The sequence below is a fragment of the Halomonas campaniensis genome, assembly GCF_014193375.1.
Classification (GTDB): Bacteria; Pseudomonadota; Gammaproteobacteria; order Pseudomonadales; family Halomonadaceae; genus Halomonas; species Halomonas campaniensis.
Genome location: NZ_JACHZF010000028.1, coordinates 1 through 44,772, shown reverse-complemented (window position 1 = coordinate 44,772; position 44,772 = coordinate 1). Strand labels below are relative to the sequence as shown.

At 69.1% G+C, this 44,772-nt stretch carries 44 protein-coding genes; 29 read left to right on the top strand and 15 right to left on the bottom strand.

Going from position 1 to position 44,772, the window contains the following annotated elements; all coding sequences use genetic code 11:
• The first annotated feature begins 100 nt into the window (after positions 1–100).
• Positions 101–1,234, top strand: a complete 1,134-nt coding sequence (locus BDK63_RS15975; protein WP_183333737.1) for a GGDEF domain-containing protein — start codon at positions 101–103, stop codon at positions 1,232–1,234.
• A gap of 189 nt (positions 1,235–1,423) precedes the next feature.
• Entirely contained in the window at positions 1,424–3,145 is a 1,722-nt protein-coding gene (locus BDK63_RS15970; protein ID WP_183333735.1) for an AIPR family protein, read from the top strand.
• Positions 3,146–3,276: 131 nt separating this feature from the next.
• On the opposite strand, the gene BDK63_RS15965 is transcribed toward BDK63_RS15970, so the two are convergent.
• Together BDK63_RS15965 and BDK63_RS15960 are read right to left on the bottom strand one after the other, a co-directional pair.
• Entirely contained in the window at positions 3,277–3,609 is a 333-nt protein-coding gene (locus tag BDK63_RS15965) for a DUF427 domain-containing protein (protein WP_246386222.1), read from the bottom strand.
• Positions 3,610–3,736: 127 nt separating this feature from the next.
• Positions 3,737–5,026, bottom strand: coding sequence for an MFS transporter (locus tag BDK63_RS15960; RefSeq protein ID WP_183333731.1), 1,290 nt, complete (start codon positions 5,024–5,026; stop codon positions 3,737–3,739).
• A gap of 273 nt (positions 5,027–5,299) precedes the next feature.
• Between BDK63_RS15960 and hmuQ the strand changes: the two genes are divergently transcribed.
• From hmuQ to BDK63_RS15935, 5 genes are all read left to right on the top strand, one after another.
• Positions 5,300–5,635, top strand: coding sequence for a heme-degrading protein HmuQ (hmuQ, locus tag BDK63_RS15955; protein WP_183333729.1), 336 nt, complete (start codon positions 5,300–5,302; stop codon positions 5,633–5,635).
• Entirely contained in the window at positions 5,632–5,919 is a 288-nt protein-coding gene (locus BDK63_RS15950; RefSeq protein ID WP_183333727.1) for a sll1863 family stress response protein, read from the top strand. Before hmuQ ends, BDK63_RS15950 begins: the two co-directional genes overlap by 4 nt.
• An 8-nt stretch (positions 5,920–5,927) precedes the next feature.
• Positions 5,928–6,575, top strand: a complete 648-nt coding sequence (locus BDK63_RS15945) for a 5'-methylthioadenosine/S-adenosylhomocysteine nucleosidase (RefSeq protein ID WP_183333719.1) — start codon at positions 5,928–5,930, stop codon at positions 6,573–6,575.
• Positions 6,576–6,687: 112 nt separating this feature from the next.
• Positions 6,688–7,575: a sirohydrochlorin chelatase gene (locus BDK63_RS15940; RefSeq protein WP_183333717.1), complete on the top strand. Its 888-nt coding sequence runs from the start codon at positions 6,688–6,690 to the stop codon at positions 7,573–7,575.
• Between the two features lie 41 nt (positions 7,576–7,616).
• Entirely contained in the window at positions 7,617–8,618 is a 1,002-nt protein-coding gene (locus tag BDK63_RS15935) for an ion transporter (RefSeq protein ID WP_183333715.1), read from the top strand.
• A 52-nt stretch (positions 8,619–8,670) separates the two neighbouring features.
• On the opposite strand, the gene BDK63_RS15930 is transcribed toward BDK63_RS15935, so the two are convergent.
• Entirely contained in the window at positions 8,671–9,018 is a 348-nt protein-coding gene (locus BDK63_RS15930; RefSeq protein WP_183333713.1) for a hypothetical protein, read from the bottom strand.
• Positions 9,019–9,155: 137 nt separating this feature from the next.
• On the opposite strand from BDK63_RS15930, the gene BDK63_RS15925 reads away from it, so the two are divergent.
• Positions 9,156–10,049: a dihydrodipicolinate synthase family protein gene (locus BDK63_RS15925; RefSeq protein ID WP_183333711.1), complete on the top strand. Its 894-nt coding sequence runs from the start codon at positions 9,156–9,158 to the stop codon at positions 10,047–10,049.
• A gap of 46 nt (positions 10,050–10,095) precedes the next feature.
• Here BDK63_RS15925 and BDK63_RS15920 read toward each other — a convergent pair whose 3' ends face one another.
• From BDK63_RS15920 to BDK63_RS15895, 6 genes are all read right to left on the bottom strand, one after another.
• Positions 10,096–10,389 carry a HigA family addiction module antitoxin gene (locus tag BDK63_RS15920; protein ID WP_183333709.1) on the bottom strand — a complete coding sequence of 98 codons (294 nt, stop codon included), beginning with the start codon at positions 10,387–10,389 and terminating at the stop codon, positions 10,096–10,098.
• Positions 10,389–10,667, bottom strand: a complete 279-nt coding sequence (locus BDK63_RS15915; protein WP_183333707.1) for a type II toxin-antitoxin system RelE/ParE family toxin — start codon at positions 10,665–10,667, stop codon at positions 10,389–10,391. The genes BDK63_RS15920 and BDK63_RS15915 overlap by 1 nt, the downstream gene beginning before the upstream one ends.
• 44 nt (positions 10,668–10,711) lie before the next feature.
• Positions 10,712–11,206: a metallophosphoesterase family protein gene (locus BDK63_RS15910; RefSeq protein WP_183333746.1), complete on the bottom strand. Its 495-nt coding sequence runs from the start codon at positions 11,204–11,206 to the stop codon at positions 10,712–10,714.
• A 7-nt stretch (positions 11,207–11,213) separates the two neighbouring features.
• Positions 11,214–11,789 (bottom strand): nucleoside deaminase, encoded by a 576-nt coding sequence (locus BDK63_RS15905; protein WP_183333705.1) that lies wholly within the window; start codon positions 11,787–11,789, stop codon positions 11,214–11,216.
• A 10-nt stretch (positions 11,790–11,799) separates the two neighbouring features.
• Positions 11,800–12,531 (bottom strand): oxygen-insensitive NADPH nitroreductase, encoded by a 732-nt coding sequence (nfsA, locus tag BDK63_RS15900; RefSeq protein ID WP_183333703.1) that lies wholly within the window; start codon positions 12,529–12,531, stop codon positions 11,800–11,802.
• Between the two features lie 110 nt (positions 12,532–12,641).
• On the bottom strand, positions 12,642–13,406 hold the full coding sequence (locus tag BDK63_RS15895) for a class I SAM-dependent methyltransferase (RefSeq protein WP_183333701.1): 765 nt from the start codon (positions 13,404–13,406) through the stop codon (positions 12,642–12,644).
• A gap of 122 nt (positions 13,407–13,528) precedes the next feature.
• Here BDK63_RS15895 and BDK63_RS15890 point away from each other — a divergent pair, with 122 nt between their 5' ends.
• The 6 genes from BDK63_RS15890 to BDK63_RS15870 all read left to right on the top strand — a co-directional run bounded on the left by BDK63_RS15890 (position 13,529) and on the right by BDK63_RS15870 (position 16,445).
• Complete coding sequence (locus BDK63_RS15890; protein WP_183333699.1) at positions 13,529–14,293, top strand: DUF1499 domain-containing protein; 765 nt, start codon at positions 13,529–13,531, stop codon at positions 14,291–14,293.
• A 187-nt stretch (positions 14,294–14,480) separates the two neighbouring features.
• Positions 14,481–15,215 (top strand): EAL domain-containing protein, encoded by a 735-nt coding sequence (locus BDK63_RS15885; RefSeq protein ID WP_183333697.1) that lies wholly within the window; start codon positions 14,481–14,483, stop codon positions 15,213–15,215.
• Positions 15,206–15,328, top strand: coding sequence for a hypothetical protein (locus BDK63_RS18710; protein WP_281379312.1), 123 nt, complete (start codon positions 15,206–15,208; stop codon positions 15,326–15,328). The genes BDK63_RS15885 and BDK63_RS18710 overlap by 10 nt, the downstream gene beginning before the upstream one ends.
• A 283-nt stretch (positions 15,329–15,611) precedes the next feature.
• Positions 15,612–15,818, top strand: a complete 207-nt coding sequence (locus BDK63_RS15880; RefSeq protein ID WP_183333694.1) for a cold-shock protein — start codon at positions 15,612–15,614, stop codon at positions 15,816–15,818.
• A 181-nt stretch (positions 15,819–15,999) separates the two neighbouring features.
• Positions 16,000–16,233 (top strand): putative quorum-sensing-regulated virulence factor, encoded by a 234-nt coding sequence (locus BDK63_RS15875; protein WP_183333692.1) that lies wholly within the window; start codon positions 16,000–16,002, stop codon positions 16,231–16,233.
• Positions 16,230–16,445, top strand: coding sequence for a DUF1289 domain-containing protein (locus tag BDK63_RS15870; protein WP_246386219.1), 216 nt, complete (start codon positions 16,230–16,232; stop codon positions 16,443–16,445). Before BDK63_RS15875 ends, BDK63_RS15870 begins: the two co-directional genes overlap by 4 nt.
• Here the strand turns inward: BDK63_RS15870 and BDK63_RS15865 are convergent.
• The gene (locus BDK63_RS15865) at positions 16,442–17,761 is read right to left on the bottom strand and encodes an acyltransferase family protein (protein ID WP_183333690.1); all 1,320 of its coding nucleotides are present in this window, start codon (positions 17,759–17,761) and stop codon (positions 16,442–16,444) included. The two genes, BDK63_RS15870 and BDK63_RS15865, sit on opposite strands and share 4 nt — an antisense overlap.
• A 197-nt stretch (positions 17,762–17,958) precedes the next feature.
• Between BDK63_RS15865 and BDK63_RS18430 the strand changes: the two genes are divergently transcribed.
• The 7 genes from BDK63_RS18430 (at position 17,959) to BDK63_RS15835 (ending at position 25,456) form a co-directional block, all read left to right on the top strand.
• Positions 17,959–18,510, top strand: coding sequence for a cobalamin-dependent protein (locus BDK63_RS18430; RefSeq protein WP_221202658.1), 552 nt, complete (start codon positions 17,959–17,961; stop codon positions 18,508–18,510).
• Positions 18,486–19,409 (top strand): radical SAM protein, encoded by a 924-nt coding sequence (locus BDK63_RS18425; protein ID WP_221202657.1) that lies wholly within the window; start codon positions 18,486–18,488, stop codon positions 19,407–19,409. The genes BDK63_RS18430 and BDK63_RS18425 overlap by 25 nt, the downstream gene beginning before the upstream one ends.
• Positions 19,406–20,779 (top strand): B12-binding domain-containing radical SAM protein, encoded by a 1,374-nt coding sequence (locus tag BDK63_RS15855; protein WP_221202656.1) that lies wholly within the window; start codon positions 19,406–19,408, stop codon positions 20,777–20,779. The genes BDK63_RS18425 and BDK63_RS15855 overlap by 4 nt, the downstream gene beginning before the upstream one ends.
• Positions 20,776–21,879, top strand: coding sequence for a hypothetical protein (locus tag BDK63_RS15850; protein ID WP_183333688.1), 1,104 nt, complete (start codon positions 20,776–20,778; stop codon positions 21,877–21,879). Before BDK63_RS15855 ends, BDK63_RS15850 begins: the two co-directional genes overlap by 4 nt.
• Positions 21,876–22,616, top strand: a complete 741-nt coding sequence (locus BDK63_RS15845; protein WP_183333686.1) for a hypothetical protein — start codon at positions 21,876–21,878, stop codon at positions 22,614–22,616. The genes BDK63_RS15850 and BDK63_RS15845 overlap by 4 nt, the downstream gene beginning before the upstream one ends.
• Positions 22,613–24,232 (top strand): GH3 family acyl-acid amido synthetase, encoded by a 1,620-nt coding sequence (locus BDK63_RS15840; RefSeq protein WP_183333684.1) that lies wholly within the window; start codon positions 22,613–22,615, stop codon positions 24,230–24,232. The genes BDK63_RS15845 and BDK63_RS15840 overlap by 4 nt, the downstream gene beginning before the upstream one ends.
• A 69-nt stretch (positions 24,233–24,301) precedes the next feature.
• Positions 24,302–25,456, top strand: coding sequence for an MFS transporter (locus BDK63_RS15835; protein WP_183333682.1), 1,155 nt, complete (start codon positions 24,302–24,304; stop codon positions 25,454–25,456).
• Positions 25,457–25,459: 3 nt separating this feature from the next.
• Here the strand turns inward: BDK63_RS15835 and BDK63_RS15830 are convergent, their stop codons facing one another.
• Positions 25,460–26,692, bottom strand: a complete 1,233-nt coding sequence (locus BDK63_RS15830) for a DUF3422 domain-containing protein (protein WP_183333680.1) — start codon at positions 26,690–26,692, stop codon at positions 25,460–25,462.
• Positions 26,693–26,792: 100 nt separating this feature from the next.
• Positions 26,793–27,761 (bottom strand): magnesium transporter CorA family protein, encoded by a 969-nt coding sequence (locus tag BDK63_RS15825; RefSeq protein WP_183333678.1) that lies wholly within the window; start codon positions 27,759–27,761, stop codon positions 26,793–26,795.
• Positions 27,762–27,888: 127 nt separating this feature from the next.
• On the opposite strand from BDK63_RS15825, the gene chrA reads away from it, so the two are divergent.
• The gene (gene chrA, locus BDK63_RS15820; RefSeq protein WP_183333676.1) at positions 27,889–29,082 is read left to right on the top strand and encodes a chromate efflux transporter; all 1,194 of its coding nucleotides are present in this window, start codon (positions 27,889–27,891) and stop codon (positions 29,080–29,082) included.
• Positions 29,083–29,092: 10 nt separating this feature from the next.
• On the opposite strand, the gene BDK63_RS15815 is transcribed toward chrA, so the two are convergent.
• Positions 29,093–30,043 (bottom strand): alpha/beta hydrolase, encoded by a 951-nt coding sequence (locus tag BDK63_RS15815; protein WP_183333674.1) that lies wholly within the window; start codon positions 30,041–30,043, stop codon positions 29,093–29,095.
• Between the two features lie 115 nt (positions 30,044–30,158).
• Here BDK63_RS15815 and BDK63_RS15810 point away from each other — a divergent pair, with 115 nt between their 5' ends.
• A complete protein-coding gene (locus BDK63_RS15810; RefSeq protein ID WP_183333672.1) occupies positions 30,159–31,175 on the top strand; it encodes an acyltransferase family protein in 1,017 nt (338 codons plus the stop codon).
• 96 nt (positions 31,176–31,271) lie between these two features.
• Positions 31,272–32,165 carry a universal stress protein gene (locus BDK63_RS15805; RefSeq protein ID WP_183333670.1) on the top strand — a complete coding sequence of 298 codons (894 nt, stop codon included), beginning with the start codon at positions 31,272–31,274 and terminating at the stop codon, positions 32,163–32,165.
• 23 nt (positions 32,166–32,188) lie between these two features.
• Here the strand turns inward: BDK63_RS15805 and BDK63_RS15800 are convergent, their stop codons facing one another.
• Both BDK63_RS15800 and BDK63_RS15795 read right to left on the bottom strand, forming a co-directional pair.
• Positions 32,189–33,904, bottom strand: coding sequence for a formate--tetrahydrofolate ligase (locus tag BDK63_RS15800; RefSeq protein ID WP_183333668.1), 1,716 nt, complete (start codon positions 33,902–33,904; stop codon positions 32,189–32,191).
• A 38-nt stretch (positions 33,905–33,942) separates the two neighbouring features.
• Entirely contained in the window at positions 33,943–34,656 is a 714-nt protein-coding gene (locus tag BDK63_RS15795) for a DUF3581 domain-containing protein (RefSeq protein ID WP_183333666.1), read from the bottom strand.
• A 141-nt stretch (positions 34,657–34,797) separates the two neighbouring features.
• Here BDK63_RS15795 and BDK63_RS15790 point away from each other — a divergent pair, with 141 nt between their 5' ends.
• The 5 genes from BDK63_RS15790 to BDK63_RS15770 all read left to right on the top strand — a co-directional run bounded on the left by BDK63_RS15790 (position 34,798) and on the right by BDK63_RS15770 (position 44,700).
• Positions 34,798–38,238, top strand: coding sequence for a hypothetical protein (locus tag BDK63_RS15790; RefSeq protein ID WP_183333664.1), 3,441 nt, complete (start codon positions 34,798–34,800; stop codon positions 38,236–38,238).
• 152 nt (positions 38,239–38,390) lie between these two features.
• On the top strand, positions 38,391–39,875 hold the full coding sequence (nhaD, locus tag BDK63_RS15785; RefSeq protein ID WP_183333662.1) for a sodium:proton antiporter NhaD: 1,485 nt from the start codon (positions 38,391–38,393) through the stop codon (positions 39,873–39,875).
• Positions 39,876–40,230: 355 nt separating this feature from the next.
• The gene (locus tag BDK63_RS15780) at positions 40,231–40,665 is read left to right on the top strand and encodes a hypothetical protein (protein WP_425485964.1); all 435 of its coding nucleotides are present in this window, start codon (positions 40,231–40,233) and stop codon (positions 40,663–40,665) included.
• Between the two features lie 73 nt (positions 40,666–40,738).
• Positions 40,739–41,854 carry a hypothetical protein gene (locus BDK63_RS15775; RefSeq protein WP_183333661.1) on the top strand — a complete coding sequence of 372 codons (1,116 nt, stop codon included), beginning with the start codon at positions 40,739–40,741 and terminating at the stop codon, positions 41,852–41,854.
• Between the two features lie 44 nt (positions 41,855–41,898).
• Positions 41,899–44,700 carry a bifunctional diguanylate cyclase/phosphodiesterase gene (locus BDK63_RS15770; RefSeq protein ID WP_183333659.1) on the top strand — a complete coding sequence of 934 codons (2,802 nt, stop codon included), beginning with the start codon at positions 41,899–41,901 and terminating at the stop codon, positions 44,698–44,700.
• The last annotated feature ends 72 nt before the right edge of the window (positions 44,701–44,772 follow it).

Here is a 44,772-nt window from a genome sequence, read left to right as displayed (position 1 = left end):
CTCGTCGGAGTACTTCATCGGAACCTCGTCACGCCCCACATCGTTCAGAGTCTAACAGCCGCTGAGGCTCCAACTAGCTTGACAGTGGGGGAGGGAAGCGATGTATCGCCGGGAGGTCGCCCCCCGGGTTCGACGCGAGTCCTGCGTGACGCTGATCGTGGCGGCCCTGGTCTTCGGCATGTTCGCCATCTCCGACTACCACTTCGTCGGCCTGGGCCCGGCACTCTATCTGCTGCTCGCCATGCGCCTGGTGGTGGTGGTTTCCTGCCTGGTGCTGGCCTTCGTGATCGGCCGCGTCGGTGACTACAGCCGCCGGATGTGGCTGCATGCCCTGCCCCTGTGGATACTGGCCACGGCCATCATCCTGATCGTTCCCCTGCGCCCCGAGAGCCTTCCCACTCAGGTCACTGCGGTGGTGGTGGCCACCATGGCGTTCTACCTGCTGATCCCCAACCTGCTGCCCGTGGTGGCCACTGCCAGCCTCTACCTGAACCTGGGCTTCCTGGCCGCGGCGGTAATGGCGGCCGACACTCCCGCCGTGGTCGTGCTGCGCATCTCGCTGCTGCTGATCATGACCAACGCCGTGGGGTTCTTCGCCCTGTTGCGCCTGGAAACGCTGCAGCGCAGGCAGTTCGCGCTGCTGGAGGAGGAGCGGGTGCAGAACCGCCAGCTGGTCGAGGAGATCGCCCACCGCAAGTCGCTGGAAGCCCAGCTGCGCAGTGTCGCCGAGCAGGATGGTTTGACTGGCCTGGACGCTCGCGGTCACTTCATGGAGCGCGCCCGGGAGCTGCTGCAGCGCGCGCAGTTCGACCGGTCACCGTTCAGCCTGTTCATGATCGACGTGGACCACTTCAAGGCCATCAACGATAACTGGGGGCACGGCCAGGGCGACTCGGTGCTCAAGGCGATCGCGGAGACCTGCAAGGCGTCCCTCCGGCCCCAGGATGTGATCGGCCGCTTCGGCGGCGAGGAGTTCATCGTCGCCCTGCCGGACACTCATCCGAAGGACGCGCAGATGGTGGCGGAGCGGCTGCAGCAGAAGGTCAGCGAGCTTGCGGTGATGGAGGCTATTCCCGACCACCGCCTGACCGTCACCATCGGCATCGCCGGTGTCCTCGACGAGGCAACCGACCTGGACGCCCTGATCCACCAGGCCGACCAGGCCCTTTACGCCGGCAAGCACGGCGGAAGGAATCGGGTGGTGGTGAGTCAGGAGGTGGAGGGCGAGGCGTGATGGGGAGCTGTTGCTCACCGAAGCTCCCAGCATGACCTTGCCCTAGGAACTGGTCCACACAGGCATCATCCCCGCCCACTGCAGACTCTCTCTTGCTTCTACCGGGTGGACCAAAGTGCTGCGGTTATTCTATGAATCCAGGTGTTACAATAATAAACAAAAAAACGCCAACCAACGCAGGAGCAAAAAATGAATCCCGTAATCAAAGCACAGCTTAAGTCCTTTGAAGAAAAAACCAAGAGAAGCGAGCTTTCTGAAAGCGAGCTATTTGAAATTTTTACTATATTTTCAATATCAAATGGAATTCTTACGGATACAATAGACCCTTTCTCGGCTCACCTTCAGGGCGATGAATTTGGGATCGACGGCATCTCAATCATGATCCAAGGGGAAATATGCACAAACTCTGATGAAATCTCCAGCGCTCTTACAGGAGGTAAAAACCATTCCATAGAGTTCAATTTTTTCCAATCAAAAACCAGCGAGAAACTTGACTACGGTGAAATGTCAAAATTCTTTGACGCTGTAGCTGAATTTTTCAACGGGACATTTATATCTCCCACCGAGCAATTATCCGACCTTATAGCAGCCAAAGACAAGGTTTACGAACAAGTTCTTAAGCAAAATCCCACACTACGCCTTTTCTTTGTTTCAACCGGGACAGGTGAAAAAAGCAAGCAAATATCTAAACTAATACGAGAAAGAAAGCAGAACCTATTGGACCTCAACATATTCAGCAATGTTGAAATTGAGGCGTATGGAGCAAAAGACCTTCAGACCGGATACCGTTCAGCAACAAACTCAATATCAGAAAGTATTGACATAAAAAAACCAATAACTCTTCCTGAACACCCATCAGTCCAACAAGCTTTTCTTGGATATGTGTCTGCAGAAGAGCTTGTAAAACTCGCAACCATTTCTTCAGGAGAAGGCTCGGAAAGAAGAATAAACAAAGCAGTCTTTTTTGACAACATTCGTGATTTCAATGAAAACTCCGCCATAAACAAAGGAATACTTGATGAAATCAAGAACGGAGATCAAGATTCATTCATATTTAAGAACAATGGCGTCACAGTTGTGTCAAAGGAAATAAATAGGAAAGGCGACACTTTCCACTTAGAGGACTACCAAATAGTAAACGGCTGCCAAACAAGCAACATCTTATTCATGGCAGGCGAAAATCGCAAAGATATAAACGTTCCTTTCAGGCTCATAGGCAGCAATGATGCCGACTTTGTGTCCAGAATAATAATTGGAACCAATAAACAAAACGAGGTTAAGGATGACCAATTCTGGGCGCTAACCACGTTCATGAAGAACCTTGAAGAATACTGCAGAGAGCAAAACACTGACCTCCAACTCTTCATAGAAAGAAGAGAAAACCAGTACCGCAATGAGATACTTGAAAGAACTAGAATCTTTCGGCCTAGCGACCTTGTCAAGTCAATTGCTGCAATGTTTCTTTTTCAGCCTCACAGATCCGCTCGCGACTACCGCGGGATAAGAAATGACTTTTCAGACAGATTATTCAAGGAGTCTCATTCTGTCGTACCATACCATACAGCAGCATTCGCGGCCTACAAAACAGATTTTTCCATAAGAAACAAGCGCATAAACAGCTCATGGAGCATTTACAAATACTACTTCCTCTCAGCAATTGGAAAAGAGGTCACAAGCGGTCGCGACATCTTCAATATGAAAAAAACAGAGCAAAACAGAGCGTGCCAAAAAATACTTGACACCTTTTCTGATGAAGAGCTGCTATCAAAACATTTCACAAAGGTTGCAGAAACACTTGACAGCATTATGAAAGAGAACTGCGTGACCTCAAGGGAAAAATGCAGAGACGCACTAAGAGCAGAGGCAGTATCTCAACAGTTTGATAAATCATATCACACCTTGCAAACCTAAAAATCAACGTAAATAAACACCAAGGTTAAGGAAGCGGCTCCTACTTCCTTAACCTATAAATCACAATAACAACCCTAGAAAAGAGAAGGTCAATTAACATTAATGAGAAATCGGAGGCGGACCCTCATTTCTCAAACACCTCTACCCCACCAAAAAAACACCACCCTCCCCTTGATCGCTTTCATCCCCTCCACAGGCCGCTCATAACTCCACGCCACATCCTTGTGCTCGCCAAAGGAGAAGTAAGTGGCATCGCCCTTGAAGGGGCAATGGGTCACGGTCTCGGAGGGGGTCAGCAGGTCCATACGCACATCGTCGCGGGGGAAGTACTGCCGTGGCGGGTAGCCGCGTTCGCGCAGTTCGATGGCGCGGGTGGTGTCGGCCAGGACGGTGCCGTCGATGACGACCCGCACCCGGCGGGAGTGCGGGTGCAGCGTGATGCGCGGCTCTGTGGCATCGTCCATGATCATTCCCTGTGTGTCTTTTCTAATATTCTTTTTACGTAGCGTAACAGGCGAGGCAGCCCCCGCCGACGGCAGATCTCCTACGACTAAAGCCTTGCCGGCCACGGCGTGGCCGACAAGGCGCCGCTCACGAGTTGGCGGCGGCCTGCTCTTCTTCCTCCTCGAGGGGGTCTTCCAGCGGCTCGCCCTCCTCGTCCAGGAGCTGGCTGTCGTAGGCCGCCTGCAGGCCGCTCTCCTCCTCGCTGGCCTCTTCTTCCTCCGCCTCGGCGATGGCGCCCGGGTAGAAGGGCGAGAGGATGGCCACCAGGATGCCCAGCGCGGCGAACATGGCGAAGGCATCGGCATAGCCGAAGCCCTCCACCAGGCGGCCGACCGCCGGCGAGCCGGTGGCCTGGCCGAGCGATACCGCCATGAAGGGCAGCACCGGCCCCACGGAGAGGCGGCCGGGCAGCAGGCGGATGCCGGTCATCAGGTAGAGCCCGGTCAGGCTCATGTAGGCCAGGCCGAAGACCAGCGCGGAGAAGGCCGTCAGCAGCGGCTGGTCGGGGCTGGCGGCGAGCAGGGCCAGGCTCGCCGAGAGCATCATCAGCATCAGGGCCTGGGTGATGGGCGGGTTGTTGCGATCGGCCAGGTCGGCCACCACGGCCCCGCCGAGGCCGGCGACACCCACCGCGAGCCATAGCCAGGCGGTGGCGCTGGCAGGCAGGCCGCCGAGGGTCACGATCAGGTCGGGTGCGAAGATCCAGTAGGCGGCGGAGACGAAGCCCATCAGGAAGGCGAACAGCGTGAGCCGGATCAGGCGCGACCAGGGGAGCTCGTTGAAGGGCGGCGGGTCCGCCGCGTTTGCCGGCACGATCCGCGAGACCGAGGGCAGGAAGAGCCAGGCGGCGATCACCCCGAGGCCGGCGAGGATGGCGAAGGAGAGATAGGCGAGGCGCCAGGCGCCGACCAGGAACAGCACCGTGGGCACGGCGACGATCACGCCGATGCTGGTCCCCGCGTTCATCACCGAGCTGACGCGCCCGTGCAGCGAGCGCCTGACGATCGCCTGCATGGCCGCCGTCAGCGCGGGCATCATCAGCCCGGTGCAGATCCCGCAGGCGAACACCCCCGCGCCCAGCATCACCGGGTCGGTGGCGCGGCTGATCAGCGCAAGCCCGGCGACGCCGAAGCCGCCGGAGAGCACCGCCGCATAGCGGGCGCCGAGGTAGCGGGTGACGAGCGGTGCGATCGCGGTGGCCAGCAGGAAACTGATCAGCGGCAGCGAGCCGATGATGCCGATCACGTAGGATGAGAGGCCCAGCTCGTCGCGAATCGGCGGGACGAAGAGACCGAAGGCGAAGCGGGCGAGCCCGTAGCTGATCGCGATCAGCGCGGCCCCCAGGACCGCGAACCCCGTGCTGGAAAGCCTCATCATGCGTCCTCCGCCTGACTGCCACGAAGTGGTGGACCGCTTCCGGCGCCCGGTCGCCGCCCCTGGGTGCGCGATGGCGTGTCGGCACTCCCCCAGCGTGGAGCAGCATGGCGATATCGACAACCGTCGCACTGTCACACACGGTAATCTCACGCCGGCAACACCGGGGCGCCGCCATGGCCACCTGCCCCTATGCCTGAGGCCTGGCCGCGGCTTGTCGCGCCGGGGGCGAGCTGGCATCGTCGGAAGCCCCCCCACTCATCAGGAGAGATGCCCGTGTACATCGCCATGAACCGTTTCCGGGTCAACCCCGAGCGCGTGGAGGAGTTCGAGCAGCTGTGGCTGGAGCGGGAGACCCACCTGCAGGGGCTGCCCGGTTTCGAGGCCTTCCATATGCTGCGCGGACCGGAACGGGAGGACCATGTGCTCTATGCTTCCCATACCGTGTGGCGCTCGCGGGAGGACTTCGAGGCCTGGACCCGCTCCGAGGCATTCCGCAAGGCCCACGCCAGCGCCGGCCAGAGCAAGCGCGAGGGGCTATACCTGGGCCCGCCGGCCTTCGAAGGATTCGAGGTCATCCAGACCGTCGACAACGAGGAGAAGGACCCATGAGCAACCGAGACGCCTACGAGCAGAAGCTGCAGGCCAAGCTGGACGAGTGGCAGGCCGAGATCGACAAGCTCAGGGCCAGGGCCAGGAACGCCGAGGCCGATGCCCGCATCGAGCGGGAGAAGGAGGCCGAGCGCCTGGAGGCGAAGCGCGACGAGGTGCGCGATAAGCTCAAGGAGATGCGCGAGGCCGGCGACGAGGCCTGGGACGACCTGCGGGATGGCGCCGAGCGCGCCTGGAAGTCCTTCAGCGACGCCTTCGAGAAGGCCCGCTCGCGCTTCAAGTAGCCGAGCACATGCTGACCAGCACGGCCAGGCCGACGCCCCTGGCTGGCCGCGACGTCCTCTTCGTGATGGCGGCCGAGGCCGAGTACGGCCTGCACCTCGGGGCGCGCTTCTCGCCCTTCATGACCGGCGTCGGCCCCGTGGAGGCGGCCGTCGAGCTCACGGCGGCGCTTTCCGCCCTCGCCCGGGACCGGCGCCTGCCGCACCTGGTGGTGTCGCTGGGCTCGGCCGGCAGCCGCGTCCTCGAGCAGACCGAGGTCTACCAGGCGACCTCCGTCACCTACCGCGACATGGACGCCTCCCCGCTGGGCTTCGCCCGGGGCGCCACGCCCTTCCTCGACCTGCCGGCGACCGTGCCGCTGCCGCTGCGCATTCCCGGCATCCGCGAGGCCTCGCTCTCGACCGGGGCCAATGTCGTCTCGGGCGCGGCCTATGACGCCATCGCCGCCGACATGGTGGACATGGAGAGCTTCGCCTGCCTGCGCGCCTGCATGCGCTTCGCGGTGCCGCTGGTGGTGCTGCGCGGCATCTCGGATGGCAAGGCGGAGCTGCGCCACGTCGGTGACTGGACGGAGACGCTGCCCATCATCGACGAGAAGCTGGCCGCCGCCGTCGACCGCCTCGGCGAGGCACTCGACGCGGGCCACCTGGGGCTCTGATGGCGCCCCCTTCCGCTTGACCGCGCCTCCGCCCGGTAGTGTCATGGCCCCTGGCGCCGTGGACGCACCACCCACGGCGTATCAGCCCATCCCTGCCCGCCAAGAGGCCTCCATGCGCAAGATCCTGCTCGTCGACAACGGCTCCCTGCGGGCCCAGGCCACGCTCAACCTGCGCCGCCTGGCGCTGGCCCTCGGCCAGGCCACCGGCCAGGAGGTCGAGGCCGCCTCCCTGCTGCACTCCTACAAGATCCCGGCCGAGGAACTCGACGGGGAGAAGGCGGTGTCGCTGGGGCCCCGGGCCGAGCAGCTGGCGGAAGAGGGCGCGACGGAGCTGGTGATCCTGCCCTTCTTCTTCGGGCCCAGCCAGGCACTGACCCGCTACCTGCCGGAGCGCCTGGCCGAGGTGCAGGCCCGCCACCCGCGGCTCGCCGTGAAGGTGGCGCTGCCGCTGGTGGAGAGCCAGGCCCCGGTGGACCTGCGCCTGGCTCGGCTGCTGGCCGACAACGTGCGCGAGCAGATCACAGGCCCGTCGCGGCCGAAGGTGGTGCTGGTCGACCACGGCAGCCCGATCCCCGAGGTCACGGCGGTGCGCAACTACCTCGCCGGCCAGCTCAGCGTGCTGCTCAGCGACGAGGCCGAGTGCGTCACCTTCGCCTCCATGGAGCGGCGCGACGGCGACGCCTACCGCTTCAACGAGCCGCTGCTGGAGGACCTGCTGGCCGCCGAGGCCATGGCCGGCAGCGAGGTGATACTCGCCATGCTGTTCCTCTCCCCGGGGCGCCACGCCGGCGAGGGCGGCGATATCGCGGAGATCTGCGCCCAGGCCATGGCGGAATCCCCCGGGCTGCGCGTCACCCCCACCCGGCTGGCGGGGGAGCATGACGGCATCGTGGCGATCCTCGCCACCCGCCTGGAGCAGGGCCTGGCCGGCACGCCGCTGCTGCTGTCGCTGCCGGCGGCCCAGGGGCTCGAGGCTGTGACCGGCGGGCCGAGCGTCTAGGCTGGGAAGGAACATCGCGGCACAGCGCTCGAGGAGGTGCCATGCCTGCCACCCGCGAACGATCTCTCAGCCCCGCCCTGGAACGGATCCACCTGGCGTGGGACCTGCTGATCATCGTGCTGGTGATCGCCAACCTGACCCTGCTGCTGTTCGACAGCCTCTTCCTGCTCGCGCCGCTGAACGCCGCCTTCGAGGCCGCCGCGCCGGGGCTGCACGCCGCCTACGACCAGCATGTCCACGCCCGCTTCATCGCCATCGACCTGGCCTTCGTGGCGGTGTTCGTGCTCGACGTGCTGCTGGGCTGGGCGGTGGCCATCGCCGAGCGGCGCTATCACCGCTGGTTCTTCTACCCCTTCGTGCACTGGTACGACGTGCTCGGCTGCATCCCGGTGGGCGGCTTCCGGCTGCTGCGCATCCTGCGCGTCGTCTCGCTGCTGCATCGGCTGCACCGGCTGGGGCTGATCGACGTGCGGCGCTGGTACCTCTACGGGGTAATCGCCAAGTACTACGACATCCTGCTGGAGGAGCTCACCGACCGCATCGCCATCCGCATGCTCGACAACGTCCAGGCCCAGCTGCGCTCCGGCGAGTCGGTCTCCACCCGGCTGGTGGAGCGGGTGGTGCGCCCCCGCCAGCAGGCACTGATCCATGAGATCAGCCAGCGACTCGAGGCCATGGCCGGCAACGCCTATGCCCACAATCGCGACGACACCCTGCGCTACGTGCGCGGCCTGGTCGGCCGCACCCTGGCGGAGAGTCCGGAGCTTCAGCGGCTGGCGCGACTGCCGCTGGGCAGCCAGGTGAGCCGGGGGCTCGAGGCCTCGCTCTCCGACCTGGCCTGCCGCCTGGTCAACGAGGCCCTGGAGGGGCTGCAGTCGGCGGAGTTCACCGCCCTGGTGGAGCACCTGGCCGAGAGCGGCTTCGAGGCCTGGCTGCGCACCGACCCCCACACCGAACAGGTCACCGAGCAGGTGCTGGTGGACATGCTGGAGCTGCTCAAGGAGCAGATCGCGGTCAAGGGCTGGCAGCAGCGCTACCAGTGAGACCTCCGCCAGTGGCGGCGGAGCCAGGCCCTGCACCGGGCTCACCCACCGTTCAGGGGCGCAGCGGCATCACCCGCGCCAGCTCCTGCCGATAGGCCGCCTCGTGGCGTGCCGGGTCGGCGGGAAAGCGGCCGAGCTCGACCGCCAGCGCGAAGAAGCCCTCTCGGGGCAGGTCGCCGCGGCGGCTGACCACCAGGGCGGCGATCAGCGGGCGGCCGGCGGCGACGTCCTCGCGCATCAGCGCCTCCAGCGCCAGGGCAACGCGCTGGATGGTGCGCGGCGGCGTCAGGCCCAGCGCCTCGGCGGCCTGCTGGTAGGTGATCGGCACGGCGTCCTCGGGCAGCTGCTCGAGCAGCGTGCGCAGGCGCGGGGCCAGCTCGGTCGCGGCCGGGTCCGCCATTCTCTTTCTCCCTTTAAGTGACTTCCAGGCTGGCGGCCATCCTCCCGCACTCGGCCCGGCGATGCTATGCCGAGCCTTCGCCGTGGCCTATTCTCGAGCCAGTGCCACCCCCGGCTACCCAGACAGGAGACCCCGCCATGCTGACCGGTCTCAGCGCCTTTCCGCTGACCCCCATGAACGAGAGCGCCATCGACGAGGCGGCCTTTGTCCGGCTGGTCGAGCGGCTGGTCGCCGCGGGCGTCGACTCCATCGGCGCCCTCGGCTCGACGGGCAACTACGCCTACCTGAGCCGGGAGGAGCGCGCTCGCATCGCCCGGCTGGCCGTGGCCCACGCCGGCGACGTGCCGGTGATCGTCGGCATCAGCGCGCTGCGCACCCGCGATGTGCTGGCCCTGGCCGAGGATGCCCAGGCCGCAGGGGCCAGCGCGGTACTGCTGGCCCCGATGTCCTACCAGCCGCTGGCCGACGAGGAGGTCTTCGGCCTCTATGAGGCGGTCAGCGCCCGGCTCTCGGTGCCGCTGTGCGTCTACGACAACCCCGGCACCACCCGCTTCCAGTTCAGCGACGAGCTGCATGGGCGCATCGCGGCGCTGCCCGGGGTGGCCTCCATCAAGATCCCCGGGGTGCCCGCCGAGCCGGCGGCCGCCCGGGAGCGTGTCGCGCGGCTGCGCGCCCTGGTCCCGCCGGAGGTGACGATCGGGGTCAGCGGCGATGCCTTCGCCGCCACGGGGCTCAATGCCGGCTGCGACGCCTGGTACTCGGTGATCGGCGGCCTCTTTCCCGAAACCGCCCTGGCCATCACCCGCGCGGCCCGGGCCGGCCGGCAGGAGGAAGCCACGGCCCTGAGCCAGCGGCTCGAGCCCCTGTGGGCGCTGTTCCGGCAGCACGGGGGCAGCCTGCGCGTGGTGGCCACCGCAGCAGAGCTGCTGGGGCTCGCCGAGCCGCCCAGCCTGCCGCTGCCGCTGAGGACGCTGGCGGGTCAGGAGCGCCAGCAGCTTGCCGCGGTGCTGGAGACGCTCGGGCTGGCATGACACCCCGCGGCAGGCCCGGCACCGTCAGGCACATCACATCAGGCGGTCAAGCCGCATCGAAGGCGATGGGTTCGACCGCTGCCAGATCGACTTCCTGTCGCGCCACCCAGAGGTCGTACTGATCCTGCATGGCCAGCCAGCTTTCCGGGGAGCGCCCCAGTGCCTTGGATAGCCGCAGCGCCATCTCGGGGCTGACACCGCTGGTTCCCTTGATGACACGGGACAGCGTGGAAGACGAGACCCCCAGCTTCTCCGCGAGCTGACGGGCGCTGAGCCCGAAGGGCTCGAGGTAGACCTCACGAATGAACGCGCCGGGGTGGGGAGGATTGTGCATGGCCATCAGTGATAATCCTCATAGTCGAGTATGTGGGCGTTACCGTCTCGAAACTCGAACGTCAGCCGCCAGTTGCCACTGACCCAGATGGACCAGCGCGCCTTGTCACGTCCCTTCAGGCGGTGGAGACGAAATCCCGGGATGTCCATATCGTCGACTGACTGCGCGGTCTCCAACGCCGCCAGCTGCATGCGCAGCCGCTTGGCATGGTTTGGCTGGATACCGGCAGTCGTTCCGGTCTCGTGGAACCGGCGCAGCCCCTTGTGCCGAAATGAAACGATCATGCAACTATCATAGCCTGATGCGCATCACGCATCAAAGCGTGTTCTTACAGCGGCAGGTGCGGGATGGCGCCGCGCAGGCCGCGGTCGTCGGCCCACAGCCTGCCCAGGGTGATGGGCAGCCGGAAGCGGCGCTTGCCCGCCGCGCCGGGGTTGAACAGCAGCCGCCCCTCCCGCCATTCGTTGCGTGGCTTGTGGGAGTGGCCGTGGAGCACGGCGTCGCAGGGGGTGGCCGGGTCGACGTCGGCCAGGATGTGCACCAGCTGCAGGCGCCAGCCGTTGACGGCGAGATCCAGGGTCTTCGGCAGCGCCTCGGCCCAGGGGGCGGTGTCGATGTTGCCGCGCACCGCCCTGACCGGGGCCAGCTCGCCCAGCCGCTCGAGGATGGCGGCATCCTCGTCGCGGTGGCCCACGTCGCCCAGGTGCAGGATCAGCCCGCAGCCTTCCAGCAGCGTCAGCGCCTCGGGCCGCAGCAGCCCGTGGGTGTCGCTGATCACGCCGATGGGCCGCTCGGCGGTGACCTCCGCAGCGGCGCCGCTCACCGCGAGGTCACGGCCGGTGGGTGGCACTCAGTCCCTTCCAGTCTTCCAGGTCCAGCTCGGGGTTCCCGGCGCGGAAGCGGGCGTAGAGCTCGATGCCCTGAGGGTCCTCGAGGATCTCCACCTCCACGCCCTTCGCGCGCAGCAGGGGCTCGGTGCCCGAGGCGTTGGTGACATCCCCCACCACCACCCGCGAGACGCCGCGCATGTGCAGCAGGGTGGCGCAGACCTCGCAGGGGCTGAGCGAGGTGAAGAGCGTCGTGCGGCCGAAGTCGAGGCGGCCGGCATCGCGCATGGCCGAGGTCTCCCCGTGGTTGTAGGGGTGGTTCTCCTGCACCAGGGTGTTGTGACCCTTGCCGACGATGCGCCGCGTGGCGTTGTCGATGATCACCGCGCCGATGGGGCAGCCGCCCTCGTCATGGCTCTTCCGGGCCAGCAGCACCGCGATGCGCATCAGGTCCGCATCGGAGAGGCGTCGGGCGAACTCGTCGTCCATCAGCGCCGGCAGGCTGGCCGAGGGCATGTGGGCGATGGCGGCCAGGGCCGCCTCGGTCACCGGCGCGCCGGCGTTCAGCAGCGTCTCCATGACGGTCCCCTCACTTCATCTCGAAACCGCGCCTGACCAGGAAGTCGCGCATGTGGGGGCGCAGCTTGGTGTCGAACAGCGGCGTCAGGTTCTGCGACCAGGTGGAATCCTTGGGACCGCCCTTCCGCGACCGGTAGTAGGCGTGCATGGTGTCGTCGAAGGCCGCCACCAGCTCACGGTCGTCCGTGTAGGTGTCCTCCTTGAGGACCGCCTCCACCGGCAGGCGCGGCTTGACGTCCGGCTGGTGGGCCGGATAGCCCAGGCACATGCCGAACACCGGGTAGACGTGGTCGGGCAGGCCCAGCAGGTCGCTGATCTCCTGGGGGTTGTTGCGGATGCCGCCGATGTAGCAGATGCCCAGCCCCTCGGACTCCGCGGCCACGGCCACGTTCTGGGCCATCAGGGCGGTGTCCACCGTGGCCACCAGCAGCTGCTCGGTCATGCCCCGCACCACCCGGGCGCCGGTGCGTTCGGCCGCCTCGGTGGGGCGCTTCATGTCGGCGCAGAACAGCAGGAAGGCGCCGCAGCTGGCCACGTAGGACTGGCCGCCGGCCAGCTCGGCAATCGCCTCGCGGTTCGCCGGATGCTTGACGTGGATGACCGTGTAGGCCTGCACGTGGCTGGAGGTGGCCGCGCCCTGGCCGGCGCGGATCAGCTCCTCCAGCAGCTCGCGGGAGACCGGCTGATCGGTGAACTTGCGGATGGAACGGTGGGACTTCAGCAGTTCGATGGTGGGGTTCATGGGACCTCGTTCGCGGGTGGGCCAAGGGTGTCGCCCAGCATAACGCAGCCGGACAGGCGCGGCACAACGGGGCGCGGGGCACGCCTTCCCGGCCTCCCGGTGCGGCCGGCTCAGCCCGCCGGTGCCTGGCCGCCCGGCGCCACGCCGATGAACATCCGCATGGGGTACTCCCCCTCGGCGATCATGAAGGGCTCGTAGATGCCCTCCAGGTCCTGCTGGTGCAGGTCGAGCCGCTGGTCGCGGAAGGCCTGCTCCCAGGTCGCCTGGCTGAAGAGCCCCAGCCGGTGGTGGTCCACCTGGACGTCGAGCTCGCCCCCCTGGCGGATCAGGTAGACCAGGGTGGCCTCGTACTGCTCGTCTCCCGGGGGCAGCACGTAGTTGTTCTCCAGCACCGTGATGTGGATGCCGTCGCGCTCGCTGACATAGGCGAAGTTGTTGTCGTGGAAGAGCTCGCGGGGCTTGGCGACCACCAGCAGCGCACCGCCGGGGTGGAGGTGGTGACGGGCGGTCTCGAAGGCCAGCGTGAGCTCCTCGCGGCTGGCCATGTAGTCGATGCTGTCGGGGATCACCACGGCGTCGAACCGCCGCCCCAGCCGCACGCTGCGCATGTCGCCCTGGTGGTACTCCACCTCGGGGTTGGTGCGCCGCGCCAGGGTGAGCATGGCGGCATTGAGGTCCACCCCGGTCATGCGGAAGTGGCGCTTCAGGGCGCGGTCGTGGGCGCCTGCCCCGCAGCCCAGGTGCAGCACCTCCCGCACCGGGCGGCCGGCGTGCTCCTTCAGCAGGCGGTGGTAGCTGGCCACCTCCTCCTCGACCCCGGCCGGGTCCTCGAGCCACGCCTCGGTCCAGGCCAGTTCGTCATAGGCTTTCCACATGGCATCTCGCTCCCGGGTGTGGGTTCATGCACGGATATTTCCAAGCTAGCGTGGAAAGCGCCCCGCCGCAGCCCCGGGCCCGAGCCGTTATGCTGTGGCGGAGACCCGAACAAGGAGCCGAGATGTCGACGTTTCGCCTGAGGAGCCGCCCGCGCGGGGGCCGCTGGCCGGTGGTGCCGGCCTGGCTCGGCGGGTTGCTGCTGGTGGCGGCAGCCGCGCTGATGGGGGGCGCGGGGCCGAGCCACCGGATGGGACTGGTGCCTCTGGGCACTGCCTTCGACCTGCTTCGCCTGGGCGCCTACCTGGCCGTGGCTGCCGCGGCCCTGGGCCTGCTGGCGCTGGTCATCGCCACGCTCTGCCGGCGGCTGCGCCCGGCACTGGCCGGCCTGCTGGTGATCCTGGCGGTGGCGGGCATGATGGCCGTGCCCTGGCAGATGATGCAGCGCGCCCAGCACGTGCCGCCGATCCATGACATCACCACCGATACCCGCAACCCGCCCGAGTTCGTGACCCTGGCCCCGGCCCGCGAGGCGGCGCCCAATGCGGTGGGCTACACGCCCTCCTTCGCCAGCCAGCAGCGCCGGGCCTACCCCTCGCTCCAGCCGCTGGAGGTGGATCGCCCGGCCGAGGAGGTCATGACAGCCGCCGAGGCCGCCGCGCGGGAGATGGGCTGGGAGATCGCCGCGGTCACCGACACCACCCTGGAGGCCACCGCCACCACCCGCTGGTTCGGCTTCAAGGACGACGTGGTGGTCCGCCTGACCGAGACGGGGACTGGCGTGACGCTGGACGTGCGCTCCGCCTCGCGCATCGGCCGCAGCGACCTGGGGACCAACGCGGCGCGCATCCAGGCCTACCTTTCAATCCTCCAGGAGCGACTCCGCTGAGGGATACCCTGTATCCTGTGCCGGGCTGGACCCACGACAAGAAGACCACTGACGGCGAGCCCGCCGGCCGACCGCCAGCAGTATCCATTGCCCAAGCAGAAAGAGACCCACAGGAGGCCCCATGGGTTGCGCAAGAGTTGACGGAGACTGCCGTCGCTGCGAGGGGGACCTTCCCTTCGATATCCTCATGGCATTCCAGCCGATCGTCGACCTCGACCGCCGCGAGATCCACGCCTATGAGGCCCTGGTGCGCGGCCCCAATGGAGAGTCCGCCGGACAGGTGCTGGAGCGGGTCACCGATGACCTGCTCTACCGCTTCGACCAGGCCTGCCGGGTCAAGGCCATCGAGCAGGCCAGCCGGCTGGGCATTCAGGAGTCGCTCTCCATCAACTTCCTGCCCAACGCCGTCTATGAACCCGAGGCGTGCATCCAGGCCACCCTGGAGGCATCGCGGCGGGTGGGCTTTCCCCTGGACAGGCTGATCTTCGAGGTGGTGGAGTCGGAGCAGATCACCGACCGCGAGCACCTGCACGACATCATCACCGCCTACCGCCGCATGGGGTTTCGCGTCGCGCTGGACGACTTCGGCACCGGCTATGCCAACCTGGACCTGCTCACCGAGCTCACCCCCGACAAGCTCAAGCTGGACCGCCAGCTGATCAAGGGCTGCCACCGCGACACGCGCCGCCAGGCGCTGATCGACGCCATGGTGGTGGCCACCCGTCGTCTCGGCATCACGCTGATCGCCGAAGGCGTGGAGGAGGCCGGCGAGGCACGCTGGCTCCACCAGGCCGGGATCAGGCTGCAGCAGGGCTTCTTCTTCGCGCGGCCGGCCGTCGACGCCCTGGCTGGCGACCTCGAGCCCGCCTTCGCGGCGGTGCTCGACCCACCCCTTCGCACCGGAGTGTCCAGATGCCGCTGACAACCGCCCCGCTCGACGACAACACGGCTCGCGTGATCCAGGCCGCCCCCATCGGCACCTGTGTCACCGATGCCGATGCCGATGGCCGCAATCGGGTGGAGCAGGCGCAATAGCATCGTGGCTTCATGGCAACCGCATGAATCCATGGACTTTGGCCTTTCGGCCGATTATCGAGCACTGCCCGACGAGCGCGACGAGGGAAAAAGAATTCCCGAAAGGCTTTGACCCGACGCCGGATAGGTGACACCGTGGGTGCCAGTTGGTTAGCAAGTGGCACGGTTTCAGAAGCATTCGAATTCTTTCGACAGCCTGACATTACCCTCCTTGTTCTACCCGCTACTCCTCTGGGTAACACCAGGAAAATGGCAAGGCGCTAAGCGCGAAAGGATTATTATCATGACGACCGGCACCGTAAAGTGGTTCAACGATTCCAAGGGTTTTGGCTTCATTTCTCCTGCCGATGGCAGCGATGACGTGTTCGCCCACTTCTCCGAAATTCAGGCCGAAGGCTTCAAGTCCCTGCAGGAAGGTCAGAGCGTCTCCTTCGACGTGACCCAGGGCAAGAAGGGCCTTCAGGCGTCGAACATCAAGGCAATTGCCTGACCCTTACGGTCATGTGATTTCTCGAACCTCCCAGGTTCGACATCGGGGCCCGCTCATGCGGGCCTCGTTGCGTTTCTGGCCGGCCCGGTTCACGCCGCCCCTGGCAGTCAACGACCGCCCCCTCTACAGTAGGCGCCCGACGCCCGTGGGCGAGACCCACCACCGCATGGGAGGATGGCGAGTGAACCCCGAGGACCTGCAGACGCTGGTCACGCTGCGCATGCCCTACGGCAAGTACGCGGGCCGGCTGATCGCCGACCTGCCCGGCCCCTACCTGGCCTGGTTCGCGCGGGAGGGCTTTCCCGACGGCCAGCTCGGCCGGCTGCTGCAGCTGATGCACGAGATCGACCACAACGGCCTGAACGAGCTGCTCGACCCGCTTCGCCAGGCGCGCCGACACGGAGGAACGCGATGACAATGGACACCCGCCCACCCCGCGCCGGCGAGACCGAGGCGCGCCCCGCCTCGCCCTGCATCCGGGTCTGCCATCTGGAGGAGGATACCTGCCTGGGCTGCCGCCGCACCCTGGACGAGATCGCCCGCTGGAGCCGGATGAGCGAGGCCGAGAAGGGGCGGGTCTGGCAGAGGCTGGAGCGAGAGGGCGAGGCCGCGCCGGCTCAGGGCTAACCGGACGCGAGCCGCGGCTGCGGGTGGGCACGCAGCAGCCAGGAGGCCGCCGCCAGGCCGCCGAGGCCGATGATCGCCCCGGGCACCGCCCCCAGCGCCATGCTGACCAGGATGCCGGCGAACAGCGCGGCCCCGCCGGCGAGGATCGCCCGGGTGCCGGTGGCCGAGACCACGTCCTGCCGGCGGCGCATCTCGAAGGCCACCACCGCAGCCATCACCGGGGTGACCATCAGCGCGCAGAGCAGCAGCCACACCAGCCGTCCCCACCAGAAGCCCGCCTCGCCGGGCAGCCCCGCATCGATGGGCGCCCCCAGCTTCTCGCCCAGCCAGGCCGCCGGCAGCTCGGCGAACTTGTGCCACAGGTAGAGCGGCATGCCCAGCGCGCCGAGGATCGTCACCAGGCGGCTGACCGGGCGCCTGGCCAGCAGCCGCCGCGCCGGTGACTCGAAGGCCAGCACCGTGCCGACCTGCAGCCACATCACCCCCATCAGCGCCAGGGTCGGCGGCAGCAGGTTGCTGCGTCCACCCACCTCGCCGTCCACCATGGCCAGCGGATAGCCCGAGCTGACCGTGGCTCCCAGCCACACCAGGCCCAGCGCGATCAGCACGAGCCCGGTGCCGGTGCCGGAGAAACGCCCCTGGCGCCAGGCAATCCCCAGCTGCTGGGGGAGCAGCCAGATCACCAGCAGGTTGAGCCAGCCGAGCACGGTGGCATGATCGGTGACCAGCTCGCCGAGCCGCAGCAGGTCCGCCGGCGAGCCGGGCCGCGCCCGCAGCATATCCACCAGGGCGGCGATGGCCACCAGCGCCGCCACGGCCCCCAGCCCCCAGCGGCGGTCGGCACGCACGCTGAGCGGCAGCAGCGCCTGCACGCCCAGCAGCATCAGCAGGAACCACAGGTGGATGGTCAGCGAGTGGTTGAGCGGCTCGAGGAAGCGGCCGCCGGTCACGCGCGAGAGCAGCACCACCGCGCCCAGCACCGCCAGGTAGGTGACCGTGGGCCGCGCCAGGGCCAGCGCCCGGCTGGCCCACCAGTGCAGCTGGCGATGGCCGTCGGACAGGCGGCGGCGCACGCCGTCGGCGCTCACCGCCGCCGAGACGAACACGAACAGCGGCACCACCTGGACGACCCAGGTCAGCACCCCGGCTCCCTCCCACACCACCAGCAGGTGGTCGGTCGCCACCATCAGCCCCTCGTCGAGGCGCGGCAGGGTCGCGAGCCAGTGGCCGAACACCACCACCAGCAGCGCCATGGCGCGCAGCGCATCGGGGTAGCGATCCCGGGGCGCCGGGTGCCTGTCGTTCGCTTGCTGCATGCCTCCTCCTGCTGATTGCGCTGGTCCAGCGCCGCCGGGGCGCCTCACGGGCCACTTGCAATGCCCGACGTCTCGGCTAGGCTAGTTCAAAAACAGTGTTTCCGAACAGCGTTCTTTTTCGTGCCCAGCCAGCCTGACTATGCTGACAGGGAGCCCCGGCCCGCACCAGGCCCCATTCCCTCTCGGGAGGTAGACGGATGTCCCCTGAACGCCCCGACGTCGCCCCGCCCCGGGGCGACGTCACCGCCGAGCCGACCCGGCGACTGCGCGTCGCCCTGATCTCGCCCAAGGGGCCGCTCTACCGCCACCGCGGCGGCATCTTCGGGCAGTCGCTGCGTTACATGCCGCTGACCCTGCCGACCCTGGCCGCGCTGGTGCCCGACGAGCTCGACATCGCGCTGACCTGCCTCGACGAGGGGGTCCAGGACGTGGATACCGACATGGACGTGGACCTGGTCGGCATGACGGTGATCACCGGCACCGCGCCTCGGGCCTACGCCCTGGCGGCGGCGTTTCGCGCCCGCGGCGTGGCGGTGGTGCTGGGCGGCCCCCACGTCACCCTGGCCCCGGAGGACGCCGCGCCCCACGCCGATGCCATCGTGGTGGGCTATGCCGAGGAGAGCTGGCCCCGGCTGCTGCGCGACGTCGCGCCGGCCGACTGGCGCCGCGCTACGACCAGGCCCCGCACCTGGACCTGGCCGAGTCGCCGCTGCCGGACCGCTCGGTGCTGCCGCGCTGGCGCTACCTGACGCCCCATGTCTTCGAGGCCACCCGCGGCTGCATTCACACCTGCGACTTCTGCGTGGTGCCCAGCGCCTGGGGGCGCCGGCCGCTGCAGAAGCCGCCGAAGGTGATCGTCGAGGACCTGAAGCGCATGCGGACCCGCAAGGCGATCTTCGTCGATCTCAACCTGATCGCCGACCGCCACTACGCCCGCCGACTGTTCACGGCGCTCAAGCCGCTGGGCATCCAGTGGTACGGCCTGGCGACCACCCTGCTCGCCGACGACCTGCCGCTGCTCGACCTGGCCGCCGAGAGCGGCTGCCGCGGCCTGCTGATGGGGCTGGAGTCGATCTCGCCGGTGAGCCTCAGGGCCTCGCGCAAGGGCTTCAACCGCCCCGAGGATTACGCGACCGTAGTGGAGCGGCTGCACGAGCGGCGCATCGCCCTGCAGGGCTGCTTCGTCTTCGGCCTCGACCAGGACGAGCCGGACGTCTTCGAGAAGACCGCCCGCTTCGCCGTGGAGGCCGGCATCGACCTGCCGCGCTTCGCCATCGTCACCCCCTTCCCGGGCACCCCGCTGTTCAGGCGGCTGGCGCGAGAGGGGCGGCTGCTGCATCGGAACTGGGAGCAGTACGACGGCCAGCACGTGGTGTTCCGGCCCGCACGCATGAGCGTGGAGGAGCTCCAGCAGGGCACCGAGGCGGCCTGGAAGCAGGCCTACTCCTGGTCCGGCATCGCCCGGCGGCTTCGCCGCACCGCCGCCCCATGGCACGTGGCGGCGCTGACCAACCTCGGCTACCGGCGCTATGCCCACAACCTGCACCGCTTCTACACCTGCGACTGGCTGTTCGACGCCCCGTCGCCCTGGCGACTGCTGCATCGCGAACCGGCCGGGAACCCACCGGCCAGCGAGGAGAAGGCGTGAGCCGGCGCCCCTTCCGGCTGACCATCGTCCACCCCTGCGTGGGCCGCCGGGCGGGGATGAAGCGCTACATCCGCACCTGGCAGATGGAACCGATCCCGGCGGCCATGGTGGCCGCCCTGGCGCCCGACGACGTGGAGAAGCGCTTCTACGACGACCGCCTGGAGCCGATCCCCTTCGACGCCCCCACCGACCTGGTGGCGATCAGCGTGGAGACCTATACCGCCCGGCGCGCCTACCAGATCGCCAGCGAGTACCGCCGCCGCGGGGTGCCGGTGGTGATGGGCGGCTTCCACGCCACCCTCTGCCCCGAGGAGGTATCGCGCTACTGCGAGTCCATCGTCATCGGCGAGGCCGAGCGCACCCTGCCCGAGGTGATCGACGACTACCGCCACGGCCGGCCGCGCAGGACCTATCGCGCCGAGGGGCGCCCGGCCCTGACGGTGACCCCGGACCGCTCGATCTTCGCCGGCAAGCGCTACCTGGGCATCCGCCTGGTGGAGTTCGCCCGGGGCTGCCGCTTCAAGTGCGACTTCTGCGCCATCACCGCCTTCTTCGGCGCCTCCCAGTCGCACCGTCCCATCGACCGGGTGCTGGAGGAACTCGCCCGGGTGCGCCGCCGCGGCCAGATGGTGTTCTTCATCGACGACAACCTGGTCTCCAACCTGCCGGCCGCCAAGGAACTGATGCGCGCGCTGATCCCGCTGAAGCTGCGCTGGGTGAGCCAGGCCAGCATCAACGTGGCCTTCGACGAGGAGGCACTTGAGCTGATGCGACGCAGCGGCTGCCAGGGCGTGCTGGTGGGCTTCGAGTCGCTGAACCCGGCGGGGCTCGCCGAGATGAACAAGCGCTTCAACCTGATGCACGGCGGCCCGGTGCAGGCGCTGGCCAACTTCCGCCGCCACGGCATCCGCATCTACGGCACCTTCATCTTCGGCTACGACGCCGACACGGCCCAGACCATCGACACCACCATCCGCTTCGCCCAGGAGGAGGGGCTCTACATCGCCGCCTTCAACCACATCACCCCCTTCCCCGGCACGCCCCTGGAACAGCGCCTGCGCGAGGCCGGGCGGCTGCGCTTCGACACCTGGTGGCTGGACGCGGGCTACCGCTACAACATGGTGCCCTTCCACCCGGCGAGCATGAGCGCCGAGGCGCTCGAGGCCCACTGCGTGCGGGCGCGGCGGCGCTTCTACGGCTGGCCCAGCATCCTGCGCCGGGCCACCCACCGGGTGAACCGCGCCACGCCCTACATGCTGGCCAACTTCATGGCCATCAACGCCATGCACCAGTGGGACATCGAGGGGCGCAACGGCCTGCCGCTGGGCGACGAGGGCTTCCGGGGCGAGCTGCTGGAGGCGGCGTCATGAGGCCCGGGGAGACCACGCTGCGGGTGCGCCCGGCACGGCCCGACGACGACGCGGCCATCCGCCGCCTGCTGCGCGAGCGGGCGCTGGACGGCGCGATCCGCCTGAGCCTCACCCGGGAGCCCTCCTTCTTCGCCTCCCTGGACCGGGAGAGCCTGCGCCATGACACCCTGCTGGTGGAGGAGGCCGACACGGGCGCACTGGTCGGCATGGGCACCCGCCAGGTCCAGCCGGCACGCCTCGAGGGTGCGGCGGTCCGGCTGGGCTACCTCAGCCAGGTCCGCCTGGCGCCCGGACGCCGCCTGCCACGCCGGGCCATGGTCGAGGCGTGGCGGCTATTCGCCGAGTCCCGCCAGGCCCGCGAGGCGCCCTTCGACCTCACCAGCATCACCCGCGACAACCTGGCCGCCCGGCGGCTGCTGGAGCGGGGGCTGCCCGGCCAGCCGCCCTACCGCCCGCTGGCCGACTACACGGTGCGCACCCTGCCGACCAGCCGCCGCCCGCCCTCCAGCACCGGCATCGAGATCCGGGAGGCCAGCGAGGCGCAGTGGGCGGAGCTCCAGGGCCTGCGTCGCCGGCGCCTGGACGCTGCCGCCCTGGCCCTGCCCGGCCCCACGGCGCCGCTGGCGCTGCGCCTGGTGGCCCTGCGCCGAGGCCGGCTGCTGGCCGGGCTCGGCCTGCTGGATGCCTCGCCCTGGCGCCAGTTCGTGGTCCAGGGCTATCGTGGGCCGCTGCGCTGGAGTCGGCCGCTGGCCAACCTCGCCGCCCCCTGGATCGGCACGCCACGCCTGCCCCGGGCCGGCCAGGCCCTGACCAGCGCCAGCGTGGTGTCGCTCGCCCACCAGCCCGACGAGGAGCCGGCCGCGGTGGCCCTGCTGCGCCATGCGGCCTTCCACGCGGCCCGCCTGGGGCTCGACCTGCTGCTGGTGGGCGGCCTGGCCCGGGACGGCCTGGCCCCCTGGCTCGACCGGGCCCTGCCGGCGCGACGCTACCGTACCCGCCTCTATGTGGTGGCCTGGACCCCGGCGGCCGACGCCTGGGCCGAGGCGCTGCGCGAGGCGGCCCGGCACGACGGCCTCCAGGTGGAGCTGAGCGCCCTATGAGCCCACCCCGCAGCGGGCCGCTGATCGCCCGCGAGGCCCTCACCGCGGCGCAGCGGCAGGCCATGCTGGCCCTGATGGACCGCCATTTCACCAACGTCTCGCCGTCGCAGTTCGACGCCGACCTCGCCGAGAAGCAGTGGGTGATCCTGCTCCACGACGCCGCCGGCGAGCTGACCGGCTTCACCAGCCTGCGCCTGGAGACCCTCGAGGGCCCGGGCGGTCCCTGCCACCTGCTCTCCAGCGGCGACACCATCATCGACCCGCGGGCCTGGGGCAGCACGGCGCTGATGCGCGCCTGGCTCGAAGGGGTGCTGGCCCTGCGCGAGCGGGCCGGCCGCGACCGCCCCCTCTACTGGCTGCTGCTGGTCTCGGGCTATCGCACCTACCGCTTCCTGCCGCTGTTCTGGCGCGACTTCCACCCGCGCCACGACGCCGAGGCCCCGCCGGCGGCGCGACGGCGCCTGGCCGCCCTGGCCCGGCACCGCTACGGCGCGGCCTTCGACCCCGCCACAGGCATCGTGCGCTTCGCCCGCCCCCAGCGGCTGCGCGACCACCTGGCGGGGATTCCCGCCGCCCGCCTGGCGGACCCCCACGTGGCCTTCTTCGCCCGGTGCAACCCCGGCCACGCCGAGGGCGACGAGCTGGCCTGCCTGACCGAGCTCGACGAGCACAACCTCACCCGTGCCGGCCGGCGCATCCTGCGGGCGCTGTCGTCCCGGCCGGGAGCCGCGCCGTGAACCGCTGCCGGCTGGCCCACGGGCTCTGGCAGCTCGCCAACCGCGGCCATGGCCGGCGCTTCGCCCGGGCCCTGGCCCGGCCGGAGCAGACCCAGCAGGCGCTGCTGCAGACACTGCTGCTGCGCAACGCCGAGACGCGCTTCGGCATCGCCCACGGCTTCGCCGGCATCCGCAGCGTTCGGGAGTTCCAGGCGCGGGTGCCGATCCAGCCCCCCGAGGCCCTCGCCCCCTGGGTCGAGGCGATACGCGCCGGCGAAACGGCCGTGCTGACCCGGGAGCCGGTGCGGCGGCTGGTCCCCACCAGCGGCTCCACCGGCCCGGCCCGGCTAATCCCCTGGACGAGCCGCCTGCAGCGGGAGTTCGGCCGGGCGGTCGGCGCCTGGACCCACGACCTCTTCGCCCGCGACCCGGCGCTGATGGCGGGGCCCGCCTACTGGTCGATCTCGCCGGCGGGACCGGTGCCCGAAGAGGCCGGCGGCGCCGTGCCCATCGGCCTGGCGGCGGACAGCGCCTATCTGGGGCGCTGGCTGGCGCCGCTGGTGGACGCCACCCTGGCGGTGCCGGGTGCGGTCCGCGACCTCCAGGAGATCGAGGCGTTCCGCTACGTCACCCTGCTCTGCCTGCTGCGCACCCCCGCGCTGCGCCTGATCTCGGTCTGGCATCCCTCCTTCCTGACCCTGCTGCTCGATGCCCTGCCCCGCCACCGCGAACGCCTGCTCGCCGACATCGCGCGGGGCGGCCTGACGCTGCCGGAGGAAGAGGTGCCGTCGGCGCGGATCGCGGCCCTGGGTCGCCGGCTCGCCCCGCTGCCGGCCCGGGCCCGGGCGCTGGCGAGTGCCGACTTCACGGCCCCGACCTCGCTGTGGACGGGGCTGCGCCTGGTCAGCGCCTGGGCCGACGCCCGCGCCGCCGAGCCCGCCGCCGAGCTGGCCGAGCGCCTGCCGGGCGTGGCGTTCCAGGCCAAGGGGCTGCTGGCCACCGAGGCGGTGATCAGCCTGCCCTTCGCCGGCCGGCACCCGCTGGCGGTGACCTCCCACTTCGTCGAGTTCCTCGACGACACCGGCCGGGCCCGCCAGGCCCACGAGGTCACCCCCGGGGAGCGCTACCGGCCGCTGGTGACCACCGGCGGCGGGCTCTACCGCTTCGACCTGGGGGACCTCATCGAGGTGACCGGGCGGCTGGGCGCGACGCCCACCCTGCGCTTCCTGGGACGGGATGACCGGGCCTCGGACCTGTGCGGCGAGAAGCTCAGCGACGCCTTCGTGCAGGGCGTGCTGGACCGCCTGCTGGCCACGGCCCGCGGGGTACGCTTCGCCATGCTGGCGCCCGACCCGCGGCCCGACGGCCGGCCCGGCTACACGCTGTTCCTGGAGGCCGAGACGCCGCCGACGGACGGGGCGGCCCGGCTGGAGCTGGGGCTCGCCGACAACCCCCACTATGCCCACGCCCGCTGGCTCGGCCAGCTGGCCCCCGCCGCCCTCCAGCCCGTCCGGGGCGCCCAGCGGGCCTACCTGCAAGCCCCGCAGCATCGTGGCCGGCTGGGCGAGATCAAGCCGGCGGCGCTGGATGCCCGCCCGGGATGGCGCGCGGTGCTGACCGTGGTGGGGGAGGCGTAGGCGGGGAGGAGTCGCCGGGCGAGCAAAGATGGCACAATCGCGCCCTCTGCTGCCTGCCAAGGAGAGGACATGCCGGCCACGACGCCCCACGCCCACCGGGTCACCCATCGCTACTTCCTGGTCATGCTGGCCGTGGGCATGAGCGGTGGCCTGCTGGGGCCGGCGCTGCCCCACCTGGCGGCGATGACCGGCTCGACCATGGGCCAGATCTCGGTGCTGTTCACCGCTCGGGCGCTGGGCAACATGCTCGGCTCGCTGCTCTCGGGACGGCTGGTGGATCGCTTCCCGGGCCACCGGGTGCTGGCGGCGATGCTGGTGCTGATGGCGGCGGGGCTGGCGGCGATGCCGTTCAGCCAGGGGCTTGCGGTGCTGACGGCGGTGGTCTTCCTGCTGGGCCTGGCCGAGGTCTCGGCCAATGCCGGTGCCAACACCCTGCTGCTGTGGGCCCATGGCAGGCAGGCGCCACCCTGGATTAGCGCCCTGCACTTCTGCTTCGGGCTGGGCAACACCCTGGTGCCGCTGGTGCTGGTGGCGGTGCTGGCGCTGACCGGCCACTTCGCCTGGGCCTTCTGGGCGGTGGCGCTCTACGCGCTGCTGCTGCTCTGGCCCCTGGCCGGCCTGGCGAGCCCGACGGCCCCGGCGGCCCGGGAGGAGGAGGCGCCCATGCCGCCCGCCGACGGCTGGCGGCTGGCGCTGTTCCTGTTCATGTTCGGCCTCTACGTGGGCATGGAGATCACCTTCGCCGGCTGGGTCACCGCCTACGCCACCCTGGCGGGCATGCCCAGCGAGGAGGCGGCCCTGCTGGCCACCCTGTTCTGGCTGGCGCTCTCGGCGGGGCGGCTGCTGGCGATCCCGCTGCTGCGCCGCTTCTCGCCCTGGTGGGTGCTGCGTGGCTGCCTGGCCCTGGGGCTGGCCAGCGGCCTGGCGCTGCAGCTGGGGTGGCTGCCGCTGGCCGTGGTCTCGCTGCTCTTCGGGCTGGCCGCCTCGGCGATCTTCCCCACCCTGTTCGGCCTCAGCAACCAGCTGATGACCGTGAACGGGCGCACCACCGGCCGGATCTTCCTGGCCGCCGGCGTCGGGGCCATGGCGGTGCCCTCGCTGGCCGGCCCGCTGCTGGAGCGGGCCGGTACCGGTGCCTTCCCGCTGCTGCTGATGGCGCTGCTGGGCCTGCTGGCCGTGGCGCTGTTCGCCCTGCGGGCCAGGGTGAGGCGCACCGAGGCCTGAGGGTCAGTGCTGCTTGACCCGCCAGATCCGCCAGGCCAGCACGCCGAGGATGCCCAGGCCCAGGGGCGCCAGCACCGCGGCGGCCACGGCGGGCACGATCGGCATCCCCAGGGCATCGAGGCTCTGCAGGCCCAGCTTGAACAGGCTGAAGAGGTAGTAGCTGATCACGATGATCGACAGCCCCTCCACCGCCTTCTGGATCTTCAGCTGGCTGCTGGTGCGCTCGTTGAGGCTCTGCAGGATCTCGGAGTTCTGCTCCTCGATCTCCACCTGGGCCCGGGTGCGCAGCAGGTCGTTGAGCCGCGCCACGCTCTCGGCCAGGCTCTGCTGTCGCTGGTGGATCGCCGCGCAGAAGTGCACCGTGGGGCGGAAGCGACGCAGGATGAAGGTGCCCAGCCGGGGGCTGTCGCCGACCCGGGTCTCGCGCAGCTCGTCGATGCGGGTGTAGACGATGCGCGCATAGGCCTCGGTGGCGCTGAAGCGCTGCCGGGAGCGGGCGCCGGAGCGCTCGAGCCGCGCGGAGAGCGCGGAGATCGAGGCCAGCAGCGGGCGCGAACTCTCCTGCTGCTGCTCGGCATTGCGGTCAGACAGCTCGCCGAGCTCGCGCTCATGCTCGTGCAGCTCGCCGCCCAGCTCCTTGGCCAGCGGCAGCGCCAGCGAGGCCATCATGCGGTAGGTCTCGATCTCCAGCAGCCGCCGGGTCATGCGCCCCAGGCGGTAGTCGTCGAGCCCCTGGTTGACCAGCAGCAGCCGGTTGACCCCCTCCGGTGTGAGGCGGAAGTCGCCCCAGACGGTGGCGTCACCGTCGCCGACCCGGGAGCCGGCGGGGTCACGAAAACCGTAGTGCTCGGCGTCGCCGGCCCAGCGATGGGCCGACTCCACCAGCAGCAGGGTGGCACTGATCAGCGCCGCCCGGTGGGGCTCGATCAGCGAGGCCAGCGGCTCGGGCGGCGCCGGCCAGAGCTCCCCCTCGCCCCGGCGCGGCACCATCAGGGTGAGGGTGAGGAACTCGGTGTGGCGTTCCCACTTGAGGATGAGGCCGTCCAGCTCGAGGATCTCCTGCACCGCCTCGGGGTCGGGCGGCCGGCCGGTCAGCTCGCCCAGCCGGGCCAGGATGGCCTCGCAGGCCCCGTCGCCGTCGAGGAAGGCGTAGTGGTGGAGGTGGGCCGGCTCGGAGAAGTGGATCGAGGGCCGGGCGTGGAGTTCGTTGTGCAGTCGCTCGCGCAGTGGGTGCATGGTCAGGGCTCGAAAGGGGGGAACCCTCGAGACTAGGGGCTCGCGGCCCCGGCGCCAAGCGCCTGCGGCAAGCTGACTCGGCCAGGCTGGCGGCTGACGCCTAGAACCACCCCTTGCGCCGGAACAGCCACACCAGCCCCACGCCGATGCTCATCATCAGGGCCAGCACGATGAAATAGCCATAGGGGTGCTCGAGCTCGGGCATATGCACGAAGTTCATTCCATAGACCCCGGCGATGAAGGTCAAGGGCACGAAGATGGCGGTGATCACCGTGAGAATGCGCATGGTGATGTTGAGCTGGTGGGAGGAGAGCGAGATATGGCCGTCGATCAGGTCGCCGCAGATGTCGTAGTACATCTGGGTCAGGGTCAGCAGCCGGTCGAAGCGCTCGTGGACGTCGTTGATGGCGTGCAGGGTGTCCTCGTTATCCCGCGGCAGGTGGGCGTAGTCGTAGGCGGTGAGCTCCTGGGTGATACCCACATGATAGTTGAACAGCCGGCGCATCTTGACCAGCCGCGAGCGGTAGCCGATGACCTGGCGCATCAGGAGATCGCTGCCGTTCTGCATCAGCGCGTCCTCCAGGTCGCTCAGGGCATTCTCGAACTCCAGCAGGCTGTCCAGGTAGTAGCCGGCGGAGAGGTACATGATCTTCAGGGCCACGTGCTCCGGCGATAGCCGCAGCAGGTCGCTGCCTTCGTTGGCCAGCAGGCGGTCGATGCTCTGCGCCTGGCCCGGGTGCAGGGTGATCAGGAAGCGCTCGCCGAGGAACTGCGCCACCTGCTGGGGCTCGTAGTTGAGCTCGGCGTCGAAGGAGGCGATGCCGCGGTAGAGGATCAGGGTGTGACCCTCGAACTCCTCGATCTTGGGCGGGTGGCGCTCGCGGTGGGCATCATCGATGGCCATGGGGTGGCAGTCGAAGGCTTCAAGCAACTCCCTCTCCCGGGCCATGGGCTCGCCCTGCAGGTCGATCCACAGGCGGCCGTCCGTGGTCTCGCGCCAGCGGGCAATCAGCTCCTCGCCCCCGACCGTGACCCGGCCCTCGGCGTCCACCATCAGCGTGCGTATCATGGTCCCGTCATCCTTGCGTGTCAGGCTTGCGGCGTTCGCGCCTCCTGACAGGCACTCTACGGCATGCCGGCCGGGGCTGCCCACCGCCCCGCCGCCGGCGCCATCGTTTCCGACCCCTGGAGCTCCCATGAACGACTCACCCCGGGGCCGCCTCGCCGAGGTCTTCCGCGCCTTCCTGGTGCTGGGCCTGACCTCCTTCGGTGGCCCCATCGCCCACCTGGGCTACTTCCGCAACGAGTTCGTGGCCCGGCGCCGCTGGCTCGACGAGCGCGCCTACGCGGACCTGGTGGCGCTCTGCCAGTTCCTGCCCGGGCCGGCCAGCAGCCAGGTCGGCTTCGCCCTGGGCCTGATGCGCGGCGGCCTGCCCGGGGCCCTGGCCGCCTGGGCGGCCTTCACCCTGCCCTCGGCGCTGCTGCTGGTGCTCTTCGCCCTGGGCGCGGCGAGCCTCGACGGCCCCCTGGGCAGCGGCCTGATCCACGGCCTGAAAATCGTGGCGGTGGCCATCGTCGCCCATGCGGTGTGGGGCATGGCGAGGAACCTCTGCCCGGACCGGACCCGCGCCACCATCGCCGTGGGCGCGGTGCTGCTGGTGATCGGGGTGGGAGGAGCCGCGGGCCAGGTCTCGGCCATCGTGGTCGGCGGCCTGGCGGGGCTCTGGGCCTGCCGCGACGGCGGGGCGCCGGCCAGCGACGCCCTGCACCTGCCGGTGTCACGCCGCGCGGGGCTGGGCTGCCTGGGCCTCTTCGCGCTCCTGCTCATCGGGCTGCCGCTGCTGGTGATGGCCGGCGCCGGGCCGGGCATCGCCCTGGTCGACGCCTTCTATCGCGCCGGCGCCCTGGTGTTCGGCGGCGGCCACGTGGTGCTGCCGCTACTCGAGGCCGAGATGGTGCAGGGCGGCCGCGTCGTCGCGGACGACTTCCTGGCGGGCTACGGCGCCGCCCAGGCGGTGCCGGGACCGCTGTTCACCTTCGCCGCCTACCTGGGCATGGTCACCGCGGGAGGCGGCCTGAGCTACGCGCTGCTGGCGCTGCTGGCGATCTTCGTGCCGGGCCTGCTGCTGCTGCTGGCCGCCCTGCCCTTCTGGAACGCCCTGCGGGCGAGGCCCGCGGTCCAGGCGGGGCTGCGTGGCGCCAACGCCGCGGTGGTGGGCCTGCTGGGGGCGGCGCTCTACCAGCCGGTATGGACCAGCGCCATCCTCGGCCCGGCGGAGTTCGCCCTGGCCCTGGTGGGGTTCGCCCTGCTCGCGGTGTGGAAGCTGCCGCCCTGGGCGGTGGTGCTGGTCTGCGGGCTGGGCGGCATGGCGCTGGGCATGGGCGGCTGAGCCGCAGGCGTCAGCGGTCGGGCGCCGGGGCGGGCACCGGGGCATCGTCGCTCTCCAGCGGCACCGGTGCCTGGAGATGGCGGGCCATGAAGCTGAGCCCGCGCGGCAGGCTGGCCCGCCACACCCGCCAGGTGTGCCCGCCGGGCAGCACATCGAGGCGCACGTCGCCGGGCTGGCGGGGCTCCAGGGCGTGCTGAACCAGGCGCGCATGGTGCACCGCGTTGAGCCGGTCGCGGTCGCCGGCGGTCAGGTAGACGGGGACGGTGAGCTCCTGGGCGAGGTAGTCGTCCAGGTGGGCGGTGTAGTTGCTGCGCTCCCACAGCTCGGCATCGAAGCTGCCGTCACGCTGGAAGGAGGGGTGGCGCCAGGCGGAGGAGTTGTCGGGCGGCAGCGGGTGGTAGCTCGCTGGGCTGAAGGCGGCGACCGCGGCAAACATCTCGGGGCGCTCGAGGGCGAAGTTGAGGGCCCCGAAGCCGCCGGCGGACAGCCCGGCCACCCCGCGCCATTCGCGCTCGGGGACCACGTGCCAGCTCTCCTCGATGTGGGGGACCAGGTCCTCGAAGAAGGCGGTACGGGCCGCCTCGTTGTGTCCGTCGATCCACCAGCTCTCGGCCCCCGGCATGACGATCACCACCGGCGGGATGACGCCCAGGCGGATCAGCCGGTCGGCGGTCTGGCGCAGCCGCCCGCCCTGCACCCAGTCGGTCTCGCTGCCGAAGGAGCCATGCAGCAGGTAGATGACCGGGTAGGCCTGGTGGGAGACCGCATAGCCCTCGGGCAGGTAGAGGGTGTAGGGGTAGTCGCGCTGCAGGGTCTCCGAGGCGAAGCGCTGCTGGCTGACCTGGCCGGCAGCGGCCGCCGGTGACGCCAGCAGCACGGAGAGCAGTATCAGGCCGGTCGCGAACAGGGCCGCGGCCGGGCGGGTCCCGCGACGCCCGAAGGCCCGCTGTGACAGTCGCATGGCACTCCTCCTTGATGGGCACGGCACGCCGCCAGGCCCTGGGGAATTCCTGAGGCTCGGGGCGGTCAGACCTGAATCGATGGATGATGTTCCCCCGCCCCGACACGGAGTCCCCATGCAGCGAATCGAGGAAATCTACTGGCTTCGCTTCTATGGCTGCCTGGCGGTCTTCCTGTTCCACCTGGTCGAGCGGGTCGAGGACAACTACCTGCCCCACCTGACCCTGGACCTCGCGCGCATCCCGCTGGTGCTGGGCACGCCGATCTTCATCTTCATCTCGATCTTCCTGTTCTCGGCGCGCTACGGCAACGCGGTGCCCCGGGACTTCCTGGCCAACCGCTTCAAGTACGTCATGGTGCCCTATCTGGTCTACGGGCTGATCTACTCCCTGGCCGAGTACCTGCGCCTGCTGGCCCGTGGCGAGCAGCCGAGCTTCGGCTATCACATGACCGAGTACCTGGTGTTCGCCGGCTGGCACGGCTACTTCCTGATCATCGCCATGCAGTTCTACGTGATGTTCTGGGCCTACAATCGCTTCGACCTCAGGCGCTGGCTGCCCTCCGGGCGCTGGCTGGTGGTCGGCGCACTGATCAGCATGGGCTACTGGGGCTTCTTCCGCTGGCAGGCCATCGAGCCGCCGGGCTACCTGCACTGGATCGCGCCGGTGGGCTGGATCTACCTGTTCTTCCTCGCCCTGGTGCTGGTCGACGCCTATCCGGACCTCGACCGCCAGCGCTGGTTCCGGGTGTTCTCCCACCCGGCCTGGCTGGTGGCCACGGTGGCGGTGATCGTGGCCTTCACGCTGCGCGGCGCACTCGCGTACTCCTCCAAGGAGACCTGGGTGGTGCCGCTGTTCCTCTTCGCGGCGCTGTGGGCCATGGCCTGGCTGGCCGGGCGCCCGGCCACCCCGCTGGTGAAGAAGGTCAACGAGTTCTCCTTCGGCATCTACCTGGCCCACCCGCTGTTCTTCTCGGTGGTGGACTTCGTCACCTGGCAGGTCAGGGTCCCGCTGTGGCTCTACGTGCCGGGGCTGGCGGTGGTCGGCATGAGCGGCTCGATCCTGCTCAACCGGCTCGTCAACCGCGCCCACTGGAGCGGCCTGATGTTCGGCAAGCGCCTGCGGGTGGCCTGAGCCGCGGGGCCGAGACACCGGGTTCCACCGGCTGCTAATCTAGGGTCGGGCGCCACCTGTCGCGCGCCGCATCCATCTGACGAGGGAGAGAAGTCGATGAGTGAGCAGGTCTCGCAGGTCATCGTGCCAGTGGATGGCTCGCCGACGGCGGCCGCGGCGGCCCGTCATGCCAGCCTGCTGGCCCGGCTGCTGGATGCTCCGCTGCAGCTGCTGCACGTGATGCCGCTCAACCCGGCCGAACTGAGCGACATCCCGGCCAACCGGCAACCGGATGCCGACCACGACCGGGCCATGCGCCAGGAGATGGCCGCCGAGGCCTTCGCCCTGGCCCGCGAAGCGATCGACCCGGCGCTGGAGCTGGACCCCACCGAGGCGGTGCTCGAGGATGCCACCTTCATCCGCCACCCCGAGCGAGCCATCGTCGACCATACGCGCCGCCACGGTGGCTGCCTGCTGGTGATGGGCGCCCGCCACCTGAGCGATGTCGGCAAGTTCGTGCAGGGCAGCGTCAGCAACGAGGTCGTGCACCGGGCCCGCTGCCCGGTGACCATCGTGCATGCCGACGCCAGCATGCGGGAGGCCTCGCGCATCGGGCGCATCCTGCTGCCGGTGGATGGCTCGCGCCACTCCCACAAGGCGGCCTGGCTGGCCGGCGACCTGGCGCGCGCGGCAGGCATCCCGGTGGAGCTGATCTTCTGCCAGCCCGGCGGGCAGGTCGCCGCCGAGGAGGACGAGGAGAGCCAGGCCGAGCGGGTCTTCCGCCTGGCCCGCGAGGCCGTGGGCGAGATTCCCGCCGGGATCGATGAGCAGCTGCTGCACCAGGAGCGCTTCGCCGAGGCGATCGTCTCCCGCGCCCGCCACCACCTGGAGGAGGCGCCGATGATCGTCATGGGGCGCCGGGGCCTGGGCAAGTGGCGCGAGTCCCTGCTGGGCAGCGTCAGCCACCGGGTGATCGACCTGGCCCCCTGCCCGGTCACCGTGGTGGTCTGAGCCGCGCCCGCCCCGGGCCGGCCTCAGGCGAGGCCGATGACATTCCCCTGGGCATCCAGGCCGATGCCCAGGGCCGCCGGCTTGCGCGGCAGTCCCGGCAGGGTCATCAGCCGTCCGCAGATCGCCACCACGAAGCCCGCCCCCGCCGAGAGCCTCAGCTCGCTGACCCGCAGGAGATGGCCCTCGACCAGGCCGCCGTCGGCCGGATCGTCCGAGAAGCTGAACTGGGTGCGGGCGATGCAGACCGGCAGGTGGCCGTAGCCGGCGCGCTCGAGCTGGGCCAGCGCCTGGCGGGCCCCGGCGGAGAGCTCGATGCCGCGGGCGCCGTAGAGCCGGGTGGCCACGGCTGTCAGCGCTGCTTCCAGGGGGGTGCCGTCCGCGTAAAGGGGAGCCACCTCCTGGCCCCCCTCCTCCAGCCGCTCCAGCACCCGACGCGCCAGCGACAGGGCCCCCGGGCCCCCGCGCGCCCAGTGGTCGCAGACCTCCAGCGCGACCTCGAGCCGCTCGCAGCAGGCCGCCAGCCGCTCACGCTCCTCGGCGCTATCCGTCGGGAAGGTGTTGAGCGCCACCACCGGCGAGAGGCCGAAACAGCGGGCCACCGCCACCTGCCGCGCCAGGTTGCCGAGCCCTCGTGTCACCGCCTCGGGGTCTGGGCGGTCCATGGCCTCGCGGCTCGCGCCGCCGTGGAAGCGCAGCGCCCGCAGGGTGCAGACCATCACCACCGCATCGGGAGTGAGGCCCGACTGCCGCGACTTGATATCGACGAACTTCTCCAGCCCCTGGTCGGCGCCGAAGCCGGCCTCGGTGACCACCACCTCGCCGAGCGCCAGGGCCGCCCGGGTGGCCACCAGCGAGCTGCAGCCATGGGCGATGTTGGCGAAGGGGCCACCATGGATCAGCACCGGGCTCTGCTCGAGGGTCTGGACCAGGTTGGGGGCCAGGGCATCGCGCAGCAGCACCGCCATGGCCCCGACCGCCTGCAGGTCCGCGGCCGTCACCGGGGTGTCGTCCTTCCGCCAGGCCACCACGATGCGCCCCAGGCGCCGCTGCAGGTCGTCCAGGTCCTCCGCCAGGCAGAGGATCGCCATGATCTCGGAGGCGGCGGTGATCTCGAAGCCAGTCTCGTGCTCGCCCCCGCGCGCCTCGTCCAGCGCGGTGCGTACCCGGCGCAGCGAGCGGTCGTTGAGGTCGAGCACACGCGTCCAGGTCACCCGCTCGGGGTCGATGTCCAGGGCATTGCCCCAATAGAGGTGGTTGTCGACCAGGGCGGCCAGCAGGTTGTGAGCCGCGGTTACCGCGTGGAAGTCGCCGTTGAAGTGGAGGTTGATGGCCTCCATCGGCACGGCCTGGGCGTGGCCGCCGCCGGCGGCACCGCCCTTCATGCCAAACACCGGCCCGAGCGACGGTTCCCGCAGGCAGGCCAGCGAGGTCACCCCCAGTCGGTTGAGCGCATCGACCAGCCCGACGCAGGCCGTGGTCTTGCCCTCGCCGGCGGGGGTGGGGGTGATCGCAGAGACCACGACGAGCCGACCGCGGGGGCGCTCGCGCAGCGCGTCGAGCAGGTCGAGGGAGAGCTTGGCGCGATGGTGGCCGAAGGGGATCAGGTGCTCCGGCGCCAGGCCGAGGCGCGCCTCGGCCAGCGTCAGGATGGGCTCGAGCCTGGCCCGGCGGGCGATCTCGATATCCGTGGGTGGGGCGGCGCTACCCGCGGCCTCTCCCCGCTCGATATTCCGGGACATGCATCACCTGCTGGCCGGCATCGAGGCCGGCGCGGTCGTCAGGCCTCGGTCTCGTAGGCCGCCTTGAGCCGGTAGAACTCGGTCACGATCTCGTCCATGGCGGCCGGGTCGTAGTCGCACAGGCCGCTGACCACCAGCTTCTTGGAACCGGTGCCGATCGGCTCGCCGCTGGCCTGGATGCGGAACTCCAGCAGGGCGTCGCCGCGCTTGCCGCTGACCGCCAGGGACGAGCGCGCCAGCTCCAGCGCCGGGGCAAGGCCGTCCAGCCGCTCCAGCGAGAAGCCCATGCTGTCGTAGATCACCAGCGGGCGACGCGGATTGAACATCACCCCCTTCTCCTCCAGCAGCGGCTTGAGGTAGTGGGGGAAGTTCTTGCCGGAGAAGGCCACGTAACAGCGGGTGAAGGCCTCGACCACGGCCTCGTCGCGGGTCACCTCGCCGCTGCGCTCCACTTCCAGATAGCACTTGCCGGCGTCGTCACAGACGCGGATCCGGCCATCGTCATGCTCCTGGAAGCAGAGCGGGGTGCCGTCGCCCACCATGCTGAGGAAGCGGAAGCTCATGGTCTGGGAAAGCCCGAAACGAGCCAGCACCAGGGCGAAGAGCAGGTCACCCGGCACACAGAAACGTCGTGCATCCGGGTTGTGAATAGGGTTGTAGTCGCCGGCGACTCCCTTGGCGAAGCGACTGGCCTGCTCCGCGGAGATGCGTACGCGCCCCCCTGCCAGCGTATGGAATTCATCGAGAAACATGCGTGGTGTGCCTGCCCTGCGTCGTTGGCGGTCCGTATCCTGCCGGCGTCTGCCGGTGCGCCGATGATGCCATAAAACCCTGGCCAACGGAGCCATGCCGCGCGCTACCATGGGCGGATAGGCAGAAGAAGGGGCGGCAACATGCGGGAAAAGAGCGCGCCGTGGGTCAGCACGAGGCGGTGGCTGGCCTGGTCGGCAGGCCTTGTCGTGCTGGCGCTGGGCGGTTTGGCCCTGGCCCTGCCAACGCTGCTGGACAGTGCCTGGCTGCAGGACAGGCTCTCCGGCCAGGAGGGGCTGTCGATCCGCTGGGAGGGCTCGCGTCCCGGCTGGAACAGCCTGGCGGTGGAGTCCCTGACCATCGAGCGTGAAGATGATGCCCTGCCGCTGGTCCTGGAGGTGGACACCGCCCGCCTGGCGCTCACCCTCCCCGCCCTGCTGACCCGGCGCCTGAAGATCCGCGAACTCACGGCCACTGGCCTCCGCCGCCTGGACATCGACGGTCACCGGCTGAGTGGCGAAGGGCGGCTGACGCTGTCGGGCCTCGACCTCGCCCGCGATGAACTGAGCGTCGGGCAGCTCACCCTGGCCCTGGAGCAGGCCACGCTGACCCGCGAAGGACGTCAGCTGGCCGACGGCATTGCCCTGGCCGCCGACCTGAGCGCGGCACCCTTCGACCCCGCGTCTCACTCCGGCCAGGCGGCGCTGCGCTTTCTCTCCGGCGAGCTTGCCCTGACGGCCCGAGCGGATGCCTGGGACCTCTTCAACCCCTACCTGGCGGAGCTTGGCTGGCTTGGCCTGGCCGGTCGCGGCACCCTCGAGGCCGAGCTGAGCATCGCCGAGGGCGAACTCACCCCGGGGAGCCGCCTGGTGCTCGACTCCCCGGACATCGGCGTGACCCTGGACGACGCCGCCCTGCTGGCAGGCAGCCGCGAGGGTGGCCCCACCCCGACCTGGATACTCCCCGACGAAACCTATCGCCTGCGGGGCGCCGGCAGCGTGGTGGCCAGTGTCGACGGGCGGGGCCTCGAGCCTGGAGAGACGCCGGTCGGGCGGCTTACGGTGGCCCTGGAGAACCTCGCGATGCATCGCGGCGAGGACCCGGCGCCGCTGCTCACGGCCCAGCGCTTCGAACTCGCCGCCCCGCTGCCCACGGACCTCGCCGCCGCCCCGGCTCCGCCCGATGAGGCCGAACTCAGCTGGCAGTCAGCCACGGTGCCGGATGTTCGCGCCCTGACGCGGTTCCTGCCCGAGGGCACCCCGCTGACGCTCGATGGCGGACGCGCCGCCCTGGATGGCCGGCTGACCTACCGCACGGGCAGGCTCTCCGGCGCCTTCACCCTGGCAGGCGACCGGGTCGCCCTGACCCTGCAAGAGCAGCCGCTCAGCGGCGATCTGCAGCTCCACCTGGCCCTGCCCCTGCTGGACCCCGAGGCCCGCCACCTGGACCTCTCCGGCACTCGCCTGAGGCTCGACGTCTCCGGCGACGAGGAGGCCGACGCCCTGGCCCTGGACCTGACCCTGGAGGCCGCCCGGCTCTCCTCCCGGGTGCCGCTGGACACCCTGCGCGACCACCCGCGGCCCCCACTGGACGGCGAGCTGGCCTTCTCCGGGCGCCTCGACCGGCTGGGGTTTCTCGACCCGTACCTCGCGGGACTCTTCGAGGGCCGCGGCATCGGCCTGAGCGGGGGCGGAGTTCTGAGCGCCAGGGCGCGGCTGGTCGATGGTCGGATCGACGCCGGCAGCCGCCTGGCGGTGACCAGCGACACGCTGGGGGTGAGCCTGCCCCACGTCCGCGCCGAGGGGAGCGGCAGCTTCGTCGCCGAGTGGCGCGATGATGACCGGCCACTGCGGCTGGACGCCCGCCTGGAGGAGGCCAGGGTGACACGCCACCGCGACGGCGCACGGCTGCTGGAGGGCGCCCGACTGGCCCTGGAGGCCGAAGGCCAGTTACCGGGGATGAACGAAACGCCGCTGACCCAGCGGGCGACGCTCGACTGGGAGGGTGCCACACTGCCCGATGTGGCCGTGCTGGCTCCCTACCTGCCCGAGGGAGCCCCCTTTGCACTGAGCGCCGGCCGGGCCAGCAGTCGTGGCCGCCTGGTAGTCGAGGACGAGCGCATCCGCGGCGAGCTCCGGCTGGCGGGCCGCGAGATCAGCGGCCAACTGCTCGCCGAGGCGGTTTCCGGCGAGATGATCCTCGACCTGGCGCTGAACGACGCCACCCTGGACGGTAGCGTTCTCGACCTCTCCGGCAGCCGTCTGACGCTTTCCGCCGCAGCAGGCAACGCCGAGGCCGAGCAGCGCCTGCGCAGCGTGCTGGTGGCCCGGGTGGCACGCTTCACCCGACTGAACGAGCCCGACACCCGCCAGGGTCGGCTGGTGCTGGAGGGCACGGTCGAACGACTGGGCTTCCTGGACGCCTTCCTGCCCCGGGAGCATGGCCTCAGCCTGCAAGGCCGCGGTCGGCTCGAAGCCGATCTGCACCTGGCAGGCGCGCAGTTGCTGGCGCCGAGCCACCTGCGGGTGGATGCCGATGACCTCAGGGTGGGCTTTCTCGACTACCGGGCGGAGGGGCGCGGCGAACTCGACGCACGGCTCGAGGGGGAAGCAACCCGCCCCGGGGCCCGGCTATCGCTCTCGTTGCCGCGCTTCGCCCTGCGCCGCGAGGCGGAGGAGGAACGCACCTGGCTGGCGGGGCGCCACCTGGCCCTGGAGACCACCACACCGTCCTTCTCCGTAGACCCCGAGCAGATCGCGGTCGAGACCTTCACCACCCGGGTGGTGCTGCCCATCGTCGAGGTAGCCGACCTGGCCCTCTACAACGCCTACCTGCCGGACAATGCCGGGATCGAGCTGCTCGCCGGGAGTGCCAGCCTCGAGGCAACGCTTCAACTGGAAGGCCTGGGCGCCCGAGGGGACCTGGTGCTGCAGGCCTTCGGGACCGAACTGCGCCTGGCCAGCCAGCGGCTGACGGGGGATCTGCGCCTGGAAGCACGCCTGCGCGAGGGCGACCTGGTCCGCCGGCACTTCGATGCCTCCGGCTCGCTGCTGCGCCTGGACAACGTCACCCGCCGGGATGCCGACGGCCAGGGCGAGGCCGGCTGGTGGGCCCGCCTGGAACTGGAGGAGGGCCGGCTGACCTGGGTGGAACCACTGGAGGTGAGTGCCCGCCTGGGGTTGGCCATGCGCGACAGCGGCCTGCTGGCGCGCCTGTTCCTGGCTCGTGCCCGCGAGCGAGACTGGCTGGGCAGGCTGCTGACGGTGCGCCAGGTCCAGGGCAGTGCACGGCTGTCCATGGACGACCAGGGGGTGTCGATGCGGGACATCCGCCTGGAGGGGGGCAATCTCACCCTGCTGGCCAACCTGCTGATGCGCGACGACGACCTGTCCGGCGATTTCTATGCGCGCCTCGGCGCGCTGGGCGTCGGCCTCGCCCTGGCAGATGGCGAGACCCGACTGAGGCTGTGGCAGCCGAGACGCTGGTTCGACCAGGGCACGGCCGATGAAGGCGACGAGGAGGCCATGGTGGAGGCCGACCCCGCTGCCTGGCGCGAGCGGGCCGAGCAGCAGGGCACGCCCTGAGCCGCCTCCATTAGCGTCACCCGCTATGCAAAACCGGCATGCCCGGGACCGGGGAATACCCATTTCGATGCATGTTGCGTCGCATCACGACATGCTAGAATCCACGCGCTTTCCCCCCCTTCCCTACCCATTCTCTTCAGGACACTTCAGCCATGCTGACAACCTGTCGCTCAACCCAACGGCCCCGGCGCCCCGCCTGGTGGCCAGGATTCCTCGTGCTCGCTGTTCTCGGCCTGCTGTTCAGCCCCTCCGCCCACGCGGTGACCGGTGCGCTGGACATGACGGGCTCCCTGGTTGGCCTGGTGGCCGTGAGTATCTTCGTCCTCGCCTATGCCCTCGTGATGGGCGAGGAGAAGCTGCACATGCGCAAGTCCAAGCCCGTGCTGGTGGCCGCCGGCATCATCTGGTCGCTGATCGGCTGGGTCTACGTCCAGGCCGGCATGCCGGCGGAGGCCGAGCACGCCTTCCGCGAGACCCTGCTCGAATTCACCGAGCTGATGCTCTTCCTGCTGGTGGCGATGACCTACATCAACGCCATGGACGAGCGCCGGGTCTTCGATGCCCTGCGCTCCTGGATGGTCCGCAAGGGCTTCAGCTACCGCCAGCTGTTCTGGATCACCGGGGTGCTGGCCTTCGTCATCTCGCCCATCGCCGACAACCTGACCACCGCCCTGCTGATGTGCGCGGTGGTGACCAAGGTCGCCGAGGGCGACAAGCGCTTCATCAACCTCTGCTGCGTCAACATCGTGGTGGCCGCCAACGCCGGCGGCGCCTTCAGCCCCTTCGGCGACATCACCACCCTGATGGTCTGGCAGGCGGGCCTGGTGAAGTTCTACGAGTTCTTCGAGCTGCTGGTCCCCTCGCTGGTCAACTACCTGATCCCCGCCGTGGTGATGAGCGCCTTCATCAAGAACCGCAAGCCCGACAGCGTCCAGGAGGACGTCTGGCTGAAGCGGGGCGCCCGACGCATCATCGCGCTGTTCCTGCTCACCGTGGCCACCGCCGTGGCCTGCCATACCCTGCTGCACCTGCCGCCGGTGCTGGGCATGATGACCGGCCTCGGCTACCTGCAGTTCTTCGGCTACTACCTGCGCCGGACCCTGCCGCGCTCCCTGGAGAAGAAGCGCACCCGCTACACTCGCCGCGGCGATGACAAGAAGCTGGCCCAGCTCGGCAGCGTGGTGCCCTTCGATGTCTTCAACCGCGTGGCGCGGGCCGAGTGGGACACCCTGCTGTTCTTCTACGGCGTGGTGATGTGCGTCGGCGGGCTCGGCTTCATGGGCTACCTGAGCATGCTCTCCGAGGCCCTCTACTCCGGCTGGGGCGCCACCCAGGCCAATATCGCCCTGGGCCTGATCTCGGCGGTGGTGGACAACATCCCGGTGATGTTCGCGGTACTGACCATGCAGCCGGAGATGTCCCACGGCCACTGGCTGCTGATCACCCTGACCGCCGGCGTCGGCGGCAGCCTGCTCTCCATCGGCTCCGCCGCCGGCGTGGCGCTGATGGGCCAGGCCCGCGGCAACTACACCTTCATGGGGCACCTGCGCTGGGCCCCGGTCATCGCGCTGGGCTATATCGCCAGCGTGATGACCCACCTCTGGCTCAATGCCCACAGCTTCACCATCTACGGCTAAGCCCACTGCCCGGCGGCACGCCGCCGGGCAGCCCTCCTTTCTCCCCCGTTGAAGCAAACTGCTTTACATTGAATTCCAGTGATGTAGCGTATTCGGACATGATGGCCAAACCGGCACAGTCGAGGCACGAGAACCACGACATGCCACGGGATCATTCGAACGGCCACGCGGTTTACGCAGGATAGAGGCATCACGGACCCCATGCCGGCGGCCGGCGGTCATCCGCCGCCACCGCCCCGGGGCCGACGTGGATCACCTTACAGGGAACCCGATACACCATGTTGACTCCTGTCTCGTCGCGCCCTCATCGAGCGGCAGCACGATGCGCCCCCTTCCGCCGCCATGAGGCCGGCAAGTGGCGTGGCTGAGGCATTGCCTGCTCCTCGCCCTGCTGGTGCTGGCGGGGCCGGCGCCCGTCGTGGCCGACGAGTCACCGGTGCTGCTGGTGGCCCATGCCGACGTCAACACCCGCCAGCTGACCCGCGACACCACCCGTGCGATCTTCGCCATGCGCCAGCGCACCTGGCCGGACGGCCAGGCGGTCCGCGTCTTCGTGCTGGCCAATGATCATCCCCTGCATTCGCGTTTCGCCAAGGAGCGACTGGCCGTCTTCCCGCACCAGCTGCAGCTGGCCTGGGACCGCATGGTCTTCTCCGGCACCGGTCAGGCACCCACACGAGTCTTCACCCAGGTAGAGATGCGCGAACGCATCGCCAGCACCCCCGGTGCCCTGGGCTATCTGGAAAGGGAGTATCTGGATGATCGCGTCCAAGTCATTTCGGTGGAGTAACCGCTGTGTCGCCGTCGCGGCCGGCTCCCTGCTGCTGATCGCCGGCCCGGACCCGGCTGCGGCGGAGAGCGACATGCTGGATACCCTGCAGCTGCATGGCTTCCTCAGCCAGGCCCTGGTGATCACCGACCGCAATGACTTCTTCGGCCCCAGCAGCAGTGACGGCGGCAGCCTGAAGTACACCGAGATCGGGGCCAACGCCTCGATCCGCCCCCATCAGGACGTGCTGATCGCCGCCCAGGTGCTCAGCCGCCGTGCCGGCGGCGACGGCAGCGATGCCAAGCCGGTTCTGGATTACGGAGTGGTGGACTACCAGATGGTCTCCAACCAGCAGCGTACCTTTGGCGTTCAGCTCGGCCGCAGCAAGAACCCCTTCGGCTTCTACAACCAGACGCGTGACGTGGCCTTCACTCGCCCCGGCATCCTGCTGCCCCAGTCCATCTACTTCGACCGGACGAGATCGCTGGCACTATCGGGAGATGGCCTGGCCGTCTACATGGAGGAGCGGGTTCCCACCGGCACCCTTCGCGCCCAGATCGGTATCGGTGACCCGCAGGCCGGTGACGACCTGCGAAGCACCCTTCGCCTGGATAACGTACCGGGGTCACTCGACCCGAAACGCTCCGCCATTGGCCAGATCCGCTACGAGCACGATGGAGGCCGTGTCGTTGCCGCCATCAGCGCGGCTGATGCCAATGCGCGCTTTGACTCCTCGTTGCCGGGGCTCAGTGATGGGGACTTCTACTTCAAGCCCTGGGTCCTCTCGTTGCAGTACAACGCGGAGAACTGGAGCCTGACGGGCGAATATGCCTGGCGGAATTCCGGACTCGAGAACTTCAACAACCCCGCCGTGAACTTCGATGTCACCGGCGAGAGCTGGTACCTGCAGTACACCCGCCGCTTCCATGACAGCTGGCAGTGGCTGGTGCGCTACGACAGCCTGATCAGCAACCGTGACGACCGCTCGGGCACGGCGTTCGAGGCCAGCGGCGCCGGCCCGGCCCACAGCCAGTTCGCCCAGGATGTGACCCTGGGGCTGCAGTGGAACCTCAACCCCCGGGTCATGATGGCGGCCGAGTATCACCATGTGGATGGCACCGGCTGGCTGCCGATCCAGGACAACCCCGACCCCTCGGAGACCCGCCGGCGCTGGAACATGCTGCTCTTCCAGCTCTCGCTACGCTTCTGACAGGCGCTGAAGTGGCTGGCATCCATGGTTTGGGAACCCCAGGAATGAGCAACCCCAAGGCCCACAAGACCCGCCTCAGCCTGACCTGGCGGGTCATCGCCCTGAACAGCCTGCTGCTGCTGGCACTGGTGCTGCTCTTCTCCTGGCTGGGCCATGCCAACCTGACGCGCCAGTTCGAGGAGAGCCGCGCGCAGCACGGGGAGCGCCAGGTGCGGGAGATCCGCCTAGCCCTGTCACGCTCGGAGGAGAGCCTGCGCCAGCTGGCCGCGTTGGCCGCAGCCGCTCAGGGCCTCGGTCACGCCCTGGAGGAGGGCGAGAATGGCGATATCCTCGATGCGCTGGCGGCCCAGTGGCCCACCCTGCAACTCGAGGGTGGTGTCGACGAGATCCTGATTTTCGACGCCCAGGGCATCCAGCAGGCCGACTGGGGAGAGAGCCAGGCAGAGAACGAACGACCGATCCAGGAGTGGGTGCGCCAGGTCATGGTCTCCGAGATGCCCCTCACCGCCCTGCGCTGCTCCACGGACTGCCGCCAGTATGCCGCCGTGCCGGTGCTGGTCGAGGGCGAGAGTGCCGGTACCGTCATCCTCTCCCGCTCCCTGGCCGATGTGACCCGCCAGGCCCAGCAGGTCTCCGAGAGCGACGTGGCACTGCTGGTCGTCGGCCCCATGGCCTCTCGCGACCTGGAGTCCGAGCGCTACCTGGCAGGATGGCGTGGCCACCTCGTGGCCCTGACCCGACAGGAACAGAACCTGCCCATGCTCAGGGAGGCCTCGCAGCAGGCGTCGATTCGTGAGCTGGTCGACGTGCCGCTGCGCCTGAAGCATCGGGGCAACGACATCGAGCTCAGCGCCGTGCGCATGGATGATGACGGCGACCGGCGGACCATCGGTTATTTCCTGATGGCGTCCGACATCACCCAGCAGATCCGCGCCATCCACCAGGATACCCGCAACCTGATCCTGGTCGGCCTGGGGGGATGGCTCGCCGCCGAACTGCTGCTGCTGGCCATCCTGTTGACCCCCATGGCGCGCCTCAGGCGGATCTCGAGTGTCCTGCCGACCCTGGCCCAGGGAAGGTTTGCCGAGGCCCGCACGGCTATCCGCCGCCCCAGGCGCCGCCTCGCCGACGAGATCGATATCCTGGAGGGCACCACCCTGGCGCTCGCCGACCAGCTGGAGGCCCTGGAACAGGAGGTCACGGCACGCGGCGAGCAGCTGGCCGAGCGGGTCGACGAGCTGGCCCGCGAGCGCGACTTCATCGGCAGCCTGCTCGACACGGCAAGGGTGTTCATCGTCACCCAGGATGCCGACGGGCGGATCACCCTGGTCAATGACTATGCGCTCTCGATCATGGCCACCCGGGAGGAAATGCTGCTCAAGCGCCTCTTCGACGATGTCTTCCCTCCCGAGACTGCTGCCCTGTCGATGGCGCCTCCCGGCGCGCCTCAGGAGGAGCGGACCCTGGAAACCACGGATGGCCGCCAGCGCACCATCGCCTGGTACCACGCCCCCCTGCCCGCCGGCGCCAACGGGCGGCCTGCACGGATCTCTGTCGGCCTCGATATCACCGAGCGCAAGGCCGCGGAGGCACGGCTCACCTGGCTGGCCGAGCGCGATCCCCTGACCGGACTGTTCAACCGCCGCTACTTCCAGGATGCGCTCTGCGCCGCGCTGAAGCGTGGCCGGCATGGCGCCCTGCTGATGATGGACCTGGACCAGTTCAAGGACATCAACGAGCTGAGCGGCCACCAGGCCGGCGACCAGCTGCTGCGCAGGGTCGCCGGCGTGCTGTTCGAGGAGTTCGGCCACCGCGGCACCATCGCCCGACTGGGGGGGGACGAGTTCGCCCTGCTGCTGGAGGGGGCCGATGAAGACCTGGCCGTTCGCGTCGCCCAGCAGCTCAACCAGGTGCTGGAGTCCATCGGCTTCAACGCGGGGGAGAGGCGCCACCGCGTCGCTGCGAGTACGGGCATCGCCCTCTTCCCGAGCCACGGCGACAACCCGATCGACCTGATGGCCAGTGCCGACATGGCGATGTACAAGGCCAAGGGCTCGGGCACCCAGCGCTGGCACCTGCTCTCGACGGTGGAAAACGCCAAGGACGAGCTTCAGGAACGGGTCTACTGGGAGGGGCGCGTGCACCGCGCCCTAGAGGAGGACGCCTTCGAGCTGATGGTACAGCCCATCGTCCGCCTGGAGGATCGCGATGTCCGGCACTACGAGGTGCTGCTGCGGATGCGCGATGACGATGGCGAGCTGATCTCGCCGGGGCGATTCATCCCGGTCGCCGAGCGCAGCGGGCAGATCATCCCGCTGGACCGCTGGGTGCTGCATCGCAGTCTCTCGCTACTGGGCCAGCTGAGGGACCGCGGCGTCAGCCTCGCGGTGAACCTCTCGGGGCAGTCACTGCACGACGACGGGCTCAAGCAGTACCTGGCCGACGAGATCGCGGCCAGCGGCGCGGACCCCAACTACCTGATCCTCGAGATCACCGAGACCGCCGCCGTCACCGACTTCTCCACCGCCCGGGGCGTCCTGCAGGCCATTCGCGACCTGGGCTGCCGCACCGCGCTTGACGACTTCGGCGTGGGCTTCAGCAGCTTCCACTACCTGGGCCAGCTGCCCGTGGACTTCATCAAGATCGACGGCAGTTTCATCCGCAACCTGCCGGTCAGCGCAGAGAGCCGGGTGATCGTCAGGGCCATCGCCGATATCGCTGCAGGTTTCGGCAAGCAGGCCATTGCCGAATTCGTCGACCAGGAGGCCCTGCTTCCCTTGCTGAAATCCTATGGCATCGCATTCGGACAGGGCTTCCACCTAGCCCGGATATTGCACCGGGCATGAAAAAGGCGGCTGAAAATCGATTATAATTCAAGCTCCTACACAAGAATCAACCGCATCAGCCGCCATGACGAA

What these genes read in the sequence shown, in the direction of transcription:
- BDK63_RS15935 (WP_183333715.1), top strand. Translation starts at nt 7,617, where the DNA reads ATGCCTGCCACCCGCGAACGATCTCTCAGCCCCGCCCTGGAACGGATC.
- BDK63_RS15950 (WP_183333727.1), top strand. Translation starts at nt 5,632, where the DNA reads ATGAGCAACCGAGACGCCTACGAGCAGAAGCTGCAGGCCAAGCTGGAC.
- BDK63_RS15830 (WP_183333680.1), bottom strand. Translation starts at nt 26,692, where the DNA reads ATGCACCCACTGCGCGAGCGACTGCACAACGAACTCCACGCCCGGCCC.
- BDK63_RS15790 (WP_183333664.1), top strand. Translation starts at nt 34,798, where the DNA reads ATGCGGGAAAAGAGCGCGCCGTGGGTCAGCACGAGGCGGTGGCTGGCC.
- BDK63_RS15865 (WP_183333690.1), bottom strand. Translation starts at nt 17,761, where the DNA reads ATGCAGCAAGCGAACGACAGGCACCCGGCGCCCCGGGATCGCTACCCC.
- BDK63_RS15915 (WP_183333707.1), bottom strand. Translation starts at nt 10,667, where the DNA reads ATGATCGTTTCATTTCGGCACAAGGGGCTGCGCCGGTTCCACGAGACC.
- BDK63_RS15880 (WP_183333694.1), top strand. Translation starts at nt 15,612, where the DNA reads ATGACGACCGGCACCGTAAAGTGGTTCAACGATTCCAAGGGTTTTGGC.
- BDK63_RS15925 (WP_183333711.1), top strand. Translation starts at nt 9,156, where the DNA reads ATGCTGACCGGTCTCAGCGCCTTTCCGCTGACCCCCATGAACGAGAGC.
- BDK63_RS18710 (WP_281379312.1), top strand. Translation starts at nt 15,206, where the DNA reads ATGCCGCTGACAACCGCCCCGCTCGACGACAACACGGCTCGCGTGATC.
- BDK63_RS15825 (WP_183333678.1), bottom strand. Translation starts at nt 27,761, where the DNA reads ATGATACGCACGCTGATGGTGGACGCCGAGGGCCGGGTCACGGTCGGG.
- BDK63_RS15775 (WP_183333661.1), top strand. Translation starts at nt 40,739, where the DNA reads ATGCTGGATACCCTGCAGCTGCATGGCTTCCTCAGCCAGGCCCTGGTG.
- BDK63_RS15890 (WP_183333699.1), top strand. Translation starts at nt 13,529, where the DNA reads ATGTCGACGTTTCGCCTGAGGAGCCGCCCGCGCGGGGGCCGCTGGCCG.
- BDK63_RS15845 (WP_183333686.1), top strand. Translation starts at nt 21,876, where the DNA reads ATGAGCCCACCCCGCAGCGGGCCGCTGATCGCCCGCGAGGCCCTCACC.
- BDK63_RS15805 (WP_183333670.1), top strand. Translation starts at nt 31,272, where the DNA reads ATGAGTGAGCAGGTCTCGCAGGTCATCGTGCCAGTGGATGGCTCGCCG.
- BDK63_RS15795 (WP_183333666.1), bottom strand. Translation starts at nt 34,656, where the DNA reads ATGTTTCTCGATGAATTCCATACGCTGGCAGGGGGGCGCGTACGCATC.
- BDK63_RS15810 (WP_183333672.1), top strand. Translation starts at nt 30,159, where the DNA reads ATGCAGCGAATCGAGGAAATCTACTGGCTTCGCTTCTATGGCTGCCTG.
- BDK63_RS15770 (WP_183333659.1), top strand. Translation starts at nt 41,899, where the DNA reads ATGAGCAACCCCAAGGCCCACAAGACCCGCCTCAGCCTGACCTGGCGG.
- chrA (WP_183333676.1), top strand. Translation starts at nt 27,889, where the DNA reads ATGAACGACTCACCCCGGGGCCGCCTCGCCGAGGTCTTCCGCGCCTTC.
- BDK63_RS18430 (WP_221202658.1), top strand. Translation starts at nt 17,959, where the DNA reads ATGTCCCCTGAACGCCCCGACGTCGCCCCGCCCCGGGGCGACGTCACC.
- BDK63_RS15870 (WP_246386219.1), top strand. Translation starts at nt 16,230, where the DNA reads ATGACAATGGACACCCGCCCACCCCGCGCCGGCGAGACCGAGGCGCGC.
- BDK63_RS15895 (WP_183333701.1), bottom strand. Translation starts at nt 13,406, where the DNA reads ATGTGGAAAGCCTATGACGAACTGGCCTGGACCGAGGCGTGGCTCGAG.
- nhaD (WP_183333662.1), top strand. Translation starts at nt 38,391, where the DNA reads ATGCTGACAACCTGTCGCTCAACCCAACGGCCCCGGCGCCCCGCCTGG.
- BDK63_RS15815 (WP_183333674.1), bottom strand. Translation starts at nt 30,043, where the DNA reads ATGCGACTGTCACAGCGGGCCTTCGGGCGTCGCGGGACCCGCCCGGCC.
- BDK63_RS15960 (WP_183333731.1), bottom strand. Translation starts at nt 5,026, where the DNA reads ATGATGAGGCTTTCCAGCACGGGGTTCGCGGTCCTGGGGGCCGCGCTG.
- BDK63_RS15905 (WP_183333705.1), bottom strand. Translation starts at nt 11,789, where the DNA reads ATGGAGACGCTGCTGAACGCCGGCGCGCCGGTGACCGAGGCGGCCCTG.
- BDK63_RS15965 (WP_246386222.1), bottom strand. Translation starts at nt 3,609, where the DNA reads ATGGACGATGCCACAGAGCCGCGCATCACGCTGCACCCGCACTCCCGC.
- BDK63_RS15920 (WP_183333709.1), bottom strand. Translation starts at nt 10,389, where the DNA reads ATGGCCATGCACAATCCTCCCCACCCCGGCGCGTTCATTCGTGAGGTC.
- BDK63_RS15800 (WP_183333668.1), bottom strand. Translation starts at nt 33,904, where the DNA reads ATGTCCCGGAATATCGAGCGGGGAGAGGCCGCGGGTAGCGCCGCCCCA.
- nfsA (WP_183333703.1), bottom strand. Translation starts at nt 12,531, where the DNA reads ATGAACCCCACCATCGAACTGCTGAAGTCCCACCGTTCCATCCGCAAG.
- BDK63_RS15945 (WP_183333719.1), top strand. Translation starts at nt 5,928, where the DNA reads ATGCTGACCAGCACGGCCAGGCCGACGCCCCTGGCTGGCCGCGACGTC.
- BDK63_RS15970 (WP_183333735.1), top strand. Translation starts at nt 1,424, where the DNA reads ATGAATCCCGTAATCAAAGCACAGCTTAAGTCCTTTGAAGAAAAAACC.
- BDK63_RS15835 (WP_183333682.1), top strand. Translation starts at nt 24,302, where the DNA reads ATGCCGGCCACGACGCCCCACGCCCACCGGGTCACCCATCGCTACTTC.
- BDK63_RS15885 (WP_183333697.1), top strand. Translation starts at nt 14,481, where the DNA reads ATGGCATTCCAGCCGATCGTCGACCTCGACCGCCGCGAGATCCACGCC.
- BDK63_RS15930 (WP_183333713.1), bottom strand. Translation starts at nt 9,018, where the DNA reads ATGGCGGACCCGGCCGCGACCGAGCTGGCCCCGCGCCTGCGCACGCTG.
- BDK63_RS15975 (WP_183333737.1), top strand. Translation starts at nt 101, where the DNA reads ATGTATCGCCGGGAGGTCGCCCCCCGGGTTCGACGCGAGTCCTGCGTG.
- BDK63_RS15940 (WP_183333717.1), top strand. Translation starts at nt 6,688, where the DNA reads ATGCGCAAGATCCTGCTCGTCGACAACGGCTCCCTGCGGGCCCAGGCC.
- BDK63_RS15850 (WP_183333688.1), top strand. Translation starts at nt 20,776, where the DNA reads ATGAGGCCCGGGGAGACCACGCTGCGGGTGCGCCCGGCACGGCCCGAC.